General features: G+C 72.1%; 45 protein-coding genes and 4 pseudogenes (1 of these 49 cut by a window edge). 36 read left to right on the top strand and 13 right to left on the bottom strand.

Annotation, left to right across the window (positions count from 1 at the left end; all coding sequences use genetic code 11):
• The 9 genes from LDL48_RS17245 to LDL48_RS17205 all read left to right on the top strand — a co-directional run.
• Positions 1-1,621: the 3' portion of an NADH-quinone oxidoreductase subunit G gene (locus LDL48_RS17245; RefSeq protein ID WP_225256147.1), read on the top strand. It extends 878 nt beyond the left edge of the window; only the last 1,621 of its 2,499 coding nucleotides appear in the window; its start codon lies off the left edge, out of view; the stop codon is at positions 1,619-1,621.
• Entirely contained in the window at positions 1,618-3,009 is a 1,392-nt protein-coding gene (nuoH, locus tag LDL48_RS17240; protein ID WP_225256146.1) for an NADH-quinone oxidoreductase subunit NuoH, read from the top strand. The genes LDL48_RS17245 and nuoH overlap by 4 nt, the downstream gene beginning before the upstream one ends.
• Before the next feature lies 1 nt (position 3,010).
• On the top strand, positions 3,011-3,688 hold the full coding sequence (gene nuoI, locus LDL48_RS17235; RefSeq protein ID WP_225256145.1) for an NADH-quinone oxidoreductase subunit NuoI: 678 nt from the start codon (positions 3,011-3,013) through the stop codon (positions 3,686-3,688).
• Positions 3,689-3,693: 5 nt separating this feature from the next.
• Positions 3,694-4,458: an NADH-quinone oxidoreductase subunit J gene (locus tag LDL48_RS17230; RefSeq protein WP_225256205.1), complete on the top strand. Its 765-nt coding sequence runs from the start codon at positions 3,694-3,696 to the stop codon at positions 4,456-4,458.
• A complete protein-coding gene (nuoK, locus tag LDL48_RS17225; protein ID WP_225256144.1) occupies positions 4,455-4,754 on the top strand; it encodes an NADH-quinone oxidoreductase subunit NuoK in 300 nt (99 codons plus the stop codon). The genes LDL48_RS17230 and nuoK overlap by 4 nt, the downstream gene beginning before the upstream one ends.
• A gap of 11 nt (positions 4,755-4,765) precedes the next feature.
• On the top strand, positions 4,766-6,688 hold the full coding sequence (nuoL, locus tag LDL48_RS17220; RefSeq protein ID WP_225256143.1) for an NADH-quinone oxidoreductase subunit L: 1,923 nt from the start codon (positions 4,766-4,768) through the stop codon (positions 6,686-6,688).
• A complete protein-coding gene (locus LDL48_RS17215) occupies positions 6,685-8,217 on the top strand; it encodes an NADH-quinone oxidoreductase subunit M (RefSeq protein WP_225256142.1) in 1,533 nt (510 codons plus the stop codon). Before nuoL ends, LDL48_RS17215 begins: the two co-directional genes overlap by 4 nt.
• Before the next feature lie 2 nt (positions 8,218-8,219).
• Positions 8,220-9,752 carry an NADH-quinone oxidoreductase subunit NuoN gene (gene nuoN / locus LDL48_RS17210; RefSeq protein WP_225256141.1) on the top strand — a complete coding sequence of 511 codons (1,533 nt, stop codon included), beginning with the start codon at positions 8,220-8,222 and terminating at the stop codon, positions 9,750-9,752.
• A 1,069-nt stretch (positions 9,753-10,821) separates the two neighbouring features.
• Positions 10,822-11,814, top strand: coding sequence for a polyprenyl synthetase family protein (locus LDL48_RS17205; protein ID WP_225256204.1), 993 nt, complete (start codon positions 10,822-10,824; stop codon positions 11,812-11,814).
• Here LDL48_RS17205 and LDL48_RS17200 read toward each other — a convergent pair.
• Positions 11,811-13,004: an MFS transporter gene (locus LDL48_RS17200; protein ID WP_225256140.1), complete on the bottom strand. Its 1,194-nt coding sequence runs from the start codon at positions 13,002-13,004 to the stop codon at positions 11,811-11,813. The two genes, LDL48_RS17205 and LDL48_RS17200, sit on opposite strands and share 4 nt — an antisense overlap.
• A gap of 151 nt (positions 13,005-13,155) precedes the next feature.
• Between LDL48_RS17200 and LDL48_RS17195 the strand changes: the two genes are divergently transcribed.
• The 3 genes from LDL48_RS17195 to LDL48_RS17185 all read left to right on the top strand — a co-directional run bounded on the left by LDL48_RS17195 (position 13,156) and on the right by LDL48_RS17185 (position 15,260).
• Positions 13,156-13,953, top strand: a complete 798-nt coding sequence (locus LDL48_RS17195; RefSeq protein ID WP_225256139.1) for an IclR family transcriptional regulator — start codon at positions 13,156-13,158, stop codon at positions 13,951-13,953.
• 102 nt (positions 13,954-14,055) lie between these two features.
• Positions 14,056-14,550: a sigma-70 family RNA polymerase sigma factor gene (locus LDL48_RS17190; protein WP_443667676.1), complete on the top strand. Its 495-nt coding sequence runs from the start codon at positions 14,056-14,058 to the stop codon at positions 14,548-14,550.
• Positions 14,547-15,260: an anti-sigma factor family protein gene (locus LDL48_RS17185; protein WP_225256137.1), complete on the top strand. Its 714-nt coding sequence runs from the start codon at positions 14,547-14,549 to the stop codon at positions 15,258-15,260. Before LDL48_RS17190 ends, LDL48_RS17185 begins: the two co-directional genes overlap by 4 nt.
• Positions 15,261-15,280: 20 nt before the next feature.
• On the opposite strand, the gene rarD is transcribed toward LDL48_RS17185, so the two are convergent.
• From rarD to eccE, 3 genes are all read right to left on the bottom strand, one after another.
• Complete coding sequence (rarD, locus tag LDL48_RS17180) at positions 15,281-16,258, bottom strand: EamA family transporter RarD (protein ID WP_225256136.1); 978 nt, start codon at positions 16,256-16,258, stop codon at positions 15,281-15,283.
• Positions 16,259-16,336: 78 nt separating this feature from the next.
• Complete coding sequence (locus LDL48_RS17175) at positions 16,337-16,717, bottom strand: phage holin family protein (protein WP_225256135.1); 381 nt, start codon at positions 16,715-16,717, stop codon at positions 16,337-16,339.
• A gap of 101 nt (positions 16,718-16,818) precedes the next feature.
• Positions 16,819-18,693, bottom strand: a complete 1,875-nt coding sequence (gene eccE, locus LDL48_RS17170) for a type VII secretion protein EccE (protein ID WP_225256134.1) — start codon at positions 18,691-18,693, stop codon at positions 16,819-16,821.
• Between the two features lie 444 nt (positions 18,694-19,137).
• Between eccE and LDL48_RS17165 the strand changes: the two genes are divergently transcribed.
• The 5 genes and pseudogenes from LDL48_RS17165 to LDL48_RS17150 all read left to right on the top strand — a co-directional run bounded on the left by LDL48_RS17165 (position 19,138) and on the right by LDL48_RS17150 (position 23,297).
• Positions 19,138-19,470 carry a WXG100 family type VII secretion target gene (locus LDL48_RS17165; RefSeq protein ID WP_372472132.1) on the top strand — a complete coding sequence of 111 codons (333 nt, stop codon included), beginning with the start codon at positions 19,138-19,140 and terminating at the stop codon, positions 19,468-19,470.
• A 20-nt stretch (positions 19,471-19,490) separates the two neighbouring features.
• Positions 19,491-19,784 carry a WXG100 family type VII secretion target gene (locus tag LDL48_RS17160; protein WP_225256133.1) on the top strand — a complete coding sequence of 98 codons (294 nt, stop codon included), beginning with the start codon at positions 19,491-19,493 and terminating at the stop codon, positions 19,782-19,784.
• A gap of 247 nt (positions 19,785-20,031) precedes the next feature.
• Positions 20,032-20,617: pseudogene (locus tag LDL48_RS45390) on the top strand (SseB family protein); the annotation flags it as partial.
• Positions 20,515-22,935, top strand: a complete 2,421-nt coding sequence (locus LDL48_RS17155) for an SseB family protein (protein ID WP_443667675.1) — start codon at positions 20,515-20,517, stop codon at positions 22,933-22,935. The pseudogene LDL48_RS45390 and the gene LDL48_RS17155, both read left to right, overlap by 103 nt.
• The gene (locus LDL48_RS17150) at positions 22,932-23,297 is read left to right on the top strand and encodes a UCP033725 family protein (RefSeq protein WP_225256131.1); all 366 of its coding nucleotides are present in this window, start codon (positions 22,932-22,934) and stop codon (positions 23,295-23,297) included. The genes LDL48_RS17155 and LDL48_RS17150 overlap by 4 nt, the downstream gene beginning before the upstream one ends.
• 25 nt (positions 23,298-23,322) lie before the next feature.
• Here the strand turns inward: LDL48_RS17150 and LDL48_RS17145 are convergent, their stop codons facing one another.
• From LDL48_RS17145 to acs, 3 genes are all read right to left on the bottom strand, one after another.
• The gene (locus tag LDL48_RS17145; protein ID WP_225256130.1) at positions 23,323-24,243 is read right to left on the bottom strand and encodes an alpha/beta fold hydrolase; all 921 of its coding nucleotides are present in this window, start codon (positions 24,241-24,243) and stop codon (positions 23,323-23,325) included.
• Positions 24,244-24,344: 101 nt separating this feature from the next.
• Positions 24,345-26,690 (bottom strand): immune inhibitor A domain-containing protein, encoded by a 2,346-nt coding sequence (locus tag LDL48_RS17140; RefSeq protein WP_255628372.1) that lies wholly within the window; start codon positions 26,688-26,690, stop codon positions 24,345-24,347.
• A gap of 236 nt (positions 26,691-26,926) precedes the next feature.
• Positions 26,927-28,936 (bottom strand): acetate--CoA ligase, encoded by a 2,010-nt coding sequence (acs, locus tag LDL48_RS17135; RefSeq protein WP_225256128.1) that lies wholly within the window; start codon positions 28,934-28,936, stop codon positions 26,927-26,929.
• 191 nt (positions 28,937-29,127) lie between these two features.
• On the opposite strand from acs, the gene LDL48_RS17130 reads away from it, so the two are divergent.
• Both LDL48_RS17130 and LDL48_RS17125 read left to right on the top strand, forming a co-directional pair.
• Positions 29,128-29,859 carry a Fic family protein gene (locus LDL48_RS17130; protein WP_225256127.1) on the top strand — a complete coding sequence of 244 codons (732 nt, stop codon included), beginning with the start codon at positions 29,128-29,130 and terminating at the stop codon, positions 29,857-29,859.
• A 99-nt stretch (positions 29,860-29,958) separates the two neighbouring features.
• On the top strand, positions 29,959-30,384 hold the full coding sequence (locus LDL48_RS17125) for a PH domain-containing protein (RefSeq protein WP_225256126.1): 426 nt from the start codon (positions 29,959-29,961) through the stop codon (positions 30,382-30,384).
• Positions 30,385-30,683: 299 nt separating this feature from the next.
• On the opposite strand, the gene LDL48_RS17120 is transcribed toward LDL48_RS17125, so the two are convergent.
• A complete protein-coding gene (locus LDL48_RS17120) occupies positions 30,684-31,484 on the bottom strand; it encodes an HAD family hydrolase (protein WP_225256125.1) in 801 nt (266 codons plus the stop codon).
• A gap of 332 nt (positions 31,485-31,816) precedes the next feature.
• Positions 31,817-32,191 carry an STAS domain-containing protein gene (locus tag LDL48_RS17115; protein ID WP_225256124.1) on the bottom strand — a complete coding sequence of 125 codons (375 nt, stop codon included), beginning with the start codon at positions 32,189-32,191 and terminating at the stop codon, positions 31,817-31,819.
• A 406-nt stretch (positions 32,192-32,597) separates the two neighbouring features.
• On the opposite strand from LDL48_RS17115, the gene ssd reads away from it, so the two are divergent.
• The 8 genes and pseudogenes from ssd to LDL48_RS17075 all read left to right on the top strand — a co-directional run.
• Positions 32,598-33,695 (top strand): septum site-determining protein Ssd, encoded by a 1,098-nt coding sequence (gene ssd, locus LDL48_RS17110; protein ID WP_225256123.1) that lies wholly within the window; start codon positions 32,598-32,600, stop codon positions 33,693-33,695.
• Between the two features lie 139 nt (positions 33,696-33,834).
• Positions 33,835-35,058 (top strand): annotated as a pseudogene (locus LDL48_RS17105) (TadA family conjugal transfer-associated ATPase); the annotation flags it as partial.
• 824 nt (positions 35,059-35,882) lie between these two features.
• A pseudogene (locus LDL48_RS45385) lies at positions 35,883-36,314 on the top strand (hypothetical protein); the annotation flags it as partial.
• Positions 36,311-36,679 (top strand): hypothetical protein, encoded by a 369-nt coding sequence (locus LDL48_RS17095; RefSeq protein WP_225256121.1) that lies wholly within the window; start codon positions 36,311-36,313, stop codon positions 36,677-36,679. The pseudogene LDL48_RS45385 and the gene LDL48_RS17095, both read left to right, overlap by 4 nt.
• Before the next feature lie 17 nt (positions 36,680-36,696).
• Positions 36,697-37,446 carry a type II secretion system F family protein gene (locus LDL48_RS17090; RefSeq protein WP_225256120.1) on the top strand — a complete coding sequence of 250 codons (750 nt, stop codon included), beginning with the start codon at positions 36,697-36,699 and terminating at the stop codon, positions 37,444-37,446.
• Positions 37,447-37,464: 18 nt separating this feature from the next.
• Positions 37,465-37,656, top strand: coding sequence for a DUF4244 domain-containing protein (locus tag LDL48_RS17085; RefSeq protein ID WP_372472133.1), 192 nt, complete (start codon positions 37,465-37,467; stop codon positions 37,654-37,656).
• A 107-nt stretch (positions 37,657-37,763) separates the two neighbouring features.
• Entirely contained in the window at positions 37,764-38,057 is a 294-nt protein-coding gene (locus LDL48_RS17080) for a TadE family type IV pilus minor pilin (RefSeq protein WP_504785490.1), read from the top strand.
• Positions 38,054-38,434 (top strand): annotated as a pseudogene (locus tag LDL48_RS17075) (Rv3654c family TadE-like protein); the annotation flags it as partial. The gene LDL48_RS17080 and the pseudogene LDL48_RS17075, both read left to right, overlap by 4 nt.
• Here LDL48_RS17075 and sftH read toward each other — a convergent pair.
• Positions 38,434-40,833: a DEAD/DEAH box helicase gene (gene sftH / locus LDL48_RS17070; protein ID WP_225256117.1), complete on the bottom strand. Its 2,400-nt coding sequence runs from the start codon at positions 40,831-40,833 to the stop codon at positions 38,434-38,436. The pseudogene LDL48_RS17075 and the gene sftH overlap by 1 nt on opposite strands.
• 133 nt (positions 40,834-40,966) lie before the next feature.
• Between sftH and LDL48_RS17065 the strand changes: the two genes are divergently transcribed.
• The 6 genes from LDL48_RS17065 (at position 40,967) to topA (ending at position 49,220) form a co-directional block, all read left to right on the top strand.
• Positions 40,967-41,335 (top strand): STAS domain-containing protein, encoded by a 369-nt coding sequence (locus LDL48_RS17065; RefSeq protein ID WP_225256116.1) that lies wholly within the window; start codon positions 40,967-40,969, stop codon positions 41,333-41,335.
• Positions 41,332-41,772, top strand: coding sequence for an ATP-binding protein (locus tag LDL48_RS17060; protein ID WP_225256115.1), 441 nt, complete (start codon positions 41,332-41,334; stop codon positions 41,770-41,772). Before LDL48_RS17065 ends, LDL48_RS17060 begins: the two co-directional genes overlap by 4 nt.
• Before the next feature lie 304 nt (positions 41,773-42,076).
• Positions 42,077-44,440, top strand: a complete 2,364-nt coding sequence (locus LDL48_RS17055) for a sodium-translocating pyrophosphatase (RefSeq protein ID WP_225256114.1) — start codon at positions 42,077-42,079, stop codon at positions 44,438-44,440.
• A gap of 102 nt (positions 44,441-44,542) precedes the next feature.
• Complete coding sequence (locus LDL48_RS17050) at positions 44,543-45,073, top strand: hypothetical protein (protein ID WP_225256113.1); 531 nt, start codon at positions 44,543-44,545, stop codon at positions 45,071-45,073.
• Between the two features lie 25 nt (positions 45,074-45,098).
• Positions 45,099-46,202, top strand: coding sequence for a hypothetical protein (locus tag LDL48_RS45045; protein ID WP_372472131.1), 1,104 nt, complete (start codon positions 45,099-45,101; stop codon positions 46,200-46,202).
• Between the two features lie 192 nt (positions 46,203-46,394).
• Positions 46,395-49,220: a type I DNA topoisomerase gene (gene topA, locus LDL48_RS17040; RefSeq protein WP_225256112.1), complete on the top strand. Its 2,826-nt coding sequence runs from the start codon at positions 46,395-46,397 to the stop codon at positions 49,218-49,220.
• A gap of 298 nt (positions 49,221-49,518) precedes the next feature.
• On the opposite strand, the gene LDL48_RS17035 is transcribed toward topA, so the two are convergent.
• On the bottom strand, positions 49,519-50,421 hold the full coding sequence (locus tag LDL48_RS17035; protein WP_225256111.1) for an endonuclease domain-containing protein: 903 nt from the start codon (positions 50,419-50,421) through the stop codon (positions 49,519-49,521).
• A gap of 66 nt (positions 50,422-50,487) precedes the next feature.
• Positions 50,488-51,801, bottom strand: a complete 1,314-nt coding sequence (locus tag LDL48_RS17030; RefSeq protein ID WP_225256110.1) for a D-arabinono-1,4-lactone oxidase — start codon at positions 51,799-51,801, stop codon at positions 50,488-50,490.
• 136 nt (positions 51,802-51,937) lie between these two features.
• Between LDL48_RS17030 and LDL48_RS17025 the strand changes: the two genes are divergently transcribed.
• On the top strand, positions 51,938-52,567 hold the full coding sequence (locus tag LDL48_RS17025) for a TetR/AcrR family transcriptional regulator (protein WP_225256109.1): 630 nt from the start codon (positions 51,938-51,940) through the stop codon (positions 52,565-52,567).
• A 4-nt stretch (positions 52,568-52,571) separates the two neighbouring features.
• Here LDL48_RS17025 and LDL48_RS17020 read toward each other — a convergent pair whose 3' ends face one another.
• The gene (locus LDL48_RS17020) at positions 52,572-53,777 is read right to left on the bottom strand and encodes an amino acid deaminase/aldolase (RefSeq protein ID WP_225256108.1); all 1,206 of its coding nucleotides are present in this window, start codon (positions 53,775-53,777) and stop codon (positions 52,572-52,574) included.
• 235 nt (positions 53,778-54,012) lie between these two features.
• Here LDL48_RS17020 and tmk point away from each other — a divergent pair, with 235 nt between their 5' ends.
• Entirely contained in the window at positions 54,013-56,418 is a 2,406-nt protein-coding gene (gene tmk / locus LDL48_RS17015; RefSeq protein ID WP_225256202.1) for a dTMP kinase, read from the top strand.
• Between the two features lie 19 nt (positions 56,419-56,437).
• Positions 56,438-57,628, top strand: coding sequence for a DNA polymerase III subunit delta' (locus LDL48_RS17010; RefSeq protein WP_225256107.1), 1,191 nt, complete (start codon positions 56,438-56,440; stop codon positions 57,626-57,628).
• The last annotated feature ends 43 nt before the right edge of the window (positions 57,629-57,671 follow it).

Genomic DNA, 57,671 nt, shown 5'->3' with positions numbered 1-57,671 from the left:
GGGCTTCCGGTACGCGAACGCGTTCGACCGGCTCACCACGCCGCTGGTCCGCGAGGCCGACACCGGCGAACTGCGCGAGGCGTCGTGGAGCGAGGCGCTGCTCGCCGCGGCCGAGGGACTCAAGGCGGCCCGCGAGCGTGGCGTCGGCGTGCTGACCGGCGGCCGGCTCACCGTCGAGGACGCCTACGCGTACGCGAAGTTCGCCCGGGTCGTGCTCGGCACCAACGACGTCGACTTCCGGGCCCGGCCCCTGCGCGCCTCTGGCGCCTCGGACGGCACCGACGAGGAATCCGCATTCCTGGCCGCCTCGGTGGCCGGGGTGACCGACGTGACGTACGCCGACGTGGAGGACGCCCCGTCCGCGGTGATCGTCGGGCTGGAGCCCGAGGAGGAGTGCCCGATCCTGTTCCTGCGCATGCGCAAGGGACATCTGAAGAAGAAGCTGCAGGTGACGGCCGTTGCGCCGTACCTGAGCCGGGGGTTCGAGAAGCTCGGCGCCGCGCTCGTGGCGGCCGTCCCGGGCGACGAGGCCCGGCTGCTGGCCACCGACCCGGCGATCGCCGCCGCGCTCGGCGCCCCGGGCGCGATCCTGTTCGTCGGTGAGCGGCTGGCGACCGTGCCGGGTGGCCTCTCGGCCGCCGCGGCGCTGGCCGCCCGGACCGGTGCCCGGCTCGCCTGGGTGCCGCGGCGCGCCGGCGACCGCGGCGCCGTGGACGCGGGGTGCCTGCCCAACCTGCTGCCCGGTGGCCGCCCGGTCACCGACGCGGACGCACTCGCCGAGATCTCCGCCGCCTGGGACCTGCCGGACGGGGCACTGCCCGGCACCCCCGGACGTGACACCGACGGCATCCTGGCCGCGGCCGCCGACGGCACGCTGGGCGGCCTGCTGGTGGCCGGCGTCGACCCGGCCGACCTGGCCGACCCGCGGCTCGCCGAGCAGGCGCTCGACGCGGTGCCGTTCCTGGTCAGCCTGGAACTGCGGCAGAGCGCGGTGACCCGCCGGGCCGACGTGGTGCTGCCGGTCGCACCGGCGGTCGAGAAGGCCGGCACGTACCTGGACTGGGAGGGACGGCTGCGCAGCTTCGAGGCCGTGCTGCCCACCGGCACGATGACCGACGGCCGGGTGCTGGAGGCGATCGCCGCGCTGCTGGAGGTCTCGCTCGGCACCGGGGACGTGAACGCGATCCGCCGGGAGCTGGGTGCGATGCCGGCCAGCCGGTCCGCGCGCCCGGCGCTGCCCAGCGTCCCGCCGGCCGAGGTGCCGCAGCGGGGCGAGCACGAGGCCGTGCTGTCCACCTGGCACCACCTGATCGACCTCGGCTCGATGCTCGACGGCGACGAGCCGCTGGCCGGCACCGCGCGGTCGCCGCTGGTGCGGCTCGGCAAGGACCTGGCCGGCGCGCTCGGGGTCGTCGACGGTGACGCGGTCACCGTGAGCACCGACCGGGGCGGGATCACGCTCCCGGTCGAGATCACCGACCTGCCCCCGCAGGTGGTGTGGCTGCCCACCAACTCGCCCGGCTCGACGCTGCGCCGCAGCCTGGGTGTCACCTCGGGCGCGGTGGTCCGGCTGGCCGCCGGCACCCCCGGCCCGATCCTCGCTGAGGGGGCTCACCAGTGAAAGAGACATTCTTCGCCGCCGCGCAGGATCCGACCCTTCAGACGTTCGAGAACGAAGTCTGGTGGATCGTCCTCATCAAGCTGCTCGGCGTCTTCGTCATCCTGCTGCTCCTGACGCTCTTCACGATCAACTACGAGCGCAAGGTCGTGGCCCGGATGGCGGTCCGGCCCGGACCCAACCAGGTCGGGCCGAAGGGCTGGCTGCAGAGCCTCTCCGACGGCATGAAGCTGCCGTTCAAGGAAGAGATCATCCCGAAGACCGCCGACAAGGTGGTGTACTTCATCGCCCCGGTGATCTCGGCGACGGTGGCGTTCACCGCGTTCTCGGTGATCCCGTTCGGACCGGTCGTGTCGATCTTCGGCCACAAGACCGCGCTCCAGCTCACCGACGTGTCGATCTCGGTGCTGGTGCTGCTCGCCTGCTCGTCGATGGCGGTCTACGGCGTGGTGCTGGCCGGCTGGGCGTCGGGCTCGACGTACCCGCTGCTGGGCGGTCTGCGCTCGGCCGCGCAGATGATCTCGTACGAGGTTGCGATGGGCCTGTCCATCGTGGCGGTCTTCATGACCGCCGGCACGATGAGCACCTCGCAGATCGTCAAGGCGCAGGCCGGCAACGACCCGGTCACCTACGACATCCTCGGCTGGCATCCGACCACGCCGAGCTGGTACGCGGTCCTGCTGCTGCCCAGCTTCATCATCTACTGCATCTCGGCGGTGGGCGAGACCAACCGGGCCCCGTTCGACCTGCCCGAGGCGGAGTCCGAGCTGGTCGGCGGCTTCCACACCGAGTACTCGTCGTTCAAGTTCGCGCTGTTCTTCCTGGCCGAGTACATCAACATGATCACCGTCTCGGCGTTCGCCACCACGCTGTTCCTCGGCGGCTGGCGGGCACCGTGGCCGATCACCGAGTTCTGGGCCGGCGCGAACTCCGGCTGGTGGCCGCTGCTCTGGTGGCTCGGCAAGGTGCTGATCCTGCTGTTCGGCTTCATCTGGCTGCGCGCCACGCTGCCCCGGATGCGCTACGACCAGTTCATGCGGTTCGGCTGGAAGGTCCTCATCCCGATCAACCTGGTGTGGATCCTGTTCCTGGCCGGTGTCCGGGTGGCCCGCCAGGAGCTGTCCGGTGCCTCGCTGGCCGTGACGATCGCGGTCGCGGCCGCACTGATCCTGGTGATCGCGCTGCTCTGGCCGGCCAGCCGGAAGCCCCGCCAGCTGTCGCTGGAGGAGCAGATCGCGTCCCGGCCGCCCGGCAGTTTCCCGGTCCCGCCGATCGACCTGCAGGTGCCGCCGAGCCCGCGGGCGCGGCGTGCGGTGGCCGAGCGGGCCCCCGCGACGGTCGGCGGCGGCACCACCGAGACATCCGACGACGCACCAGACAAGGAGGTGTGACGTGGGAACGTTCACCGGCTCGTTCAAGGGCTTCGGGGTGACCTTCGCGCACATGTTCCGCAAGGTCATCACCACCGACTACCCGTTCACGCCGCCCGCTCCCGCGCCGCGTTACCACGGCCGGCACATCCTCAACCGGCACCCGGACGGGCTGGAGAAGTGCATCGGCTGCGAGCTGTGCGCCTGGGCCTGCCCGGCGGACGCGATCTACGTGGAGGGTGGCGACAACACCGACGAGATGCGTTTCTCGCCCGGTGAGCGGTACGCCAGCGTCTACCAGATCAACTACGCCCGCTGCATCTTCTGCGGCCTGTGCATCGAGGCCTGCCCGACCCGCTCGCTCACCATGAGCAACGAGTACGAGCTGGCCCGGGACAGCCGGCAGGACCTCATCTTCACCAAGAAGGAACTGCTGGCGCCGCTGCTGCCGGGCATGGAGCAGCCGCCGCACCCGATGCGGCTGGGCGACACCGACAAGGACTACTACCTCGGCGCGCTCACCAACCCGGGCACGTCCGCGGGCGCCGAGCGGGCCCCCTGGTCGGACAGCGGCACGCAGGACGCGAGCACCGCGGGCGACGGCGACCGGCCGGAGACCGCGGGGACCGCGCGGAAGGACAACCCCAAGGCCGAGGCGGCCGCCTCCGGCCTCGGCGGCGGGAAGGGTGACGGCAAGTGAACGAACTGAGCATCGTCGCCGCGGCCGCCGGTCAGGTGTCGACCGGTGAGGCGTGGGCCTTCTGGATCCTCGGCACCCTGGCCGTCATCGGCGGGCTGGGCATGGTGATCGCCCGCAACGCGGTGCACTCCGCGCTGTGGCTGGTCGTCACGATGCTCTGCCTGGGCTTCCTGTACGTGGTCAACGCCGCGCCGTTCCTCGGCGCCGTGCAGATCATCGTGTACACCGGCGCGATCATGATGCTGTTCCTGTTCGTGCTCATGCTCGTCGGCCGGGACGCCTCCGACTCGCTGATCGAGACGCTGCGCGGGCAGCGGGTGGCCGCGGTCGTGCTCGGCGTCGCGTTCGCCGGACTGATCGGCACCGGCCTGGCCCGGGCGCTGGGTGACAACCCGGTGGTCGGCCTCACCGAGGCCAACGCGGACGGCAACGTGCAGGGCCTGGCCGCCCTGCTCTTCACCCGGTACGTGTTCGCGTTCGAGGTCACCTCGGCGCTGCTGATCACGGCGGCGGTGGGCGCGATGATCCTGGCGCACGTCGAGCGCGCCAAGGAGGACGCCGTCGACCAGGTGACCCGGATGCGCGAGCGCTTCCGGCCGGGCAACTACCCGGCCCCCAAGGCCGGCCCGGGCGTGTACGCGAACACCATGTCGGTCGCCGCGCCGGCCAAGCTGCCGGACGGCAACGGCGCCGAGCGCAGCATCTCGGCGATCCTGCCGGTCCGTGAGTTGACCGCCGGCGAGGCCGCACCGAAGGGAACCGAGAAATGACCCCGGACTACTACCTGGTCCTGGCGGCCATCCTGTTCACCATCGGCGCCACCGGCGTGCTCATCCGCCGTAACGCCATCGTGCTGTTCATGTGCATCGAGCTGATGCTGAACGCCGCGAACCTGGCCCTGGTGGCCTTCAGCCGGATCAACGGCAACCTCGACGGGCAGATCATCTCCTTCTTCGTGATGGTGGTGGCCGCGGCGGAGGTCGTAGTCGGTCTTGCGATCATCATGTCGATCTTCCGGACGCGGCGGTCGGCGAGCGTCGACGACGCCAACCTCCTCAAGTACTAAAGGGACTTCACGTGGAAGAGAGTGTGGAGTACGCCCACGCGACGGGGCTGCTGAGCGGCATCTGGCTGCTCGTGGCCATTCCGCTGGCGAGCGCGGCGATCCTGCTGCTGCTCGGCCGGCGGGCCGACAGGTGGGGACACTGGCTCGGCGTCGCCTCGGTCGCCGCCTCGTTCGTGCTCGGCCTGTCGATGTTCATCAGCCTGCGCGGGCTGGAGGGCAACCGGACGGCCGAGCAGAGCCTGTTCGACTTCATCGTCGTCGGCAACCTGCACGTCGACTTCGGGTTGCTGTTCGACCCGCTGTCCGGCGTGTTCGTGCTGCTGATCACCGGCGTCGGCTCACTGATCCACCTGTACGCGGTGGGCTACATGGAGCACGACCCGGGACGGCGGAGGTTCTTCGGGTACTTCAACCTCTTCGTCGCCGCGATGTTGCTGCTGGTCCTCGGCAACAACTACGTGATGCTCTACTTCGGCTGGGAGGGCGTCGGCCTGGCGTCGTACCTGCTGATCTCGTTCTGGTACACCCGCCCGTCCGCGGCCACCGCGGGCAAGAAGGCGTTCCTGATGAACCGGGTCGGCGACGCCGGCCTGGCCATCGGCATCTTCCTGATGTTCGCCACGGTCGGCAGCACCAACTACGACGAGGTGTTCAACTCGGTCGGCGCGCTGACCTCGGGCACGGTGCTGGTGCTCGGCATCCTGCTGCTGCTCGGCGCGGCCGGTAAGTCCGGCCAGTTCCCGCTGCAGGCGTGGTTGCCGGACGCCATGGAGGGCCCGACCCCGGTCTCCGCACTGATCCACGCGGCGACCATGGTCACCGCCGGCGTCTACCTGATCGCCCGGTCCAACCCGATCTTCACGGCGAACCACACGCTGCAGCTGATCGTGGTCAGCGTCGGCGCGCTGACGCTGCTGATGGGCTGCATCATCGGCGCCGCCAAGGACGACATCAAGCGCGTCCTGGCCTGGTCCACGGTGAGCCAGATCGGCTACATGTTCGTCGGTGTCGGGCTGGGCGGCGGCGCGTACGCACTGGCCATCATCCACCTGCTCGCGCACGGCTTCTTCAAGGCCAACATGTTCCTCGGCGCCGGCTCGGTCATGCACGGCATGCACGACCAGGTGGACATCCGGCGCTTCGGCGGTCTGCGCAAGTACATGCCGATCACCTGGGCCACGTTCGGCGTCGGGTGGCTCGCCATCATCGGCATCCCGCCGCTGTCCGGCTACTTCTCCAAGGAACCGATCATCGCGTCCGCGTTCGAGCGGGAAGGCTGGACGGCCTGGTTGTTCGGCATGGCGGCGCTGCTCGGCGCCGGCCTGACCGCCTTCTACATGACCCGCCTGTTCGTGTTGACGTTCCACGGTCCGAAGCGCTGGACCGAGGACATCCACGAGCCGCACGAGTCCCCGGCGATCATGACGATCCCGCTGGTCCTGCTGGCGATCGGGTCGGCCGGTGCCGGCATCCTGATGGCGAGCGTCGTGCCGGAGTGGCTGGCACCGGTGCTCGGCGAGGAGGCGGGGGAGGCGCACGGCGTCCTCGGCCACACCACCATCACGGTGCTGTCGATCGCGGTCACGCTGCTCGGCGCCGGTCTGGCCTGGATGATGTTCCGCAACGGCACCGCCAAGCAGGAACAGCCGGCCGGCGTGCTGGTCACCGCGGCCCGGCGCAACCTCTACACCGACGCGTTCAACGAGGCGGTGTTCGAGAAGCCCGGCATCTACCTGACCCGGGCGCTGGTCTACCTGGACAACAAGGGCATCGACGGCGCGGTCAACGGACTCGCCGCGACGATCGGTGGCAGCTCCGGCCGCCTGCGCCGGATGCAGACCGGGTTCGTCCGCTCGTACGCCCTCTCGATGCTTACCGGCGCCCTGCTCGTGGTCGGCGCCTTCCTCGCGATCCAACTGGGGTGGCTGGCGTGAGTAACTTCCCGTTCCTGTCCATACTGACGCTCCTGCCCCTGGTGGGTGCGTTGGTGGTGGCGTTCATCCCGAGCCGCAAGAGTCAGCTGGCGAAGATCGTCGCGCTGGGCTGGTCGCTCGCGGTGCTCGTGCTGAGCATCGTCATGTGGATCGCGTTCGAGATCGGCGGCGACCGCTTCCAGTTCCGCGAGTCGTACCCGTGGATCCCGTCCTGGGACGTGCGGTTCACGTTCGCCGCGGACGGCATCGCGCTGGTGATGCTGGTGCTGATCGCGCTGCTCGTACCCCTGGTCATCCTGGCCTCGTGGCACGACGCCGAGCAGACCAAGCGGTCCGTGCCCACCTACTTCGCCCTGCTGCTGGCGCTGGAATGCACGATGATCGGCGTCTTCGCCGCCGCCGACGTCTTCCTGTTCTACGTGTTCTTCGAGGTCATGCTGGTGCCGATGTACTTCATCATCGGCTCCTACGGCGGCGCCCGCCGCCAGTACGCCGCGGTGAAGTTCTTCCTCTACTCGCTGGTCGGCGGCCTCTTCATGCTCGCCGCCGTGATCGGCCTGTGGGTGGTCGGCGGCCGCACGTTCGACTGGCAGACGCTGGTCAACGCGGACCTCGACACCACCACCGCGCGCTGGCTGTTCCTCGGCTTCTTCATCGCGTTCGCCATCAAGGCGCCGTTCTTCCCGTTCCACACCTGGCTGCCGGACGCCGGTGGCGCCGCGCCGGCCGGTGCGGCCGCGCTGCTCGTCGGCGTGATGGACAAGGTGGGTACGTTCGGCATCCTGCGGTACTGCCTGCCGATGTTCCCCGAGGCGTCCCGCTGGTTCGCGCCGACCGCGCTGGCCCTGGCGGTGATCGGCATCATCTACGCGGCGCTGCTCGCGGTCGGTCAGAACGACCTGAAGCGGCTGGTGTCGTACACGTCGATCGCGCACTTCGGCTTCATCGGCATCGGCATCTTCGCGTTCACCACGCAGGCCGGCACCGGCTCCGTGCTCTACATGGTCAACCACGGCCTCGCCACCGGCCTGCTGTTCCTGGTCGTCGGCATGTTCGTGGCCCGGCGCGGCTCCGCGCTGGTGAGCGACTTCGGTGGCGCCGGCAAGCTGGTCCCGGTGCTGGCCGGCGTGCTGTTCTTCGCCGGTCTGGCCTCGCTGGCGCTGCCCGGCACCGCGCCGTTCGTCAGTGAGTTCCTGGTGCTGATCGGCACGTTCACCGTGCACAAGACGTACGCCGTGGTGGCCACCCTGGGCATCATCCTGGCCGCCGCGTACGTGCTCTGGATGGTGCAGCGGACCACGCAGGGCACGCTCAACCCGGCACTCACCGAGGTACCGGCCATGCAGCGGGACATCTCCCTGCGCGAGAAGGTGGTCGTGGCCCCGCTCATCGCGCTGCTGATCCTCTTCGGCTTCTACCCGAAGCCGATCACCGACGTGATCAACCCGGCGGTCCAAGCCACCATGCAGGACGTCGGCACGACCGATCCGGCGCCGACGGCGGTCGCAAACGGAAGGACGGCTCCGTAGCCATGGGAGAGCTGAAACTGCCCGAGATCGACTACGGGGCCCTGCTGCCGATGTTGATCCTGTTCGGGGCGGCATGCGTCGGCATCCTGATCGAGGCCGCCCTGCCGAAGGAGCGGCGCCACGCGATCCAACTCAGCCTGGCGCTGCTGTCCACGGTCGCCGCCCTGGTCGCCGTGATCCTGGCCCGGGACATCCGGACCATCACCATCGGCGGTGCCGTCGCGGTGGACGGCCCCACGCTGTTCCTGCAGGGCGCGCTGCTGCTGCTCGGCCTGGTCTCGCTGCTGCTGATCGGCGAGCGGAGCCTGGAGGCCGGCGGGGCGTTCGTGTCCCAGGCCGCGATCACCGTGGGCTCACAGAAGGACCTCCGGCAGGCCGGCAGCCAGCCCGGCGGCCCCGAGGTGTACCCGCTGACGCTCTTCGCCCTGGGCGGCATGCTGCTGTTCGTCGCCGCGAACGACCTGCTCACGATGTTCGTGGCGCTCGAAGTGCTGTCGCTGCCGCTCTACCTGATGTGCGCGCTGGCCCGGCGCCGGCGCCTGCTCAGCCAGGAGGCGGCACTCAAGTACTTCCTCCTCGGCTCGTACGCCTCCGCGTTCTTCCTGTTCGGTGTCGCCCTCATCTACGGCTTCGCGGGCGGGGTCCAGCTCAGCCAGGTGCACGACGCGGTGGTCACCCCGGAGCGCAGTCAGGTGCTGCTGTACGCCGGCCTCGCGCTGGTCGCCATCGGCCTGCTCTTCAAGGCCGCGCTGGCGCCGTTCCACGTGTGGACGCCGGACGTCTACCAGGGCGCGCCGACGCCGATCACCGCGCTGATGGCGGCCTGCACCAAGGTGGCCGCGTTCGGTGCCCTGCTGCGGATCCTGTACGTGTCGTTCGAGGGCGTCCGCTGGGACTTCCAGCCGGTGCTGGGCGGCATCGCGGTGCTCACCATGCTGGTCGGCGCGGTGCTCGCGGTCACCCAGACGGACATGAAGCGGCTGCTCGCGTACTCGTCCATCGCCAACGCCGGCTACCTGCTGGTCGGCGTGCTGGCGCTCAACCGGGACGGCCTGGCCAGCACGATGTTCTACCTGGTCGCGTACGGCTTCTCGGTGCTCGCGGCGTTCGGCATCGTGACGCTGGTCCGGGACGCGGACGGCGAGGCCACCCACCTGTCCCGGTGGGCCGGGCTGGGGCGCAAGAGCCCGTTGTTCGCCGGCCTCTTCACGTTCATCCTGCTCGCCTTCGCCGGCATCCCGCTGACCAGCGGTTTCACCAGCAAGTTCGCGGTCTTCGGGGCGGCCATCGAGGGCGGGCAGACCTGGCTGGTCATCTTCGGCGTCATCACCAGCATGCTGCTGGCGTTCCCGTACCTGCGGGTCGTCGTCATGATGTGGCTGTCCGAGCCGGGCGAGTCGACCCCGTCCGTGTCGATCCCGGGGGCGCTCACCTCGGCGGCCCTGACCATCGGGGTGGTGGCCACGCTGGCGCTGGGCGTGGTGCCGGCTCCGCTGATCGACCTGACCAACGACGCGGCGCAGTTCGTCCGATAGCGCGGTTCTGTTTGCGGGAAGGCCCTGGCCGGGTGTCCGGTCGGGGCCTTCGTCATTTCGGTGCGAATTGCCGCGTCGTGCAGCACCGATCGGCGCGACCGTTACACCGTGCACTCAAAAGACATAGCGGAACGTGCTTGGCTATGCATCATCTGTTACGCCGAGTAATCAAAATTGGCGTGGAGCCGCTTCCCGGCGCGGCTCTGCGATGATGTTCGGTAGGCGGTTTTGGGGCGGAATAGCGTGGAGCCGTCGAATGGGGTGCCGTCGCCGTCGGGACCGCCGGTCACCTCGCCGCGGGCCCGCACGTTTGGGGACCGTCCGCCGCCAAGATCTGACGTCGCTTCCAGGACTCTTCCATGACGGCGGTGGCTGAGCGGGCTGTCGTGGGCGGTTGCCGATCGGGATGACGTCCTGAGCGCGCTTGGGTGCGCCACTGCAAGTGCCCGCAGCGGAACCGCCGGCGCGTGGGGAGCTGTGGCGTGCTCCTCACCTCAACTCCCCACCAGGCTCCGGACCGCGATGCGCGTGGGGAGCTGCGGCGTGCTCCTCACCTCAACTCCCCACCAGGCTCCGGACCGCGATGCGCGTGGGGAGCTGTGGCGTGCTCCTCACCTCAACTCCCCACAAGAATCCGGACCGCAACGCGTGTGCGGAGATGTGGCGTGCTGCGCGCCGGAAGTCGACACGCGGGTTCGAGATGGGGCGTGTTGGGGTGTGGCGTGTCGGATGTCATGCGCAATGGGCCGCCTGATTGCGAGTGTCATGCGCAATGGGTCGCCTGATTGCGAGTTCCGGGTGTCTGCGGAATTGATCGACGCCTTGGCCTGGGCTTGTGCGCTGTTCGTGCCGGATGGTTCGATGCCGGGACGGCGGTCGACGTTCTTGTGCGTGTGTCGGCAAGGGCCGGCGGCCGGGTGGCCGGCGTGCCCACGACGGTGCCGGGCTGAGCGGCGGGACGTCTCCGTCCCCCGTACCCGTGAATTGATCTTGGAGAAAGCACCCCTGGAGCGAAACCGTCACACCGGTATGGCATCGTGAATGTGTGGTGAGCACCGGTGACAGCGCGATGGCGTCGCTCGGCCTGGACATTGACCCGTCGGTCGATGCTTCGGTGTCGGCGACTCTGGCGGCTGTGGAGGAGGCGCTGCGCAGCCACGTGGCCAGTGCCGACCCGCTGGTCGCGGAGGCCGCCCGGCATCTCATGGACGCGGGCGGCAAGCGGTTCCGGCCGCTGATCCTGGCCCTGGGCGCGCAGTTCGGCGACCCCACCCGGACCGAGATCGTGCCGGCCGCGCTGGTGGTGGAGCTGACCCACCTGGCGACGCTCTACCACGACGACGTGATGGACGAGGCGGCCGTGCGGCGCGGCGCGCCGTCGGCGAACGCCCGCTGGGGCAACTCGGTGGCGATCCTGGTCGGTGACTACCTCTTCGCCCGGGCCGCCGACATCGCCGCCACGCTGGGGCAGGAGGCGGTTCGCCTGCAGGCGCAGACGTTCGCGCGTCTGGTGCACGGGCAGATCGCCGAGACGGTGGGTCCGCGCGGCCGCGACCCGATCGAGCACTACCTGCAGGTGATCACGGAGAAGACCGCGTCGCTGATCGCGACGTCCGCGCGGTTCGGCGGGCTGTTCTCGGGCGCGGCGCCGGAGCTGGTCGACGCCCTCGAGGGGTACGGCGAGACGATCGGCATCGCCTTCCAGCTCTCCGACGACCTGCTCGACATCGCCTCCGAGTCGGTGCAGTCCGGCAAGACGCCCGGCACCGACCTGCGCGAGGGCGTGCCCACGCTTCCGGTGCTGTATGCGCTGGCCGGCGACGACACCGACGCCTCCGCGGTGCGCCTGCGGGAGATCCTGGCCACCGGTCCGGTGACCGACGACCGGCTGCACGCCGAGGCGCTCGGGCTGCTGCGCGAGTCGGCCGCGATGAAGCGGGCCCGGGAGACCGTCCGGAGCTACGCCGAGGAGGCCCGGTCCCGGTTGGCGCCGCTGCCCGACGGCGCGGCCCGCCGGGCGATGGAAGCGCTCTGCGACTTCATCGCCGACCGGACCAACTAGGTATTCCCCGTGTGGCGGCGCAGCATCGCGCTGCCCAGCAGCATCAGCGCCGCCGCTGACACCATCGCGGTCGCGGCCACCGTCCACATTACCGGGTACCCGGCCGCCGCGGCGATGCCGCCCAGACCGAGCGGGCCGACGCAGCCGCCCGCGTAGATTCCGGTCTGGGTGATCGAGGTGGCCGCGGCCGGCGCCTGCGGGTGCAACCGGACCACCGCGAAGTTCATCAGACCCGGCCACGCCCAGCCCAGGCCGAAGCCCAGCACCACGCCGGCCACCAGCGCGGGCGTGCCGGGCACCGCCAGCAACGCCAGACCGGCCGCGCCGACGGCCAGCAGGCCGGCGATCACCCCGACCTGGCGACCGGGCCGAAGGTCCGCCTGCCAGCCGCCGATGATGCGGGCCAGCCCGCACACGACGCCGCCGAGCGTCAGCGCCAGGCCGGCCGGGCCGGGCGCGACGCCGCGGACCACGGCCGAGTCGACCAGGAACGTGCCGAGCGCGTTCGCCGCGCCCGCCGCGAGCATGCCGGCCACGCCGAGGACCACCAGCGCCATGGTGGCGCGGTCGGCGCCGTCGCCGCGGGACCGGCGATGCCCGTCGTTCTCCTTCGGCGTCAGCGGGATCACCGCCAGGGCCAGCACCCCGGCCAGCACGAACGCCCAGCGCCAGCCGACGGTCAGCGCCACCGTCGGCACCGCGACGCCGGCCAGCAGCGTGGAGACCGGGATGGCGGCCTGCTTGACGCCGAACGACAGGCCCTGCCGGCGCACCGGGACGTGCTGGGCCAGGCTGCTGTTGCTGGCGAGTTGGCCGAGCGCGTTCGCGGCCGCGCCCAGCACCAGGACGGCCACCAGGCTCCACAGCGACCGGGCGGCGACCGCCACGGCGAACAGCGACGCGGCGGCCAGGCCGATGGCGTACCGGGCGACCCGGGTGGAGCCGTACCGCTCGACGACGGCACCGGCCGGCACCGAGGCGAGCGCGCTGGCACCGAAGTACGCCGACACGGCCAGGCCCAGGCCGGCCGGGGAGAAGCCGAGTTCGTCGCCGATCTGGACGGCCAGACCGCCGACCAGGAACACCGGGATGGAGACCGCGATGGTGGTGGTCAGCGCCCCGGTCGCCGCCGACCACGGGCGACGGTCGTCCGCACCGGTCGCGGCGGTCGGGATGCGAGGTGCGGCCATCCGTCGCAGACTAGCCCGGGAAGGCCCGACCGGGACGGTGAGTGGTAATGACCACACGTCGCGTGCAGATAGACCGTGATCGACGTGCGTTTGGCATTCCGTCCGAGGAAGTTTCTTCATATGGTGTAAGTCCCCGGCGTCGGAGGTAGCAGTGCGCGACCCCCTGGCGGAGCCGTCAGACCTCATCCGGAGCGTGTCACGCGCCCTGCGCGTACTCGAATCGGTGGGTCGGGCCCCGCGCGGACTCACCGTGAAACAGATCGCGAGACGGTGCGAGCTGACCGTCGCGACGACCTATCACCTCGTCCGTACTCTCGCCTACGAGGGTTACGTGATCCGTCGTGAGGACGGCACGTACATCGTGGGCCTCGAGATCGCCGACCGGTACCGCGAACTGGTCTCGGCGTTCCGCGGGCCACCGGCGGTGGGTGAGGCGTTGCGCCGGGCCGCGATGGACACCGGCTACAGCCACTACCTGGGCCGGTTCGTCGGAGGCCGGATCGCGGTCACCGCGTCGGCGGAGGGCGGGCGCACCCCGTTCCTGGACGACATGGCGCCCGGTTTCGACGAGGGCGGGCACGCCACCGCACTGGGCAAGGCACTGCTGGCCACGCTGACCCCCGACCAGCGCGCCCGGTACCTGCGGGACTACGGCATGCGGGCGTTCACGCCGGCCACCCTGACCAGTCCGGAGGCGCTCGAGGCCGACCTGGTGGCGGGGGAGCGGCGGGGCATGCAGCTGGAAATGGGCCAGTTCCGCCAGGGACTGGCCTGCGCCGCGGTCACCGTGGTCGCCGACCGGGACATGGAACGCCGGCTCGTCCTCGCCTGTGCGCTGCCCGCCGCCGAGATGCTCACCTCCGCCCGGGTGGTCCGGGCCAAGCTCACCACGGCCGCCCGCAACGTCGCGGAGGCCTTATCCACGAGTGGCGATGCCGCTACGGCCTGACGTGCACGGCTAAGGAATCGTTGAACCGAGTCCTCTCCTCGCCCGTAAAACAGGGTGGAACGCGAGGGGAGGGCGGCGGGCTTGGAAAACCAGGATGCCGAGCTGCTCCGCGCTCTCCAGGACGAGCACGGGGACGCGCTGTACGCGCATGCCGTGCGGCTGACCGGCGGCGACCGGCAACGCGCGGAGGATCTGGTCCAGGAGACGCTGTTGCGGGCCTGGCGCAATCCGGAGGCGCTGGACCCGCGGCGGGGCGCGGTGCGGTCGTGGCTGTTCACCACCGCGCGCAACCTGTCGATCGACGCCTGGCGGCGACGGTCCGTGCGGGTGGGCGAGGTGGTGACCGACATGATTCCCGAACCGCCGCCGAGCGCAGACGAGGCGGACCGGGCGGTGGAGGCGTGGACCGTGGCGGAAGCCCTGGCCCGGTTGTCGTCGACCCACCGCGAGGTGCTGGTCGAGTGCTTCTACCAGGGCCGGTCGGTCGCCGAGACCGCCGCCCGGCTGGGCATTCCGCCGGGCACGGTCAAGTCGCGTACGCACTATGCACTGCGGTCACTGCGGGTGGTACTGGACGAGATGGGGGTGACGGGATGAGGTGCGAGCACGAGCACGACGACGGCGCGTACGTCCTCGGCGCCCTGTCGCCCGCCGAGCGCGCCGCGTACGAACGGCACCTCGCCACCTGCTCCTTCTGCCGCGAGGCGGTGGCCGACATCGCGGTCCTGCCCGGTCTGCTGGGCCGGCTCGACCCGGCCGACTTCGCGAAGCTGCTCGACCCGACGCTGGCGCCGGTGCCGCCGTCCGCGCCGCCGAACCGGACGCCCGACCTGGTCACGGCCGCGCAGACGACCCGACGGCGGGAACGCAAGCAGGCTCGCGTCCGGGTGCTGAGCACCGCACTCGCGGCGGCCGTGGTGGCGCTGGTGGTCGGGATCGGCGCGGTGTTCCTGATGGACAGCGGTACGCCGTCGACACCCCCGCCCCCGGGTGAGGTGGTGGCCATGACGCCGGTGAACGACAGCATCCCGGTGTCCGCCCGGCTCAGCCTGGACGGGGCGGCCGGTGGCACCAAGGTCAACGTGGTCTGTTTCTACAACCGCAGTTCGCCGGCCCTGAAGGCGTACACCGTGCGGTTGCTGGCGTTCGGCCCGGACGAGGAGACCGATCAGCTCGGCTCCTGGGTGGCCTCACCGGGCAAGGAGTTCAGCATGGCCGGCGTCACGCACTTCTCCAGCGGCAACCTGTCGCGGCTGGAACTGGTGCGCAACGACGGCACCACGCTGCTCGCCTACGACGTCCCGTGATCCGGGCCTTCGGGCCCGGGTCAACGTGGCGGTAGGGCGGTGGCCGGTTCGGCGGTGGCGGCCGCTGTACCGGTCGCCGCCCCTTCCGTGGCGGTCCGGCCGGTTCTGGCGCGGTCGATCCGGGCGCGGCGGGCGCCCCGGATGCCGTCCGCGGTGAAGACGATCAACGCGAGCCAGACCAGGGCGAAACCGGCGAGACGGGCCGGCGGCATCGGCTCGTGGAACAGCAGCACCCCGACGCCGAGCTGAATGACCGGCGCCACGTACTGCAGGATGCCGAGGCCGACCATCGGCACCCGGTTGGCCGCGCCCGCGAAGAGCAACAGCGGGATCGCCGTCGCGGCGCCGGACCCCAGGATGAGTACGGTGTGGGCCACCGAGACGCGCCCGACCTCCGCGCTGCCGGCGAGGTTCAACCAGCCGAGGTACGCGAGCGCCGGCAACGCCAGCACCGCCGACTCCACGAAGAGCCCTTCGGCCGGTGGCATCGACAGGCGCTTCTTGACCAGGCTGTACGAGCCGAACGTGGCGGCCAGGATCAGCGCGATGTACGGCAGGTGCCCGTAGTCGACGGTCAGCACGGCCACCGCGGCCCCGCCGATCGCGACCGCCAGCCACTGCCACACGTTCAGCCGTTCCCGCTGCACGGTCACGCCGAGCAGCACCACGACCAGCGGGGTGATGAAGTACCCGAGCGCCGTCTCGACCACCCGCGCCGAGTTCACCCCGACGATGTAGGTCGCCCAGTTCACCGCGATCAGGGCGGCGGCGAGCGTCACCCCGCCCAGCAGGCGCCGGTCGCGGACCAGCCGGCCGAGGAACCGCCAGTTCCGCATCACCGCCAGCAGCAGGCTGATGAAGACGACGGACCAGACGATGCGGTGGGCCAGGATCTCGAACGGCGTGGCGGGGCGGAGCAGCTTGAAGTAGATGGGGAAGAAGCCCCACAACACGTACGCGCTCAACCCGTACAGATAGCCGCGGCGTTCCTCGGTCACCACCCCACGGTAAGGGCAGCTCGGGAGACTGGTCCTTGCATATGTCCTAGCTCACCAGGCCAATCCGGCCCGGGTGGCTCAGTCGTCGCCGTCCGGGACGAGCAGGTTGAGGACCCAGCTGACGACGCCGACCAGGAGCGCGCCGAGGACCGCCGACGGCCAGAAGTCGTCGACGTGGAACGGCAGGTCGAACTCGCCCGCGATCCAGCTGGTCAGCATGAAGAGCAGCCCGTTGACGACGACCGCGATCAGGCCCAGCGTCAGCACGTAGAGCCCGCACCCGATGGTCTTGATGATCGGCCGCAGGACGGCGTTCACGACGCCGAAGATGACCGCGACCGCGAGCAGCGTGCCCACCTTGCCGGGAAGGGATTCCGTGGTCAGCTCGATGCCGTCGATGACCAGCGTCGCGATCCACAGCGACACCGCGGTGATCACCAGCCGGAGGATGATGCCCATGACTCGGATGGTGCCATGGTCACGCCAGTTCCCCGGGATGCAACACTCGATCTCTGTCGTTGCTTCTCCCGCCGCGACCTGCGGTTCCGGCCTCCCGGGGCTCAGCCGCGGGCCGGTGGACCGACCAGCTGGGCCTCGATCGGTGTCGGTGCCAGCGCCGCCCAGCGCACCGCACGCCGGTTCACCAGGCCGACCATGTCGGCGCGGATCCGGGTCAGCCACTGTGCGGTCTCGCCCAGCCCGACCGCGGCGCCCACCAGGTCCGCCTCGTCGGCGCGCAACGGCTGGAGCACGAGCAGATCGGCGCGCGACGCGACGTCGACGTCCGCCGGGCCGAAGTCGTCGCGTACCACCAGCGTCGCCTGCCAGCCGCCGCCCGGGCGGGTGTCCGCACCGACCGGCCCCACGTCGACCACCACCAGGAGCGGGTGCAGGGCCGATCCGGGCGGAACCGGAACCGCCCGGCCCGGCGGCACCACCGCGATCGACTCACCCGGTACGGCCGCGCCCCGCACGAACGGCTCCCACGCGTGCGGCCGGGACGTCTGCACCACCACCCGGGCACCCAGCGCCATCGCCCGCAGCGCGAGCAACTGGGCGCAGCGCACGCCGCCGACCAGCAGAATGCGGGTCTGCTCGGGCCGGAAGAGCCGCGCCACGACCGGCTCGCCGCCGCGGTTGAGGCCGAGCATGACCCCGGCCGCGCCGACCGAGAGCTCCAGCCCGCCGGCCGCGTCGGCGGGCAGGCCGCGGTCGGTGATCCGGCCCGGCACGTCGACCACGGCGCCGCCGCCCAGGGGAAGGCTCGCGGCCAGCCCGTCGAGATGCGCGCCGTCCAGCCGGTCGGCGCGAGCCCGCTCGGGGGCGAGCAACTTCCGCAGCGCCTGACCGGCCGCGGTCAGTGCGGCGGCGTCCGGGGCGGCCAACCGGACGGTGACGTCGACGGCGGTGACCGTCCGCCCGCCCTCGATCCGGTGACCGGCGGCTACCGCAACGGTCGTCGCGGAGGCGGGCGACGCGAGGATCCGCGAGACCAGCCGCCGGGTCGTCTCGGCCGGCTGCCCGGGCCGCTGCCGCAGCCGGAAGGTGGTCTGCGCCAGGCCGCCGATCCGCAGACCGGACCAGGTCTCCCGGGCCGGAGTGCCGTCGTCGTGGGCCAGCTCGGCGATCACCCGCAGCGCCGCGGCCTCGCCGAGCGGGCGGGCGGGCACCGTGCCGAGCCGCCGCCGCGCCTTGCGGACCAGGCCGGACAGCGTGCGGCGCAGATCGTCGGGGGACCAGCCCTCGGCATACCGCACGTGCACGGTCAGCAGCGCACGGCCGTGCCCGAGCAGGCGGCCCTCGGTGAGCTGCCGGTAGGAGTTGGCCGGAGTGCCGTTGCCGGCGCTGACCGCCGGGGCCGGCACGCCGGTCAGCAGCACCTGGATGCGGCACGGTGGGTGGTCCGGGCCGGCCGGCGGGAGCAGCGCCGCCGGTGACGGCAGGACGAACACGTCCTCGGCGAGCAGGCCGGCCGGATCGCCGAGCTCGAGGATCGCGGTGAGGCCGGACCCGTCGACCACGACCGCGGCCGGATCGCCCGCCAGGTCGGCGTGCTCCACCCGGGCACCGGGGGCGACCAGGCCGATCAGCGCGGTCGGCGAGGCGTCCACCGGCATGCTGTGCCGGCGGCCCGCATAACGCGCCGCGGTGCCCACCCACTCGAAGGCCCACCGGCCCCGTACCCGCAGCCAGGTGGCGGCGAGCAGCCCGACGGCCAGCGGCGTGGCGGCGATCAGCGCCATGGTCCCGTGCCGGGCGCCGGCCAGGAGCAGCACGGCGGCGAGCTGGGTGCCGAGGAGCTGGCCGGTGCGGATGCCGAGGATGCGGCCGCGGTGCACCGGGCGGGACCGGGCGGCGCCGTCCGTGCCGGTCGCCTTTCCGTCGAGGGGGGTGCCGAGGTCGGCGAGGTCGCGGCCGGTCAGGCTCGTCGTCACCGCAACCACTTCCTCTCCGCTCGATCCCTGCCTGCGCCCGCCGGATGCTCGCCTTGCCCCCGCCGGGTTGCTTGCCTTGCCCCCGCTGGGATGCCACCCCCGCTGGGATGCCACCCCCGCTGGGATGCCAGCCCTGCTGGCGCCCGGATGCCTGGCGTGCTCTCCGTCTGGTGCCTGCGGTGCGGGAGTCATGGTATTGCCCGGCGTGGATCCGCAGGAGCCCCTGTGGACAGCGGGGGCCGTTGTCCACAGCTTCCCCACAGGGGTACCGGCGCCGCGTCCGGACCGCTACCGTCGGCCACGGAAATCGATGGGTGCGCAGCTCAGACTCGCCCCCCATGGCACTGACGGAGCGACTAGCCTGAGGGCCCTCATCGATGTGCCGGCCGTCGGTCCATCGTGGATCGGCACGCGTGTCCGACGTAGTCCTTACAAGAAGGCGGGGTGACGTCCGGGGTGGCCCAGACGCAGGCAGAGTTCGCGGTGATGGCGAAGACCGCCGCGAAGTTCGAGACGGTGAACGGCTCGCTCACATCCATGCTGAACAACCTGATGTCCGAGTTGTCGGTGCTGAGTTCGGCCTGGAAGGGCATGGCCGGCGGCGAGTTCGAGAAGGTGAAGGCGCAGTACGCCAAGGACCTGCGGGACCTGAACCGGGCGCTCGCCGAGACCGCTTCCGCGGTACGCACGTCCGGCGTCCGGTACGACGCTTCCGACAGCGACGCCGCGTCCCGCGTCACCAAGTCCGGCGGCGGCGGATACACGCTTCCGCTCTAGCCCACCGGGGAGGAGATCCGATGAACGACGGGATGCTTCTGGTCAATTTCGGTGCACTCGCCCAGGCGAGCGCCGACATCCAGAAGGCGCTGAACCAGCTGCAGTCGCAGCTCCAGCAGCTCGAGCGGGACGCCGGTCCGCTGGTGGCCACGTGGGACGGCCCCGCGCGAGCCGCCTACCAGGCACGTCAGCGCAAGTGGCAGGCGGCTGCGGAGGACCTGTCCGGGATTCTGCGCAACATCAAGATCGCGGTGGACGAGTCGGCCGCCGACTACCAGACCACCGAGCGCGCCGCGACGCAGCGCTTCGAGTGAGCGGCACCGCGCGGCCGGGAAGTCCCGTTTCCCGCTGCTTGTCCCGGTCGCGCGCCGCCACCCACTGTCACTAGACGGCTCCCCAGGGCTACCGTTGTCGTTGTGGGCCGGTGTCGGCCAGGGTCGCGACAGGGGGACGTACACCCGACTTGGTTGTCTGCATACCGCCGCCCATTGTGATCGCAGCCTGACCTTGTAGGTTGTACGCGTTGAGATGGCCTCGTTCGCCGCGAAGGGAGAGGTGGACGTGACCGAGTGGGAACCGGCGACGGACGCCGAGCGCGCGATGCGCGACGCCTTGCGCACCGACGACCAGGAGTCGTACTTCCGGATTCTCGCCGGCGTCGACCTTCTTCTGCCCGTCTCGGCGGACGCCCTCGCGGGCCTCGCGCCGCTCGGCTGGGGGACCTGGAGCACGGGCGGGCGTACCCACGTCCTGGCCTTCACCTCCCCGTCGGCGTTGCAGGCCTGCCTCGCCGACTACACCGGCTCGGCCCGGCGGGTGGCCTACTCGGAACTCGCGGACACCTGGCCCAACCTCGAATGGTGGCTGGCGGTGAACCCCGGCCTGCCGATCGAGGGCTACCTGCCGGCCTGGTTCGTCGCGCAACTCTCCCGCGGTGACCTGCGACTGCCCACCCGTGGCCCGAGTCGCGACTCGTCTCCGCAGGACCCGAAGGCCGCGGCTCTGGCGGCCAACACGGCGGGGGCGCGTGGCCCCGGCGGCCCGATGTCACCCACGTCCGGTGCGCCCACCACCGACGCCGGCTCGAAATCCGGCGGAAGTGCGGCTCAGCAGCCCGGTTACGGGGTCTACCCGACCGGTGGCCGGCCCGCGGCGGCGGCCTACGGCGAGTCGCGTGAGGCTGGTTCGCCGGCCGGGACGCATCCGGGGTCGCGGGAGGCGGAGTCGGTCGCGTCGGCGGCCGGGTTCGGCTCGAGCGCATCTGCCGGGGGTGGGCCGGGGTCCGGCGGGCCTGGCTTCGGCGGCGGCTCTGGCTTCGGCGGACCAGGTCTCGGCGGCCCGGGTGCCGGTGGTTCAGGTGCCGGTGGTCCGGGATCTGGCGGTCCGGGCGAGGGCGACTCCGGGCCGGTCGGGCCTGGTGGCCTGCCGGTTCGCACTCCGGGCGCGGTCCTTCCCAGCGGGCTTCCGTCCCGGGTTCCGGCCGCACCACCGGGCGGGCGGTCGACACCCGGCGACACGTCGGTACCGGCGGGATACAGCCCGCCGACCATTCCCGAGTCCGGGGGCGCGCCGGGCTTCCCCGGCGGTTCCCGTCCCGGCTCAGCGGGCTCGCCGCCCGGTTCCGCCGGCACGCCCGGCGGTCCGCCCTCCGGCTTCGCCGGTGCTCCGTCCGGTCAGTCGTCTGGTTTCGGTGGTGCTCCGTCCGGTCAGTCGTCTGGTTTCGGTGGTGCTCCGTCCGGTCAGTCGTCTGGTTTCGGTGGTGCTCCGTCCGGTCAGTCGTCCGGTTTCGCTGGTTCTCCGGGCAACCCGTCATCCGGCTTTGCCGGTGCGCCCGCCAACCCGTCCGGGTTCGCGGGAGCGCCCGGCAGCCCGGCCGGAACGCCCGATGCCGGCTCGGCCGCGGCGCCGCAAGGCCCGCCCGGTGGCCTGCCGACCCGCACGCCGCTGGCCCAGACGCCGCCCGTGCCGGCGCACCTGACGCCCGGTCAGGCGTCGGACCAGCAGACCGCCGCGGACGCACCGGCCGCGCCCACCGGTGGATCCCTGCCGCGACGTCAGGTGACGCCGCCACCCGAGCGCCCGCCCTCGATGGCGGCGGCGGCCCAGGCGCTGGCCGGCGCACGGGGCGCGCAGCCGCCCGCGGCCGCACCGGCCTCCACACCCGGAGCGGCCTCGTCGGCTGCCGGGCCCGGGCTCAACCCGTCGGCCTCCGCCCCCGGACTCGCACCGCCGGTCGTTCCGGGCACCGGCACCACCAACCTCCCGGTGCGGACGCCGGGAACCCACGTCCCCGCCGGGCAGTCCGTCTCGGGTGGCAGCGGCTTCATACCTGCGGCCAGTGCGGCCCCGGCCGACACCTCGGCCCCGCGCGCCGGTTCCGGGCCGGGTGGCGGTTCCGGGCCGGGTGGCGGTTCCGGGCCGGGTGGCGGTTCCGGGCCAGGTGGCGGCTTCACGCCAGGCGCGCCCAACCAGGGCAACTCGGCGGCCGGGCAACCCGATGACGACGACGCGGACGAGTTCGTCCCCGCCAACGACGTCGAGCGCGACCTGCAGAACGCGGCCGACGAGGGCAGCACCGACGCGTTCCTGTCCACGCTGCTGCTCGCCACCGTGCTGGTGCCGGTCGGCCCGAACTCGCGTCCGGGCAGTTCGCCGGGGGAGACCGGGTTCGTGTTCCGGACCGAGGAGATCGACGGTGAACGGTTCCTGGTCGTGTTCACCAGCAGGGACCGGCTGGCCGAGCACTTCGCCGAGCCGGCACGTACGGTCGGTGTCCGGTTCCTCGAACTGATCCGGAACTGGCCCGACCCGGCCTGGTCGTTCGCGGTCAACCCGGGCACCCCGGTGGGCGCCACCTACCCGGGGCCGCAGGTCATCGCGCTCGCCAACTGGGCGGCCGAGGCCGGCCTGGTGACCGACCAGGACGAGCAGCCGGAGCAGAAGCCGGCGCAGCTGCCGCAGCGGGCCGCCGACGCCGCGCAGCACGCCACCGTGATGCAGAAGACGGTGCCGGCCGAGCAGGTGGACTACTACCTGGAACGCGGCTACGACCGGGTCGCCGGCTTCGTGCACCGGGCCAACGAGGTCGAGCACCTGCGCACGCCCGCCGAGTTGCTGGCCGCGCTGGGGCTGGTGCACGAGGGCACGCTGTTCACCGCGGACGCCAAGGAGGCGTTCGTGCTGCGCTGGCCGGCGTACCGGCCCAGTCTGTACCGGATCCCGTACGGCGGTCAGAGCGAGCAGGCGCTGCGCGCGATGGACGGCTGGGTGATCGAACGTCCGCCGTTCCGGGGCAACGGGTTCGCCCCGGGTGAGGGCCGGGACGTGGTCGCCGAGTTCAAGGTGGACAGCGTCCGCCTCCCGCACGGTGCGCAGCTGTGGCGCATGGACGCGGAGGGCAGGGAGCGGATGATCGCCATCTTCGACAACGACACGTCCGCCTGGCGCCGGGTCGGTGAGCAGTGATGCGTGACGGGTACGTGGTGACGTGGCGTGGCCGGGAGTACGACGCATCACCCGACGGTGACAGCGTGCGCATCTATGCGCCCGAACCGGGGGAGGGCTTCGACGAGGTCCGGCCCGGCCGGTACGTGCGGGCGCTGCGGACCGGCGAGTACGAGGACCTGGTGTACGTCCGCACCACCTGCACCTGGCGCGGCCAGCCGTTCATCGTGCTCGCCGAGGCGGACGCGTGGCTCCGGGTCGAGTACACCGGTGGGCGGGCACCGATCGCGCGCCAGCTCGGGCTGGAGGAGTTCGACTACGGGGTCTACCAGGGGTGGGCGCCGGCGCACGAGGTGAACGACCTCTACGAGCACCGCATCTGACGCTCCGCCGTCGGTTCCGGCCGGGTCAGTCCTTGATCCAGCGGAGGATCTCGCCGGTGACCACCTCGGGCGCCTCCTGGTGCAGGAAGTGGCCCACGTCGGTGAGCAGGCGCCACTCGTACGGCGCGATCACGTAACGGCCGGAGCCCTGAGCGGTGCGCGGCAGCATGGCCGTGTCCAGTTCGCCGTGCAGGTGCAGGGTCGGGGTGACCAACGGCCGCTGCATCAGTTTCACGAAGCGGTACCCCTGCAGGCGCAGCGCGGACCGGAACACCCACCGGTACGCCTCCAGCGCGCAGAACGCCGCCTGCGGGATCTGCATCGCCTCACGGCACCGCGCCACGTAGTCGGCGTACCCGGGGGTCAGCGTCCAGGCCGGGCCGCTCCACCGCTCGATCAGCTCGGCCACCACGGCGGCGTTGTCCTTGGCGAGCACGTGTTCGTACCGTGGCACCTGGAAGCGCAGCACCGGCAGGGTCGCCGCCATCTGCCCGCGCGGGTCGGCGAAGAGCGCCGCCCGCAGCCGCAGCGGGTGGGCCGCGCCCAGCACCACCAGGCGGCTCACCATCTTCGGGTGGAACGCGGCCGTGGTCCAGCCGATCAGTCCGCCCGAACCGGCGCCGACGATCATCGCCGAACGCTCACCCAGGGCCCGGATGAGACCGGTGACGTCGGCCGCCATCGTGTACCCGTCGTAACCACGCGGTGGCTTGTCGCTGGCGCCGTAACCGCGCAGATCCACCGCGACGGCCCGGAAACCGGCGTCGGCGATCTGCGGCAGCACGTCGTGCCACGCCCACCAGAACTCCGGGAACCCGTGCAGGAACAGCACAAGCGGCCCGGTACCCGCCTCGACGACGTGGAACCGGCTGCCGTTGGCGCCCACGAACCGGTGGGTCCACGGACCCTCCACCAGCACGCACGACTCGTCCACCTGCCCGCTCATGCCGGACAGGCTACGCGCACGACGCTCGCCGGAGGTTACGCGGCGTGTTCGAACGCGGTCGGGCGCCCGGGAAGTCCTGCCTCCCGGGCGCCCGGACGCGGTCAGGAGATGCGGATCTTCAGGGTGGTGCCGTTCTCCTCGACGACGCGGATCTTGACGCCGACCGCGGGCAGCTTCACGCCGTGCCACGGAATCGCCTCGGTGAAGTAGTCCTTGGTGTCGTCGAACAGCGGCTGCGCCGCCTGACCCCGGATGTACGACGGCTTGCCCTCGGCGTGCAGGGTGAACGAGTCGGGCTTGCGCAGACCGAACGGCGCGTCGTACAGCTGGATCCGGGCCCGCCAGGGCTGCCCCTGCAGGTTGTAGATGGCCTGCGGGTGCGCGTCGATGATCAGGTTGCGCCCCTCGCCCGGGTGGACGTTGACGTTGTTGTTCGTCCAGTACGAATTGCTGTACGAGATCAGCAGGCCCTGCTGGTACGCGAAGTGCTCGGCCCACTGCGGCTTGTCCGGCCAGCCGTAGTTGTACGGACCGGTCTTCAGGTACCGGTCGTACGAGACGTAGCTGCGGTGCCCGGCGATGTAGAAGTTGTCGTAGGACTTGGTGACCGACGCACCCACCACGCTGAAGCCGGCCGCGGTCCAGGTCGGGGTGGCCTCCGCGCCGTCGACGGACTGCGCGGTGCCGTCCGCCACGATGGTGAGGTCGTCGCCGAAGAAGCCGCCCGCGGCGAGGCCGCCGTCCGTCTTGTAGCGGAGTCGGACCTGCACCGTCTTGCCGGCGTACGCGGTCAGCGGGACGGCGATGTCGACCCACTGGTTGTTGCTGCTGCCGTCGAGGGCGGGCCGCGGTGGCGTGGCGCCGTCCACGTCGAACGGCTTGCCGTTCACGGTGCCGTTCAGCGCGGTCCAGGTCACACCGTCGGTGGACGCCTCGAAGTACAGGTAGTCGTAGTCCTCCTCGATGTTGTACCGGGCCTTGAGTTCCAGCGACGCCGTGGTGGCCGCCCGCAGGTTGACGGTCTTGGTGAGCTTGGTGTCGAGCCGGTTGTCGTTCCCGGAGAAGTACTGTTTCGTGCCGGCGAACGGCGCGCCCACCTGGGTCGTCTTCACCAGGTCGGGTAGCACCACGACGGCGGCCTGCGGCCGGGCCGTGTGGAATTCCTGCGGCCCGAGTTCGATGGTCTTCTTCTGGCCGGCCACCACGACCTCGTAGTCCAGCCAGCCGAGCCGCATCTTGTTCCAGGCGCCGAGGTCACCGGCGCGGGTGCCGATGGCCTCACCGGCGTCGCTGAGCCGGTGCTGGGCCATCAGCGTCCAGTACTCGTTGTTGTTGTTCAGGGCGCCGCTGGTGTCGTAGTCGTCCGGCAGTCCCAGGTCGTGCCCGTACTCGTGGGCGAACACCGGCATGCCGCCGTTCTCCGGCTGCACCGTGTAGTCGCCGATCCAGAACCCGGTGTCGCCGATCTGGGTGCCGCCGGCCAGGTTGTTCGCCGGCCCGGTCGAGCCGGCCGACGTCTCGTACGCGAACCAGCGGTGCGCCCAGATCGCGTCCTCGCCCTGGTACGGGTCGCCGTCGGCCTGGTCACCACCGGCGTGGACGATCTGGAAGTGGTCGAGGTAGCCGTCCGACTCGTTGAAGTCGCCGTCGCCGTCGAAGTCGTACCGGTCCCACTGGTCGAACTCGGCCAGGTCCGCCTTGATCTCGGCGGCGGTGCGCCCGGCGGCCTGCTGGTCGGCCACCCACTGGTTGGCGGCGTCCTTGACGAGTTCCCACATGAACTGGTCGGAGCAGAGGCCGTTGATGTCGCAGTCGCGGCCGTACCGGGCCTCGTTGTACCGGACCTTGACCCAGTCGGTGATCTCGCCCTCGACGCTGTAGCGCCCGGACGACTGCGTCTCGTAGTAGGTCTTCAGCGACTCCACCCCGGCGCCCTCGCCGAAGTACATCCGCTCGTAGTGCGCGCGGTTGTAGTCGGCCTGCCAGATGGTCTTGTTGTCCCGGGTGCGGTCCGGCTGCGGGATCGAGTTGTGCAGCGGCCCGTCGAACACGGTCGGGCCGGCCGTCTCCGGGTCGCTGTCGACGTCCGGGAAGTCGGGGTGCCGCTCGTTGCCGAACTCGGCCAGGATCACGAAGATCCGGTCGGTCTTCTCCCGGGCCAGCTCGACGTACTGGTCCTGGCCCGCCTTGGCGGTGCGGCGGTTCGTCTCGCCGGGGCCGGACGTGGTGCCGAGCTTGGCGACCGTGCTGGCGCCGCGCTTCTGCGGCTTGACGGTGCCCTTGAGGACGCCGTTGACGGCTTCCTCGCGTAGCTCGCGTCGCTTGTCCTCGAGACGGTTCGGGAGATCGTCCGCGGGGGCCTTCTTACCGGCTCTGGCCGGTGTCGGCTCCGCGGGAGGTGCCGCCATGGCGGGCGCCGGGAACATCATCCCGACGCTGGTGACCATCGCGGCGCCGAGCAGCCCTGCGACCACTTTGCGCACTACGTACCTCCGTTGACGTGACCGGTGCGTTCCGGCTCACGTGAACGTATGCAAATGCAACGATGCAAGAGAAGAGGTTGTACGCATCGTTCGGGGATGGTTACGCATTATGGTCGCGACATAATGCGAGGACCGGCATAACGTACGAACGGCGACAGACCCTGATCTTCCAGGTCTGCCGCCGTCGCCGGTCGGGGAGGTCAGTCCTCGGACTTGGCCGACTGCATGCCGGTCGAGATGAGATCCATGACCGCCGAGTCCTGCAGCGTCGTGACGTCACCGAGGGACCGGTGTTCCGCCACGTCCTTGAGCAGCCGCCGCATGATCTTGCCGGAGCGGGTCTTGGGCAGCTCCGGCACCAGCATGATCTGGCGCGGCTTGGCGATCGGGCCGAGCTTCTTGGCCACGTGGTTGCGCAGTTCCTTGATCAGGTCCTCGCCCGCGTCGCCGGCCGTGTCCACGTTCCCGCGCGGGATGGTGAACGCCACGATCGCCTGGCCGGTGGTGGGGTCGGTGGCGCCGACCACGGCCGCCTCGGCCACCGACGGATGCGACACCAGGGCCGACTCGACCTCCGTGGTGGAGATGTTGTGACCGGACACCAGCATCACGTCGTCCACGCGGCCGAGCAGCCACAGTGATCCGTCGTCGTCCTTCTTGGCGCCGTCCCCGGCGAAGTACACCCAGTCCTTACCGCTGCTCGCTGTGACGGCGTCACCCGCGCCCGCGCCGGCGCCGAAGCGGGACCAGTAGGTGCCCTTGAACCGCTGGTCGTCACCCCAGATGGTGCGCAGCATGGACGGCCACGGGTCGCGCAGCACCAGGAAGCCGCCGCCACCGTCCGGCACCGACTTGGCATCGTCGTCCACCACGTCGGCGGTGATCCCGGGCAGCGCGGTCATCGCCGAACCCGGCTTGGCCGCGGTCACGCCGGGCAGCGGCGAGATCATGATGCCGCCGGTCTCGGTCTGCCACCAGGTGTCCACGATGGGCGCCCGCTCGCGGCCGACGTTCTCCCGGTACCACATCCAGGCCTCGGGGTTGATCGGCTCACCGACGCTGCCGAGGACGCGCAGCGAGGACAGGTCGTACTTCGCGGGGATGTCGTCGCCCCACTTCATCATCGTGCGGATCAGCGTCGGCGCGGTGTACAGAATGGACACCTTGTACTTGTCGACGACCTCCCAGAACCGTCCCTTGTGGGGAGTGTCCGGCGTGCCTTCGTACATCACCTGGGTGGCGCCGTTGGAGAGCGGACCGTAGACGATGTACGAGTGGCCGGTGACCCAGCCGACGTCGGCGGTGCACCAGTAGACGTCGGTCTCCGGCTTGAGGTCGAACACCGCGTGATGGGTGTACGAGACCTGCGTCAGGTACCCACCGGTGGTGTGCAGGATGCCCTTGGGCTTTCCGGTCGTGCCCGACGTGTAGAGGATGAACAGCGGGTGCTCGGCGTCGAACGGCTGCGCCTGGTGCTCGGTGGCCGCCTGCTCCACCGTCTCGTGCCACCACAGGTCCTTCTCGCCCCAGGCCACGTCCTCGCCGGTGCGCCGGACCACCAGCACGTTCTCGATGCTCGGGCACTGCGCCACGGCCTCGTCGACGGTCGGCTTGAGCGCCGACGGCTTGCCCCGGCGGTAGCCGCCGTCCGCGGTGATCACCAGCTTGCAGTCCGCGTCCTGGATCCGGGTGGCGAGCGCGTCCACCGAGAAGCCACCGAAGACCACGCTGTGCAGCGCGCCGATCCGGGCGCAGGCCAGCATCGCGACCGCGGCCTCCGGGATCATCGGCAGGTAGATCGCGACCCGGTCGCCGGCGGTCACCCCGAGGTCGGTCAGCGCGTTCGCCGCCTGGCTCACGCTGGTCAGCAGGTCCGCGTACGTGATCGTGCGGGTGTCCCCGGGCTCACCCTCCCAGTGGATCGCGACCTTGTCCCCGTGTCCCGCCTCCACGTGCCGGTCCACGCAGTTGTAGGCGATGTTCAGCTTGCCGCCGACGAACCATTTGGCGAACGGCGGATTGGACCAGTCCAGTACCTCGTCCCACTCCTGGGCCCAGGTCAGGCGCCGGGCCTGCTGCTCCCAGAAGGCGAGCCGGTCGGCGGCGGCCTCGTCGTAGGCGGACGCCTTCACGTTGGCGTCGGCCGCGAGCGCCTCCGGCGGCGGGAACTGCCGCGTTTCCGAGTACAGGTTTGCCAAGGTCTCGCTCATGAGGGCGGCTCCTCTAACCGTTGCAAGATTTACCTGTTCAGCACCCTAGTTCCGGCGACTGGGCCGGGCGAGGGCTGCTAGCCGTAGCGCACTCTGCACGCGCCGAGCGGCGTTGACGTGAGCACTTCTGCGCGAATCCTGCCACTTTTGGACCCCGTCGCGCATCCCTGCGGTGCCGTTACGGTTGGCCGGTGGACCCGCTAGCGCCCCTTCTCGACCTCGCCGACGTCGCCCCCGCCCTCTCCGCCGCGCGGGAACAGGTCGACGCCGCGCTGCGGCACCGTGCGCTGCGCCGGCACGGCGGGCCGGTTGCCGCCGAGGCCAGCCTGCGCGCGGCGGTGGCGAGCGCGGCCCTGGAGGGCCACGGGCACGACCTGGAGATGGTACGCGCCGGCACGGTCACCGACCCGGTGCTCCAGGGTGCGTTGCGGGTGGCCGAGGGCGTGGGTGGCCTCGTCGACCTCTGGCCCCGGGCGCCGCGGCAGGCCCTCGCCCGGCTGCACATGCTGGCCGCGCGGGGTGTCGTGCCGGACCCGGACCTGGGGCGGCTGGCCTCCGGCGCGGACCGGATCGACGCGCTGGCGCACCTGGTCGCCGGCAACGACCGCACGCCGCCGCTGCTGCTCGCCGCGATCGTCCATGCGGAACTGCTCACGCTGCGCCCGTTCGCCGGCCCCGCCGGGATCGTGGCCCGGGCCGCGGCGCGGCTCACGCTGATCGGCCGGGGCCTCGACCCCCGCGGTCTGCTCGCGCTGGAGGTGGGCCATCTGTCCCGGGAGCCGGAGTACGTGGGCGCGTCCGGTGCGTACGCCACCGGCACGCCCGACGGGGTCCGGTCGTGGCTGCGGCACTACGCGACGGCGGTGGAGGCGGCCGCGTCCGAACTCACCGTCATTTCCGACGAAGTACTCAGCAGCGCCTAGTCCGGAATGCCCCGTTAGTCCGCCCGGCGCATTGGCATACTCGTTTCCGTGAGCGACACGTGGGTCCGTCCTTACACACCCGGAACCGGCCGGTGGCTGGTGATCGGCTGGGAGGCCGCCGCGCTCGGACTCCTCGGCTGGACGTCGGTGCAGCAGTTCGACGTCACCGGGTCCGGCGTCCGGGTGCTGGCGTGCGTGCTGGCCGCGGTGTGGGTACTGGGCGCGTGGCGGATCCTGCAGATGGGCGCGTACGTCGGCGAGCGCGGCCTGCACATCCGCGGCCTGCTCCGGTCGCGCACCCTGCAGTGGCGGGACGTCGCCCATGTCCGGCTGCACAAGGCGGCGCACCGGCTCGGCCCGTGGGAGGTCGAGAGCGGGCTGACCGTGCTGATCGAGCGCCGCGACGGCAGCATGGTGAACACCGAACTCTGGGCCCAGGGCGTGGACTTCCACTCCCGGCCGAAGGTGTTCCGCGCCGTCTACCACGAACTGCGCAACCGGCATTTGGCCGCGCTGAGCCACTGAGAGAGCCCGGGACGTAAGAACGGCGCCCCGCAACGAGGCGCCGATCTTTGCGCGTCCGACCGGGTTATCAAGCGTGCACCTGGGTCGTTGTCGACAGTCCGCCAACTGGTGGCGGTCCCGCCGCAACGTGCCTGCCGTGGCTGATCGCGCGTGGGTTCCCGGTGGCCGTGCACGGGATCCGGTCTCCCGGCCCCGCGATTTCTTTCTACGCCGTTCCCATCTTGATCGCCATGGTTTCGCGCGCAAATTTGGACTTACCGGAATCAGTCAGACGCTTCCCATTGATGGGCATCGGTATGTCAGGTGACCGCGGCGCGGGTGCGGCGGTGCCGGCCGTAGATCGCGATCCCGATCGCGACTCCCACGCCGACGCCGAGCGCGGCGGCCGCGACCGGCACCGCCGGACGGTCACGCAGCCGGCGTCCCAGTGGCACCGGGTGCCGGAACGCCAGGATTGGCCAGGACCGCTCGGTCGCCACCCGGCGCAGGCTCCGGTCCGGATTCACCGCACTCGGATGCCCGACCGCCTCCAGCAGGGGAAGATCACTGCTGGAATCCGAGTACGCGAAGCATTCGGCCAGATCGTAGCCCCGTTCGGCGGCCAGCTCCTTGACCCCGTCGACCTTGCTGGTCCCGGCGGCGTAGAACTCCACCTCGCCGCTGTACCGGCCGTCCACGATGGTCATCCGGGTGGCGATCACGTCGGTCACCCCGAGCAGGGCGCCGATCGGGCGGACCATCTCGTCACCGGACGCCGAGACCAGCACCACGTCCCGCCCGGCGGCCTGGTGCTCGCCGATCAGGACCGCGGCCTCCGCGTACACGTACGGATTGATCAGCTCGTCCAGCGCCTCCGCGACGATCTGCTGGACCTGCTCCACCGACCAGCCCTTGCAGAGGGCCGCGAGGTAGTCCCGGGTGCGCGCCATGGTCTGCTCGTCCGTGCCGCCCAGGCGGAACATCAGCTGGGCGTAGGCGGACTTCACCACGTCGCGCCGGCTGATCAGGCCATCGCGATAGAAAGGCCGTCCGAAGGCCAGCGCGCTGGACTTGGCGATGACGGTCTTGTCGAGGTCGAAAAACGCGGCGCTGAGGCCCACGGGCCGAAAGTGTAGCCGCACCGCGCCCGGCCGCGTGGGGGCTGGCACTGCGTGCAGCACACCCGGCAGAAGGGCAGAGGTGCCCAGGAACGTCGCACTGAGTCACAATCGGCACTCGACGGTAGCGCGTGACTGAGGCATGCTTATCGTGCGACAAGGATTCACGTTGCCAGATCCGCGGACAAAGAGCAGCCTGGTCGCTTCCGACACACACAGTTCTCTCGGTGGTTGCGCCCCCCGTGATCACCGAGGCCGATTCGGCTCGACCCCCCCGGAGCCGAATCTGTTGACGACCCCCGTCTCCCCCGACGGGGGTCGTCTCCTATCCGGGATCAGGTCCCGGTCGCCTGGGTGGACTGAAACGAGGTGCCGGAGTCGGCGTCCTGCTCCGGGTCCGCCAGGCCGAACAGCTCGCACAGACCGGTCAGCGTCAGGACCCGCCGGAAGCCCTCGGTCGGATTGACCACCACGAACCGGGCCTCCGACTCGGTGACCGCCCGATAGCCCTCGATCAGGGCACCGAGCCCGGTCGAATCGATGAACGAGGCGTCCCGCAGGTCCACCCACACGGTCGGCGGCGACCACTCGGCGACCACGTCACGAATGCCCTGCGCGACCTCGTCGGCGTTGGAGAAGTCGATCTCACCGAGCACGGCGACGGTGGCTGTGCCGTCATCGGCCAGCTCGCTCCGGATCGGGTTATCCATGCCAACTCCATCGGGTCCGGGTAGGCCCAACAACATACCCAACGGCGGCCGGGTTCACTCCTGGCCGGATTCACACCTGGCTGGGTGTGCTTCTGGCTGGGTGTGCTTCTGGCTGGGTGTGCTTCTGGCTGGGTGTGCTTCTGGCTGGGTGTGCTTCTGGCTGGGTGTGCTTCTGGCTGGGTGTGCTTCTGGCTGGGTGTGCTCCTGGCTGGGTGCGCCGCTGGCCGGGTGCGCTCCTGGCGGGAGCGACGGTCGCCCGTCCGGATAGCACGTCGGCGGGCGGCGCGGGCGTTGTCCACAGGTGGAGAAGTTGTCCACAGGGAGCCGCGATCCGGGTTGAGGGCCGTGCCGTCCGGCCGCGACGGTGTGTGCCCGAGCCACCCGATCCGCCGCTGGAGGCGCCGCGATGCCTGCCCGTACCGCTGTCCGATCCGGCCCGCGCCGGCCCCTCGTGGTCACCGCCGACGGCGACCTGCTGGACGATCTGCTTCGCCTGGCCGCTGCCGGCGGCACCGACGTCGACGTGGCGCCCGACCCGGCCACCGCCCGGCCCCGGTTCGCCGCCGCGCCCCTGGTGCTGATCGGCACGGACCAGGCCGAGCCCTGCCTGCGCGCCCGGCTGCCGCGCCGCCCGCACGTGGTGATCGTCGGCCGGGGCGACGGGCCCGACGCCACCTGGAACGTCGCCCAGTTGCTCGGGGCCGAACACGTGGCCATGCTGCCCGCGGCCGAACCCTGGCTGGTGGACCGCTTCACCGAGCGGCCCGGCCTGCCGTCCGACGGGCGGGTGCTCGCGGTCATCGGCGGACGCGGCGGGGCCGGCGCCAGCATCCTCGCCGGCGGCCTGGCGGTCACCGCCGTCCGGGCGGGCCTGCGCACCCTGCTGGTCGACGCCGATCCCCTGGGCGGCGGCCTGGACCTGGTGCTCGGCTGGGAGCAGGTGGACGGCCTGCGCTGGCCCGCCCTGGCCGACGCCGGCGGGCGGGTGGACCCGCCCGCGCTGCTGCAGGCCCTGCCGCACCGCGGTGACCTGGTGCTGCTGTCGTTCGCCCGGGACGAGCCGCAGCCGGTGCCCGGCGAGGCGATGGCGGCCACCCTCGACGCCGCGCGACGGGGCCGCGACGTCATCGTCACCGACCTGCCCCGGCAGCTCGACGACGCTGCCACGCTGGCGCTGCAGGCCGCCGACCGGGCGGTGCTGGTGGTGCCGGCCGAGCTGCGCGCGACGGCGGCCGCCGCGCGGATCGCGAGCACCGTGCTCGTGCACTGCCGGGACCTGTCGGTGGTGGTGCGCGGGCCGTCACCCGGCCGGCTCAAGAGCCGGGAGGTGGCGCGGGCGCTCGGGTTGCCGCTGGCCGGGACGCTGCGCCCGGAAGCGGCGCTGTGCCAGGCCCTGGAACGGGGCGAGGCACCGGCGGCCGGTGGACGCGGGCCCCTGGCCGAGTTGTGTAAGCGGCTGATCGACCAGCTCACCGGCGCCCACCGAACCGAGACCGCGGCATGAGCCGGCCCACCGCCGAGCGGCACGGCAGCGGTGCCCGGGCGAACGGCGCACCGGCATGATCGCCCGTTCGACCCGGTCCGCCCCGTCCGGCATGATCGCCGGTCCGGCCCGGTCCGCCGAGGGGGTCGGCCCGTCCGGCATGATCGCCCGTCCGGCCCGGTCCGCCGCCGACGGGTTCGCCCCGTCCGGCGTGACCGCGCGGGTGCGGCAGCAGTTCGCCGCCGACGGCGTACCGGCCAGCCCCGCGGCGGTCGTCGCGGCGGTGCGGCGGGAACCCGGTGCCGCGGTGCTGGGCGACACGACGGTGCTGCGGATCGCCGACCGGGTACACCAGGATCTCGTCGGAGCCGGGCCGCTGGCGCCGCTGCTGGCCGACCCCGCGGTCACCGACGTCCTGGTCAACGGCGTGCAGGTGTGGGTGGACCGGGGCTGCGGCCTGCAGCGCGCGGAGGTCGGGATCGCCCACCCCGACGAGGTACGCCGCCTCGCCCAGCGACTGGCCGCCGCCTGCGGGCGACGGCTCGACGACGGCCAGCCGTACGCCGACGCCCGCCTCCCCGACGGGACCAGGCTGCACGCCGTCCTGCCGCCGGTGGCCACCACCGGCCCGTACCTGTCCCTGCGCACGTTCCGGCAGCGCCCGTTCCGGCTGGACGACCTGGTCCGCCACGGCACCGTGCCGCCGGACGTGGCGCCGGTGCTGTCCGCGGTGGTCGCCGCGCGCCTGGCGTACCTGGTGACCGGCGGCACTGGCAGCGGCAAGACCACCCTGCTCGGCACGCTGCTCGGCCTGGTCCCGGCGACCGAGCGGATCGTCCTGGTCGAGGACGCCGCCGAACTCCGGCCCACCCATCCGCACGTGGTGGCGTTGCAGGCCCGCACCGCCAACGTCGAGGGCGCGGGCGCGGTCGGGCTCACCGATCTGGTCCGGCAGGCGCTACGGATGCGGCCCGACCGCCTGGTCGTCGGCGAGTGCCGGGGTGCGGAGGTGGTCGACCTGCTCGGCGCGTTGAACACCGGCCACGACGGCGGCGCCGGCACCCTGCACGCGAACGCGCCGGCCGACGTACCGGCCCGGCTCGAAGCGCTCGGCCTGCTGGGCGGGCTGCCGCGGGCGGCGCTGCACGCACAGGTCCTGGCGGCGTTGCAGGTGGTGCTGCACGTACGCCGCACCGGCCAGGGCCGGCGGCTGGACTCGGTGGGCCTGCTGCTGCCCGCGGGCCACGACCGCCTGGTCACCGTGGTGCCGGCCTGGCGGCGGGACCGCGGGCCCGGGCCGGCCGCGGAGGCGCTGGCCCGTCTGCTGACCGCCCGGGGCGTCCCGGTGCCGCCGATTCTGCGCTCGGCACCCGCCTCCTCCGGGCCGGCCTCGTCCGGTGCGGGCCTGGCAGGGCCGCCAGGCGGCGGCGCGCCGGTCCGCATTCCGCGGGTGGCTCGCGAACCTGAGACCGATGCCCGACAGAGACCGGCCCGGTCTTCGCTTGCGCCGTCTGCGGTCGTGTCGTCTTCGCTTGCGCCGTCTGCGGTCGTGCCGTCTTCGTTTGCGTCGTCTCCGGCTGCGCCGTCTTCGCTTGAGCCGTCTTCGGCTGCGCCGGCTCCGCAAGCCCGGTCCTCCCTGACCTGGCCGGCGCGGCCCCGTCGCCGTGGCGGGTTCGTCTGGGCCGACCGCCCGTCCGTGACGCAGACCGGGACACAGTCGTGACCACGACGTGGTGGACGATCGCGTTCGGCCTGCTGCTGGCCGCCGGGGCGGCCGCCGTATGGCCGATGAACCTGGCCCGCCACCGGCTGCGCGGAGGGCGGCCACGCCGAATGCCCGTCGATCTGACCGCACTCCGGGCGTGGACCGCCGATCTCGGCCGCCGGCAGCCCCGCCGTCTCGTCGGCGGCGTGGCCAGTGCGGCCGCGTCACTCGCCCTTCTCGTAGGCGGGCCGGTGGCAGCGGTCCTCGGCGGCGTCTACGCGGCCCTCGCGGCACGGGCGGTGCTGCGCCGGGCCGCCCGGCGCCGGGCCGCGTCCGCTCGCTCCCGCAGCCTCGACGACCTGTGCGCGCTGGCCGCCGACCTCCGGGCCGGCCTGCCACCAGCCGACCTCGGAGCTGCCCTTCCAGCGGCCAGTCTCGGGGCCGCCCTGTCACCGGCTGATCCCGGGGCCGCCCTGTCGCCGGCTGATCTCGGGGCTGCCCTGTTGCCGGCCGGTCTCCGCGTCGGGTGGCCGTCCGCCGGTTCTCGGGCCGGCAGACTGCCCGAAGGTGCCGCTGCGGGAGCCGGTCCATGTCCACCCGACCGGCGCATTGCCGGACTGACCGCCGCCATCTGGCGCCTGGCCGAGCGCACCGGCGCACCCGCCGCCGACCTGGTGGAGCGGCTAGAAGCCGACGCGCGGGCCGCGGACCGGGCGATGGCGTCGGCCGCGGCACAGTCGGCGGGCGCGCAGGCGACGGCGTTGCTGCTGGCCGCCCTGCCGTTGGGCGGCATCGCGCTCGGCTATGGGATCGGGGTGGACCCGCTGGCCGTGCTGCTGCACACCGGTCCGGGCGCTGCCTGCGCGATCGGTGCGGTACTCCTACAGTGCGCCGGCCTACTCTGGGCCGATCGGCTCGTGGGGCCCACCCGATGACGGACGACATCTGCGGCGCCGCACAGGTGTTGTGCAGCGGCGGTCCGGTCGCGGTTCCGTTCCGCGCCTGCTGCGCCGCCGTCCTCATCCGCCTCAACGCTCCCGCCGCACCGGCGCTGCCCTGCACGATCCCCGCCCCGGCCGACCCTGGGTCGCTACTGGCCGGCTCAGACCTGGCCGGCTCAGACGCGGAGGCCGGTTCGAGGCCGCTGGCCGGTTCGGGCGCCGCGTTGGCGGGTTCGGGGGCGTTGGCCGGTTCCGGCGGCGCGTTGGCCGTTCCGGGAGCGCTGGCCGTTCCGGGAGCGCTGGCCGTTCCGGGCGCGCCGGTCGGTTCGGGCGCGACGGTCGTAGCAGGTGAGCCATGACCGCGCTGCTGCTATGCATGACGATCGGAGGGCTGGCCACGCTGCTGCTGCTCCGCCGCCGGCGGCCGGGGCGCCGGCTCGCCGGTCTCACCCCACGGCCCCGCCCCGCCGAACCGGGTCGGCCGCCGACGAACGGCGGAGACGAAGACGGAGACGGTGATCCGGCTCGTCTGGAGCAAGTATCCCGGCCGCTGATCGCGGTGGCCGCCGGACTAGGGGCCGTCGCGTTCATCGGGCAGTGGTGGGCCGTACCCGTCGGTGTGGCCGTCGGCGTCGGCGTGCACCGTTTCCTCCGTGGCCGGGAGCCGGCCGCCGTCCGCCGGGCCCGGCAGCGGGCCGTCGACGATCTGCCGCTCTGCGCCGACCTGCTCGCCGCGGCGCTCACCGCCGGCGCCCCGGTCGACCGTGCCGCCGCCGCGGTGGCCGACGCCCTGGGCGGGCCGCTGGGGGAGCGGCTGGCGCGGACCTCCCGCTCCCTGCGGCTCGGCGCCGGTCCGCCGGAGGCCTGGGCCCATCTGTCCGACGTGGCCGGTGCCGAGCGGGTGGCCGCCGCGGCGGCGCGGTCCAGCGCCAGCGGAGGTGCGCTGGCCGGCGCGCTCACCCGGCTCGCCGACGACCTGCGTGCGGACCGGGGCGTTGCCGCCGAGGCCGCCGCGCGCCGGGCCGGTGTCCTCATCGTGCTGCCGCTCGGGCTGTGTTTCCTGCCCGCCTTCGTGCTCGCCGGCCTCGTGCCGGTGGTCGTCGCCGTGCTCGGTGACGTGCTCTGAACACCCACCAGTAAGGAGATCCACGTGCGCAGACTCAAGACCAGGTTCGATCGGCTCCGCGGTGAGGCCGCCGAGGCCGGGATGAACACCGCCGAGTACGCGGTCGGCACGCTCGCGGCCGTCGCGTTCGCCGGGCTGTTGCTGAAGGTCCTCACCAGCGGCACGGTGCAGACGGCGTTGACCGCGATCATCGGGCGGGCGCTGAAGTGACCGGCGGCCGGTGGCCCGGGCGCGAGCACCGCACCGGCCGGGCCGGGAACGTGGGCGGGGAGCGGGGATCGTTCACCGCCGAGCTTGCGGCCGGGCTGCCGGCGCTCATGCTCCTTCTGCTCGCCGGGCTCACCGCGGTCGGCGCGGTGGCCACGAAGGCGCAGTGCGTGGACGCCGCCCGGGACGGTGCGCTGGCCGCGGCGCGCGACGATTCCGGTGCCGCGGCGGCCGGCCGGATCGCGCCGCCCGGCGCCGACGTCGCGGTCCGGCTGGATCCGGAATCGGTGACGGTGGTGGTGCGTTGCCGGATCCGGGTGCTCAGCGGCGACCTTCCGGTGTTCACGGTGGAGGGCCGTGCGGTGGCGGCCCGCGAGCCGTCCGCCACCGGAGTAGCGCCGTGACCGGGCCCGGAAAGAACTGCCGGGCGGCGCCGGACAGGGGGCGCGGCGACCGTGGAGCGGCGTCCGTGCTGGTGCTGGCGGTCGGTCTCGTGCTGGTCTGCGCGGGCCTGGCCGGCGCGGCCGTCGGCGCCGCGCGGGTCGGGCGGCACCAGGCCCGGACCGCGGCCGACCTCGGTGCGCTCGCCGGGGCGGCGCGCGCGGTCGAGGGCCCGGCGGCGGCCTGCGCGGCGGCGTCCCGGTACGTCGCCGCGAACGCCGGCCGTCTGGCCCGATGCACTGTGGACGGGCTGGAGATCGTCGTGCAGGTCCGGGTGGCGACCACGCCGCTGCCGAGGGTGACCCGGTTCGCTGTCGCGGTGGCCCGGGCCGGGCCGGTCTATCCGGTACCGGAGCTCGACTCCAGGCTGGACAGGACCGCGTCCAGGACGACGACCGCGGCGTCCTTGCCGAGCGGGTTGTTCCCGTTCCCGCACTTCGGTGACTGCACGCACGACGGGCAGCCGTTCTCGCAGCCACAGGATGCGATCGCCTCGCGGGTGGCGCGCAGCCACGCGGCCGCGGTGCCGTACGCGCGCTCGGCGAAGCCGGCACCGCCGGGGTGTCCGTCGTAGACGAAGACCGTGGGGGCCTCGGTGTCCGGATGGTTCGCGGTGGACAGGCCGCCGATGTCCCAGCGGTCGCACGTGGCCATCAGCGGGAGCAACCCGATCGCGGCGTGTTCCGCGGCGTGCAGCGCGCCGGGTATGTCGGACGGCTCCACGCCGGCGGCCGCCAGCGCTCGGGGCGAGACGGTGAACCAGACCGCGACCGTACGCAGCTCGCGTACCGGCAGGTCGAGCGGCTTGGTGTCGATGACCTCGCCGGACCCGATGCGGCGGCGCTGGTACGACACCACCTGGTTGGTCACGTCCACCTCGCCGAGGAACAGCCCGACCGGGCCGGCGTCGACGTACTCGCGGACCTCGACCACGGACAGGTTCGTGACGTCCCGGGCGTGCGTGGACCAGTCCGGTTCCTCCGCGTGCACCAGCGCGATCGCGTCCTCCAGATCGAGGTCGTCGACCAGGTACGTCACGCCCTGGTGCAGGTACACGGCGCCGGTGTGCAGCATGGCGTGCGACGACGCCGGATCGACCGTGCCGAGCAGCCGCCCGGTGGACGACTCCACCACGGAGATCGGTGCGCCTCCGGTGCCGCGCAGATCCACGTCCGGCCGGCCGCGGTGGGTCCAGTACCAGCCGGACGGCCGGCGCCGCAGCGCACCCGCCTCGGTCAGCGCCTGCACCGCCTCGGCCGCCGGGGTGCCGCCGAACAGGGCCAGGTCCGCCGGGGTCAGCGCCGCCTCGGACGCGGCGCAGCACAGTTGCGGGCCCAGCACGTACGGGTTGGTGGGGTCCAGCACGGTCGCCTCCACCGGGCGGCCGAACAGTGCCTCGGGATGATGCACCAGGTACGTGTCCAGCGGATCGTCCCGGGCCACCAGCACGGCCAGCGCCTCGCCGCCGGACCGGCCGGCGCGCCCGGCCTGTTGCCAGAGCGACGCCCGGGTACCCGGATAGCCGCAGATGAGGACCGCGTCCAGGCCGACCAGGTCGACGCCGAGTTCGAGGGCGTTGGTCGACGCCAGGGCCAGCAGTTCGCCGGAGAGCAGGGCCCGCTCGATCGCCCGGCGGTCCTCCCGGAGATAGCCGGCCCGGTACGCCGCCACCCGGTCACCGAGGCCGGGCACCGCCTCGTCGAGCGCCCGGCGGGTCATGGTGGCGACCACCTCGGCGCCGCGCCGGGACCGCACGAACGCCAGCGTCCGGGTGCCGGCCGACACCGCGTCGGCGAGCAGATCGGCGGTCTCCCGCAACGCGGACCGCCGTACCGGCGGCGGCTCCACCTCGGTCCGGGGCATCGGCACCGCAGCCGCGCCCGGCCCCAGCTCCCATCCGTGCTCGGGCGGTAGCAGCGGCGGTTCCCACAGCGCGAACGTCACCGCCCCGCGCGGCGAGGCGTCCTCGGTGACCGCCCGCACCGGCACGCCGGTCAGCCGGGTGGCGGCGTCGGCCGGGTCGCCGCTGGTCGCGGACGCCAGCACGAAGACGGGGCTGCCGCCGTACTGGGCCGCGAGCCGGCGCAGCCGCCGCAGCACGTGGGCCACGTGCGAGCCGAACACGCCCCGATAGGTGTGGCACTCGTCGATCACCACGTACGCCAGGCGGCGCAGGAACACGCCCCACCTGGCGTGCCCGGGCAGCAGCGAGTGGTGCAGCATGTCGGGGTTGGTCAGCACGAACCGCGAGTGCTGCCGGATCCACTCGCGTTCCTCGCGCGGGGTGTCGCCGTCGTAGGTGGCCGGGCGTACCCCCTCCAGATCCAGGCGCGCGACGGCGCGCAACTGATCGGCGGCCAGCGCCTTGGTCGGGGAGAGGTAGAGCACGGTCGCCCGCGGGTCGTCCAGCAGCCGGGTCAGGGCCGGCAACTGGTACGCCAGGGACTTGCCCGACGCGGTGCCGGTGGCGAGCACGACGTGCGTGCCGGCGTGCGCCAGCTCGGCCGCGGCGGCCTGATGTTCCCAGGGCGCGGTGATCCCGCAGTTGTCCGTCAGCGCCGACCGCAGGGCCGGCGGCGTCCAGTCCGGCCACGGTGCCGGGCGGCCGGTCCGGGCCGGTACCCGTTCGACGTGCGTGATCGGTGACTCCGCCGTCGCGGTGCCGCGGGCGCGCAGCCGGTGCAGCAGCTCAGCGGGCCCCAGCGAGGACAAGGGCACGGTGGACGTCACGCATTGCACTCTGACACCGGAATGCCCCGAACCTCAAACGGGTAGGACGGGAGGGTGCCACGCGTCGCGGGATGACAGACGGTGGTTAGATTCGCTGGGGAGATCGGCTACGCCGTGCCCGCCCCCGAGGTGAGGAGGAACGATGGAGCTGTCGCTGGCGACCCGCACCGTCGATGAGCACACCGTGCTCGAGGTCGGTGGCGAGGTCGACGTGTACACCGCTCCGAGGTTGCGCGAACGCCTCGTCGAGCTGGTGGACGCCGGCGCACGCAACGTCGTGGTGGATCTCGGTCGGGTCGAGTTTCTCGACTCCACCGGCCTCGGCGTGCTGGTCGGTGCCCTCAAGCGGCTGCGTGCCGCGAGTGGCACGTTCGGTCTGGTCTGCTCGAAGGAACCGCTGCTGAAGATCTTCCGGATCACCGCGCTGGACCAGGTCTTCCCCATCTACCCCTCGGTCGAGGCGGCCACCTCGACGCCTGACGATCGCGACGGCTCCGGTCCGACTTCGTGATGGCGACGGTCCGACTGTCCTTCTCCCCGGCGCCGGTGCACGTACGCACCGCCCGGCTGGTCGGCGTGGCGGTGGCTCGGCGGGCGGGGGTCGCCGAGGAACTGCTCGACGAGGTCCGGCTGGCCATCGGCGAGGCGTGCACCCGGGCGGTGGCCCTGCATCGCCAGTACGGCCTGCCCGACCTGGTCACGGTCGAAATGTCTGATTCGGACTCATATGCCGTCCGGGTCATCGACCACGCGCCGATCGACGCCAGTATCGGCCTGGCCAAGTTGCCGCCGGACGAGCTGGCCGACGAGTCGCTGACCGACGAGGCGCTCACCACCGGTGTCGGCTTCGCACTGCTCGCCGGGTTCGTCGATGACCTCCAGGTGCGCCCGGTGGCGGACGGCGCCGGCACCGAGGTCCGCATGGTCTGGCCGGTCACCCGCCGCTGAGACGGCAGCCCGCGAAGCCGCCCGGGCGCGGCCGATGCCGCGTGTGCGAAAGAGTCTCAACCTCCGCAGAGATCGAACAAAGCCGCTTACCCCATCAACCGGGATCTAACACAGCGGCGAACATCACCGCGACACGGCCGGATCCGGGTGTGACCATCACCACCACCGGCCTATACAGTACGCGAGTTGTCAGCTACTGCTCCTGGTCCCGCGCCCGCGGGACCGTTGTCGTCTCCCCTAGTAGGGATGCGCCCGGCCGGGATCGTCCGCCGCCCGGGTGCGGTCGGTGTACAGGAGGACATTGATGTCCGGGACCTCCATAAACTTCGCCGCGGAAAGCGGCGGGGTGTCCCTTACGAGTTCCAACGTCACATACGTCATCGTCGCGGTGGTCTTCGCGCTGGTGGCGCTCGGCTTCGCCGCCGCGTTCGTCAAGTCGGTGCTGTCCGCGGGTCGCGGCACCACCAACATGCAGGAGATCGCCGGCGCCGTCCAGGAAGGTGCGTCGGCCTATCTGTTCCGGCAGTTCAAGACGCTGGCCATCTTCGTGGTCGTCGCGGTCGTACTGCTGTTCCTGCTTCCGGTGCACAGCACCGACAACGAGACCGCGGTCAAGATCGGCCGGTCGCTGTTCTTCATCGTCGGCGCGGTCTTCAGCTCGTTCATCGGCGGCGCCGGCATGGCGCTCGCCACCCGCGCGAACCTGCGCGTGGCGGCGGCCGCGGGTGAGTCCGGCGGCCGGGAACGGGCGATGGGCATCGCGTTCCGCACCGGTGGTGTGGTCGGCTTCCTCACTGTCGGCCTGGGCCTGCTCGGTGCCGCGGTGGTCGTGCTGATCTACCGGGGCGACGCACCGACCGTGCTCGAGGGCTTCGGCTTCGGCGCCGCGCTGCTCGCCATGTTCATGCGGGTCGGCGGCGGCATCTTCACCAAGGCCGCCGACGTCGGCGCGGACCTGGTCGGCAAGGTGGAGCAGGGCATCCCCGAGGATGACGCGCGCAACCCCGCGACGATCGCCGACAACGTGGGCGACAACGTCGGTGACTGCGCAGGCATGGCGGCCGACCTGTTCGAGTCGTACGCCGTCACGCTGGTCGCGGCGCTCATCCTGGGCCAGGCCGCGTTCGGCCAGGACGGCCTGATCTTCCCGCTGATCGTCTCCACGGTCGGCGTACTGATCGCGATCGTCGGTGTCTTCATCACCCGGCTGCGGCCGAGCGACAAGAACGGCCTGACCGCCATCAACCGGGCGTTCTACATCTCCGCGGTGCTGTCCGCGGTCGTGGTGGCCGTGGTCAGCTTCATCTACCTGCCGAACACGTTCGCGGGCTTCGGTGCCGACGCCGGCATCGACCAGGCCGTGCTCGACAGCGGGCGCAACCCGCAGTGGGTGGCCATCGGCGCGGTCGTCATCGGCATCGTGCTGGCCGCCGCCATCCAGGCGCTGACCGGTTACTTCACCGAGACCGAGCGGCGTCCGGTGCAGGACATCGGCAAGTCGTCGCAGACCGGCGCGGCCACCGTCGTGCTGGCCGGCATCAGCGTCGGCCTGGAGTCGGCGGTCTACTCCGCGCTGCTGATCGGCGCCGGCGTGTTCGGTGCGTACCTGCTGGGCGGCACCTCGCTCACGCTGTCGCTGTTCGCGGTGGCGCTGGCCGGCACCGGCCTGCTCACCACGGTCGGCGTCATCGTCGCCATGGACACGTTCGGCCCGATCTCGGACAACGCGCAGGGCATCGCCGAGATGTCCGGTGACGTCGACGAGCGGGGCGCGCAGATCCTGACCGAGCTGGACGCGGTCGGCAACACCACCAAGGCGATCACCAAGGGCATCGCGATCGCCACGGCGGTGCTGGCCGCCACCGCGCTGTTCGGCTCGTACATCAACACGCTGCGCACGTCGCTGGCGGAGGCGGGCATCACGGCCGAGGCCATCGGTACGGAGATCCTCAACCTGCTGAACGTGGCCGACCCGCGCAACCTGGTCGGCATGCTGATCGGCGCCGCGGTGGTGTTCCTCTTCTCCGGCCTGGCGATCAACGCGGTCTCGCGTTCCGCGGGCGCCGTGGTGATGGAGGTCCGGCGCCAGTTCCGCGAGTTCCCCGGCATCATGGACCGCACCCAGCGGCCCGAGTACGGCCGGGTGGTCGACATCTGCACCCGGGACGCGCAGCGCGAGCTGCTCACTCCGGGCCTGCTGGCGATCATGGCGCCGATCGCGGTGGGCTTCGGCCTGGGCGCCGGCGCGCTGGCGTCGTACCTGGCCGGTGCGATCGCCACGGGCACCCTGATGGCCGTGTTCCTGGCCAACTCCGGTGGCGCCTGGGACAACGCCAAGAAGCTGGTCGAGGACGGCAACTACGGCGGCAAGGGCTCCGAGGCCCACGCCGCCACGGTCATCGGTGACACCGTCGGTGACCCGTTCAAGGACACCGCCGGCCCGGCCATCAACCCGCTCCTCAAGGTGATGAACCTGGTCTCGCTGCTGATCGCCCCGGCGGTCGTGGCGTGGAGCATCGGGAACGACGAGAACACCCCGCTGCGGATCGCGATCGCGGTGGTGGCGGCCCTGATCATCGTTGCTGCCGTGGTGTGGAGCAAGCGCAAGCCGATCTCGATGGGCGAGGACGCGCCGACGTCCTCCACTTCGGAGCGAGTCAGCGCCTGACCTGCTGAAACGCCAGCGAAGGGGCATCCGGTCTCCGGCCGGGTGCCCCTTCGTCGGCGATACCGTGAAGTCCTGTCGCACCCTGGCCGTACTCTCCATGCCATGCGTCCGGCTCGACCGACTGTCCTCCTCACCGTTGTAGTTCTGTGCGCATCCCTGGTCGGCTGCTCCAGCGGAGCGGGCCCACGGGCCTGGGCCGCCTCGGTGTGCGCCGCGCTCGCACCGTGGCGGGCCGAGATCGGCACCCTGACCAGTCGCACCCAGCAGCAGATGACCGCGGCCACCACCCCCGCGCAGGCCAAGGAGAATCTGACCCGGTTGTTCCGCGGTGCGGAGTCGGCGAGCGAGCAGGCCCGGGCCGGCGTCGAGCGGGCCGGCGTGCCCGACGTGGACAACGGCGAGCGGGTGGCGACGAGCTTCGTCGCGTCGCTGGGCGCCATGCGGGACGCCTACGGCCGGGCCCGCACCGGCATCGAGGCGCTGGCGACGAGCCCGTCGGCGGAGTTCTACACGAAGGTGTCGGCCGTGGTCGACAAGCTCAACACGGAATACCAGCAGAGTTCACTGGACACCAGCCGGCTGGACTCCGAGGACCTCAAGAGAGCCTTCGACGAAGTGCCCGAGTGCCGGTGACACCGGTGGAGGAGCGCCGCTGACCATGGCCGAGCCCGGCTGGCCGCTGATACCGCGCGAGGTGCTGCCCGCGCCGGTGCGGTCCCGGTCGGCCCGATCCGGCCGGCGCGCGGTGGCCGGGGTGCCCGGTCCGCCGTCAGCCGCCGACGCCGGCCGCCAGCTGACGATCTTCGGTGCGGAGACCACCGAGCCGTCCCCGGCCGACCTGGCCGGCCTGCTCGCCGGCCCCGGCCGGCTCGGCCGGATGGGCGGCACGGCCCGGGTGTCGGTGCCGGTCGATGCGGCCTGGCGGGTGCACGTGCTGGTGGCCGAGCTGGTCAGCCGCGGGCTGGTGGTGCAGTGGCTACCCCTGCTCGAAGGTGTACGCAGCGACGGCGCCCCGCCGGAGCCGGTCGCACCGCCGCATGCCGGCGGCGACGATCCGGCCGCCGCGCCGACCGACGTGCCCGACGCGGACGACCTGCCCGCCGGCCCGAGCATCGGCGGCCGTGGCGCCGACCTCCAGGACACCGAGGGCGAGACCGCGAGCGGCGGGCCTGCCGCCGGAAAGCGTGGCGCGGGTGGCGACGGCCAGGGCGGGGCAGGCGCTGGCGAACCTGGCGCGGGTGGCCGTGCGGGCCCGCCGGAGGCCGGCGAGCCGGGCCCGGACGGCGAAGGCGACGGCGGGCCGGAAACTGAGGGCGGCGGCAGTGCGCGGGGCGGCGGCAGTGCGCGGGGCGGCGACAGTGCGCGGGGCGGCGGCGGGCCCGGAGCCGCCCGCGGCAGACCGGGACCCGGTGTTGCGGTTTTCGAAGTCCGGACGGCGTACTCCAGTCGGTTGAACGGTCTGGCCCGCGCCTGGCCGGCGGCGGCCGATCAGCTCTTCCTCAGCGGCCCGCGGTTGCGGTTGTGGGTCGCGGCCGCGGGCACGCCGGGCGGTGACGGCTACGCACTGGGCCTCGATCCCGGCAAAAGTGTGGAACCGGTCGATTCCGCCCTGCGGCGCGTGGGGCTGCCGGGATCCGTGTCGGAAGACGGACTGCACTACCTGATCGAGGGTAGGAAAAGCCTCGCGCGGCTCGCTGAGCTGGTCGGGGACCGGCCCGAGGCGGCCCCGGAGGAGTTCTGGCCGAACGGCGCGGGCGCGTGATCTTCTCCGATTGTGTGCGACACGACGGCATGTCGGCGGTGTACCGTGTCGCCGTCGGACGCGTGCGGTGGCCGGACCGTTACCATCCGGCTCCCCGGTAGCCCGGGGAATGCCAACCCGTCCGGCGCGTTACGTTGGAAGTCTGTGCGCCGAGGGCGTGCGCAGCCGCCGGGTAAGAAGTGTGGGAGTGCCGTGCCGAGTGAAACCAGGACGACCCGTCTGGTCATCGTCGAGTCCCCGTCGAAGGCCAAGACGATCGCCGGTTACCTGGGGCCCGACTATTTCGTCGAGGCCTCCTTCGGGCATGTCCGGGATCTGCCACGCAACGCAGCCGATGTGCCCGCCAAGTACAAGGGCGAGTCGTGGGCGCGGCTCGGCGTCGATGTCGACAACGGCTTCCACGCGCTCTACGTGGTGTCGGCGGACCGTAAGGCGCAGATCGCCAAGCTGACCAAGCTGGCGAAAGAGGTCGACGAGATCCTCCTCGCCACCGATGAGGACCGCGAGGGCGAGGCCATCGCCTGGCACCTGGTCGAGACGATCAAGCCCAAGGTTCCGGTCAAGCGGATGGTCTTCCACGAGATCACCCGGCCGGCGATCCAGGCCGCGGTGTCCAACCCGCGGGAGATCGACCGCGACCTGGTGGACGCGCAGGAGGCCCGGCGCATCCTGGACCGGCTGTACGGGTACGAGGTCAGCCCGGTCCTGTGGAAGAAGGTGATGCCCCGCCTGTCCGCCGGGCGCGTCCAGTCCGTGGCCACCCGCATCGTCGTCGAGCGGGAGCGTCAGCGGATGGCGTTCCGGTCCGCGGAGTACTGGGACATCAACGCCCAGCTCGCGGTCCTGGACAAGGCCGAGGGCCCTAGGTCGTTCAGTGCCACCCTGATCGCGCTCGACGGTGACCGCATCGCCACCGGCAAGGACTTCGAGCCGACCACCGGCAAGGTCCGGCCCGGCGCGCAGGTCGTGCACCTCGACGGCGACGGGGCCCGCGGGCTCGCGGCGCGCCTGGAGGGCCGGCCGTTCACCGTCACCCGGGTCGAGGAGAAGCCGTACCGGCGCCGGCCGTACGCGCCGTTCATCACCTCGACGCTCCAGCAGGAGGCCGCCCGCAAGCTGCGGTTCTCCGCCTCGTCCACGATGCGCACCGCGCAGCGGCTGTACGAGAACGGCTACATCACCTACATGCGTACGGACTCGGTGAACCTCTCCGAGACCGCGCTGACCGCCGCCCGCCGGCAGATCGCCGAACTGTACGGACCGGACAACGTGCCGCCGCAGCCGCGCCGCTACACCGGCAAGGTGAAGAACGCGCAGGAGGCACACGAGGCGATCCGCCCGGCCGGCGACAACTTCCGCACCCCCGGCGAGGTCGCCAACGAACTGTCCACCGACGAGTTCAAGCTGTACGAGCTGATCTGGCGCCGCACGGTCGCCTCGCAGATGACCGACGCGGTCGGCAACTCGATCTCGGTGCGCATCCGGGCGATCTCCACCGCGGGCGAGGAGGTCGACTTCGCCGCCACCGGTAAGACGATCACCGACCCGGGCTTCCTGCGCGCCTACGTCGAGTCGTCCGACGACGAGAACGCCGAGGCCGAGGACGCCGAGCGCCGCCTGCCGAACCTCACCAAGGACCAGCCGCTGACCGCCGAGGAGTTGGCCGCCGTCGGCCACCACACCTCGCCGCCGTCCCGCTACACCGAGGCGTCGCTGGTCAAGGCCCTGGAGGAGCTGGGCATCGGACGCCCGTCGACGTACGAGTCGATCATGCGGACGATCCAGGACCGGGGGTACGTCGAGAAGCGCGGCCAGGCGCTGATCCCGTCGTTCATCGCGTTCGCCGTGATCGGGCTGATGGAACAGCACTATCCCCGGCTGGTCGACTACAACTTCACCGCGGCGATGGAGAACCAGCTCGACGAGATCGCCGGCGGCGACCACGCGGCACTGGACTTCCTCACCTCCTTCTACTTCGGCAGCCAGCTCGGCGCGGACGACTCCATCGCCAAGGCCGGCGGCCTGAAGAAGATGGTGACCGAGAACCTGAGCGAGATCGACGCGCGCTCGGTCAACTCCATCCCGCTGTTCACCGACGACGACGGCCGCCACGTGGTGGTACGCGTCGGCCGGTTCGGCCCGTACCTGCAGCGCTCCACGTCGACCGACCCGGTCGAGGCCGCGGAGGGCGACCGGGTCTCCATCCCGGACGGCGTGGCACCCGACGAGCTGACCCCCGAGAAGGTCGACGAGCTGTACCTCGGCGGCGGCGGTGAGCGCAGCCTCGGCGACGACCCGGCCACCGGCGAACCGGTCCAGCTGCGATCCGGTCGCTACGGCCCGTACGTGCAGAGCGGTGACCGCACGTCGTCGCTGTTCAAGACGCAGACGCCGGACTCGCTGACCCTCGACGAAGCGCTCAAGCTGCTGACGCTGCCCCGGACCGTGGGCAAGGACCCGGACGGCAAGGAGATCGTCGCCGCGAACGGCCGTTACGGGCCGTACGTCAAGCGCGACAACGACTTCCGCTCCCTGGACAGCGAGGACAAGCTGTTCACGGTCACCCTGGACGAGGCGCTGGCCCTGCTCGCCCAGCCGAAGACCCGCCAGCGCCGCGCCGCCGCGCCGCCGCTGCGCGAGATGGGCCCCGACCCGGTCACCGAGAAGCCGCTGGTGATCAAGGAGGGCCGCTTCGGGGCGTACGTCACCGACGGCGAGTACAACGCGTCGCTGCGCCGCGGGCAGACGCCGGAGGAACTGACCGTCGAGCAGGCGTCCGAGATGCTGGCGGAGAAGCGGGCCAAGGGACCGGCGCCGCGGAAGAAGGCGACCGCGAAGAAGGCCGCCGGGGAGAAGGAGCCGGCCAAGAAGGCTGCCGCGAAGAAGGCGCCGGCCAAGAAGACGGCGGCGAAGAAGGCGACCCCGGCGAAGAAGACGTCGAATGCGTCGCCCACCGCGGCGAAGAAGGCGGCGGCCAAGAAGGCGGCGCCCGCGAAGGCCACCGCCTCGGCGGAGTAGGGCCGGAGGCACCCGCAGATCTTGGAGGCGCCCGCAGATCTTGGAGGCGCTGCGCCCCTATAGGGGCAGTTTGGCGCCAAGATTCCGTCGTGCCTCCAAGATCTGCGCCGCCTGACCGGTCGGCGCTCGGGCGGAGGGCTGGTCGCTCGGGTGCCGGGCTGGTCGCTCGGGTGCCAGGCTGGTCGCTCGGGTGCCGGGCTGGTCGCTCGGGTGCCAGGCTGGTCGCTCGGGCGCCGGACTGGTCGCTCGGGTGCCGGGCTGGTCGCTCGGGCGCCGGACTGGCTCGGAATGGCCGATGTCAGAGGGTGCCGCGCCATCCGGCTGCTCGCAGCGCCGCCCGCACCTGCGCCGCCACCGCATCCGGCTCCCGGCGCACCGCCCACGCCGGGAAGCGCAACACTCGCTCACCCGCCGTCCACAGGTCGTTCTGCCGCTGCATGTCTGCCCAGGCGTGTCGCACCTCCAGGTGTTGACCTCCGTCGATCTCGACGTGCACGTGCCACTCCTCGAAGAGCACGTCCAGGTACCGGCGGCGACCGACCGCATCGTTGCGGACCACCTGACGCGACGGGGCCGGCAGACGATGACGGCGGCACAGGCTGCCGAAGTCGACCTCGCTGAGCGAATGGGCGCCACCCGCGGCGTCCGCCACGGTTAGCGCGATCAGTCGTCGCCGCCGGGCCCGGGTCAGCCGTTCCAGGATGTCGCGCATGTCCCGCTCGGTCGTCAGCCGCTGCTGGAATGCGGCGGCGACCAGCGCCTGGGCGTCATCGTCGGTGCGGGCCCACTGCGCGGCGTCCACGATCGACCGGGCCATCCTGGTGTGCGGCGGGCGGCCGGTCCAGAGCACGTCGGAGTCTCGCCACGCCGCGGTCCGGTGCACGGTCACTCCCGACGGCACCCTCTCCGGTCGATGGCCGTGCGGGATCAGAACGTGCACGGTCGGGTCGGTGAAGCCGCGAAGTCCCGCCGCCTCGGCTGCGGTGCTGCCGGCCAGCACCGCATGGTGCCCGATGCCGAGCACCGCGATCCACCGGCGTTGCTCCACATCGATCGGCCCGTTGTGGGTCACCAGGATCGCGCGGTGTGGTTGCTGCCATCGTCCCGCCGCGACCCGATGCCGGACGGTCTTGGCGGAGAGATGCCGCAGCGCCTGCGCCGTCGTGAGCACGCCGGCCTGCCTGGTCAGGAAGTGATGCACGGACTCAGCCTGACCGAGTCCACAGCCTCGCGCCGTGCCTGTGGACAAGTCTGTGGATAACCCGGTTCAGCGGCCGAGGACGCGGTCCAGGTAGGCGTTGGTGAAGACCCGGCCCGGGTCCAGCCGGTCGCGGACGGCCAGGAAGTCGTCGAACCTCGGGTACGCCGCCCGTAGCGAATCCGCATCCCGATAGTGCAGTTTGCCCCAGTGTGGCCGGCCGCCCAGCGGTGCGCACACCGCCTCGAACGCGCGGAAGTACGGCTCGTACGGGCTGCCGACGAACTGCTGCACCGCGAAGTACGCCGACTCCCGGCCGTACCCGTGCGACAGCCACACGTCGTCCGGGCCGGTGAACCGCACCTCGACCGGGAACTGCACCTTGAACGGCAGCCGGTCGACGATCCGCCGGAGGGCCGTCATCACCTCGGGCATGGCGGCGCGCGGGACCTCGTACTCCATCTCGTTGAACCGCACCCGCCGCGGCGTACAGAAGACCTGGTCGGAGCGGCCCGTGTAGGTGCGGGCGGCCAGCGCCCGCACGGCGACCGCGTTGATCGTGGGTACCGTCGCCGGGATCGCCCGGCCCAGCCGGCACACCCCCTGGTACACCGTGTTCGACAGGAAGTCGTCGTCCAGCCAGCGCCGGAAGGCGGAGAGCGGGCGGTCGTCGGCCGGGACGGTGTTGTTGCGCTTGAGCTGCACCCAGTCGGTGGACGTGTGCCAGTAGAACTCGACGTGCTCGTTGCTCGCGAGGTCGTCGTCGAGCCGGGCCAGCGCCTCGGCCAGCGGCATCGGTCGCTCGTCGGCGCACAACGTGAACGCGTCCACACACCGCAGCGTCACGTCGACCACGACGCCGAGCGCGCCGAGGCCGAGCCGCGCGGCCGGGAAGATCGGGTCCGACGAGTCCACACGCACCACCGAGCCGTCGCCGGCGACCAGGGTGAGCGCGGCCACGCAGGAGGCCAGGGTGGAGTGGGCCAGGCCGGTGCCGTGGGTGCCGGTGGCGATGGCGCCGGCCACGGTTTGGGAGTCGATGTCGCCCAGGTTGGGTACGGCCAGACCATGTTCCGCCAGCCAGGCGTTGAGCGTGGCCAAGGTCGTCCCGGCCGGCACGGTGACCAGCGGGCCGTCGGCCGACACCGGAGCGGCCAGCCGGTTCAGGTGCATCCGCTGGTCCTCGGCGACCGCGATGGAGTTGAACGAGTGCCCGCTGCCGACGACCTTGATCCGGCGTCCGGTTTCCGACGCCGACTTGACGAGCGCGGCCACCTCCTCGACCCTGCCAGGGGCGAGGACGTCCGACGCGACGGCCTGCTCATGGCCGCTCCAATTGCGCCAGCGGGGGGACGCAATCGGGGCTCTGAGGTCACTGGTCATCCGGGCGTGTCCCTCCCACGAGCGGACAGTCGCACAAAACGGGACGTGCCGTGGGTCCTCGGCGTCCCGTCGATGCGGCTCGCTCGTTGATCCGAGTAACGTTCCGATTATCACTGCTGAGAGGGAGTGGCGACGCGTGTCGACACCAACCGTCACCACCGGGCCGCTGCGGCGGGTCCCGGTGCAGGGCAGAAGCGTTGCCCGGGTCCAACGCATGCTCGACGCCTGCGCCGAGCTGGTCGATGAGGTCGGCTATGAGGGCCTGACCACCACGCTGCTCGCCGAGCGGGCCGAAGTGGCCATCGGCTCCGTGTACCAGTTCTTCCCGGACAAACGGGCAATCGTGCAGGCGCTCGCCATGCGCAACATGGACGCGTACCTGCAGAGCCTGTCCGCCCGGTTCGCCAACGAGACGTTCGCGCACTGGTGGGACGGCGTGGATGCGGCGATCGACGCGTACATCACCATGCACCGGAGCGTGCCGGGCTTCCGCACGCTGCACTTCGGTGACGTGGTGGACCTGCACCTGCTGGACGCCGAGCGGGACAACAACGCGGTGATCGCGGAGCGTCTCGCCGAGCTGCTGGTCGACCAGTTCCAGCTGATGGACCGGGTGCGCCTGCGGTTCGCGCTGCAGATGGCGGTGGAGGCCGCGGACGCGCTGATCAAGCTGGCGTTCCGCCGTGACCCGGGCGGCGACGAGGCGGTCATCAACGAGGCCAAGGGCATGATCCGGGAGTACCTGCACCGCCACGTGAACGCCTGACCCGTCAGCCCAGGAAGGCATGTCCCTCGCCCCGGTACGTCGGGGCCGGCGTGGCCGTGTCGCCGTCAACGAGGTGCACCTCGTTGACGTGCTCACACAGCTCGCCGGCCTTGGCGTGGCGGAACCACACCCGGTCGCCGGGCCGGAGCCGGGCCGCGGCCGGACCGACCAGTGGCGTCTGCACCTCGCCGGCGCCCTCGTCGCCCCGGAACCGCAGGCCCTCCGGCAGGTACGGTGCCGGCTGCCGGGACGCGGCGGGCGGGCCGGAGGCGATCCAGCCGCCGCCCAGCACGGTGGCGATGCGGGGAGCCGGGCGGCGCACCACGGACAGCGCGAACAGGGCGGCCGGGGTGGGCCGCCAGTTCGTGTACTGATCGAACAGGGTGGGCCCGTACAGCCCGGAGCCGGCGGTCACCTCGGTCACCGACGGGTCGGCCGCGGTCTCGGCCAGGCTGCCGGTGCCACCGCCGTTGACGAACTCCAGCTCGGCGTGCTCGCGGACGGCGGCGACCGCGGCGGCGCGGCGGTCGGTGAGTTCGGTCCACGAGCGGCGTTGCATCAGCCGGATCGCCCGGCCCCGCATGGCCTGTCCGGGCGGTGCGTCGCCCAGGCCGGCGATCTGTGCCTCGTACGACATCATGCCGACCAGCCGGAAGCCGGGCCGCGACACCACCCGCCGGGCCAGCGCCGCGGCCTGCGCGGCCGTGTGCACCGGGGAGCGGCGCACGCCGACGTGCAGCGCCCCGCCGGGCCGCCAGGAGGCGTCCAGTTCCAGGCAGATCCGTACCGCCGGGCGGCCGCCGGGCGGGGTGACCTGGTCCACCACGTCGAGGTGCGCGGGGTGGTCCGCCATCAGGGTGACGGCCGCGGCCAGCCGCGGGTCCGCGGTCAGCTCGGCGAGTGCCGAGCGATGCACCGTCGGGTACGCCACCAGCACGTCGTCGCTGACGCCGGTGCGCACCAGCCAGATCGCCTCCGGCAGGGTGTACGCCATCACGCCGTGCCATCCGGGCCGCGCCAGCACCCGGCGCAGCAGGTCACGGCAGCGCACCGACTTGCTCGCCACCCGGATCGGCTTGCCGCCGGACCGGGTCTCCAGCGCGTCGGCGTTGCCGTCGAACGCGGCCAGGTCCACCACCGCCAGCGGGGTCTCGAGATGGGCGGTGGCGAGATCGAGGCGCTCGCGCAGTCCTGGGCGTGGGGCGATCACGCGAGCACGCTATCTCGACAACGGCCAATGCGAAATAGGTTCATCTCTGCGCCACTCGAACGTGCGGGGCCATCCCCCCTGCGTAGGACAGATACAGTGCTCGGTGACCACGGGAGGTAAGGCGATCGACACCGAAGCTGCGGCCAAGCGCAACGATGCCGGGCCGGTCGACCTGTCCGGCGCCGCGGCGCTGCGCTCGGTGCTGCGTATCCGGCCGTTCCGCCGCCTGTGGCTGGTGCTCAGCGTGGCCTCGTTCGGCGACTGGATCGGCACCCTGGCCACCGCGCTGTTCGCCGCCCAGCAGGTGACCGGCAGCGTGGCCCAGGGCAGCGCGTTCAGCAGCACCATCGCGATCCGGTTGCTGCCGGCGCTGCTGCTGGGCCCGATCGCGGGCGTGATGGCCGACCGGTTCGACCGGCGCTACACGATGGTCATCTGCGACATCCTGCGCTTCCTGGTGTACGGCTCGATCCCGGCAGTCGCGCTGGTCAGCGACTCCGGCGGCCTCACCGTGACCTGGGCGGTCATCGCCACCTTCATCGGCGAGACGATCACCCTGATGTGGATCCCGGCGAAGGAGGCCGCGGTCCCCAACCTGATCCCCAAGGGCCGGCTCGAGGTCTCCAACCAGCTCACGCTGATCACCACGTACGGCATCACCCCGATCCTCGCGGCGCTCGCGCTCGCCGCCCTCGACGGTGTGGTCCGCGGCCCGATCGGCGGCCTGCCCGACTGGGCCGAGCCGGTGCAGATCGCGCTCTGGATCAACGCGTTCTCCCGGGCCGCCACCGCGGCGGTGGTCTTCTTCGGCATCAAGGAGATCAGCGAGGGCCACCGGGAACGCCGGGAGAAGAACGCCGAGACGTCCATGTTCCGGCAGTTCGTCGAGGGCTGGAAGTACATCGGCGGCACCCCGTTCGTCCGCGGCCTGGTGCTCGGCATCTTCGGCGCGTTCGCCGGCGCCGGCATCGTGATCGGCACCGCCCGCTTCTTCACCGCCTCGCTCGGTGCCGGTGACGCCGCGTTCTTCCTGCTGTTCGCCACCCTGTTCATCGGTCTCGCGACCGGCATCGGCCTGGGCCCGATGATCGTCAAGGAGCTGTCCCGGCGCCGCTGGTTCGGCATGAGCATCGTGCTCGCCAGCGGCGCGGTCGGCTTCCTGTCCGTGGCGTTCCACCTCTCCATGGCGCTGTTCGGCGCGCTCTTCGTGGGCGCGGGCGCCGGTATGGCGTTCCTGGCCGGCGTCACCCTGCTCGGCGGTCAGGTCAACGACGAGGTACGCGGCCGGGTCTTCGCCGTGGTGCAGATCGGCGCCCGGCTCGTGCTGCTGCTGGCCATCTCGCTGGCCGGTGTCCTGGTCGGCCTGGGCAGCTCGCGCACCATCGCGGTCGGCGACCTGTCGGTCGACATCTCGTCCACCCGCATCCTGCTGCTCGTCGCCGGCGTCATCGGCGTCTGGACCGGGATCAGTGCGTTCCGCCAGATGGACGACAAGCGCGGCGTACCGGTGCTGGCCGACCTGTTCAGCTCGATCCGCGGCCGCCCGCTGTCACCCGGCGAGGACTTCACCCGGCACGGCGTCTTCGTGGTCTTCGAGGGTGGCGAGGGCGCGGGCAAGTCCACCCAGGTCACCCGGCTCTCCGAAGCGCTGCGGACAGGTGGTCACGACGTCGTGGTGACCCGCGAGCCGGGCGCGACGGACATGGGCGCCCGGATCCGTACCCTCGTGCTCTCCAACGGCGAGGGCGCCGACGCGCCGTCGCCCCGCGCCGAGGCGCTGCTCTACGCCGCCGACCGGGCGCACCACGTGGCCACCGTCGTCCGGCCGGCGCTGGCGCGCGGCGCGGTGGTGATCAGCGACCGGTACGTGGACTCGTCGCTCGCGTACCAGGGCGCCGGGCGCACCCTGCCGGTCCAGGAGATCTCCTGGCTGTCGTCCTGGGCCACCGGCGGGCTCAAGCCCGACCTGGTGGTGCTGCTGGACGTCGATCCCGGCGTGGGCCTGGCCCGAGTCGACTCCCGCGGCCTCGGCACCGACCGGCTGGAGAACGAGTCCCGATCGTTCCACGAGCGGGTCCGGTACGCGTTCCTCGACCTGGCCGCCGCCGACCCGAAGCGTTACCTGGTGCTCGACGCGGCCCGCCCGGCCGACGAGATCGCCGAGGTGGTGCACGAACGGCTGCGCGGCCTGCTCGCGGCCGGCGACGACGCGCATCCGGCCGACGCACCGACCGCGATGCCCCCCGGCCCCGACCTGGCCGCCCCCGACCTGGCCGCGCCGCCGGCCGTCGCGCCGCACGTGGCCCCGCACGGCCCCGCCAGCCGCGACACCGTTCGCCGGGAGACCGTCAGCGGCGACACCGTCAGCGGCGACACCGTTCGCCGGGAGACCGTCAGCGGCGAGACCGTCAGCGGCGAGACCGTCAGCGGCGAGACCGTCAGCGGCGAGACCGTCAGCGGCGAGACCGTCAGCGGCGAGACCGTCAGCGGCGAGACCGCCGGCCGCGAGACCGCCGGCCGCGAGACCGCCGGCCGCGAGGCCGCCGGCCGCGACGGCGGACCGGCCGTTGCCGACGAGCGGGCCGGCCGCCAGCCGAAGGACGACCCGTCCGGGGACCGCGAGGTTGGCCCGCGACGATGAGCACGGCAAACTGGTCGCCGTGAGCGTTTTCGCGGACCTGGTCGGGCAGGACGAGGCGGTCGAGACCCTGCGGCAGGCCGCGGCGTCGGCCGCCCGGATCGTTGCGGGTACGGCCACCGGCAACGGCGCGATGACCCACGCCTGGATCTTCACCGGGCCACCCGGGTCGGGCCGGTCGGTGGCCGCCCGCGCGCTAGCCGCGGCGTTGCAGTGCGAGCGCGAGGGCACCGGCTGCGGCGAGTGCCACGGCTGTCACACCGTGCTCGGCGGCACCCATGCGGACGTGCGGTTCGTCGTACCCGAAGGTCTGTCGATCGGGGTCGGCGAGATGCGCGCGCTGGTGCTTCGGGCGGGCACCGCACCGTCCGGCGGCCGGTGGCAGGCGGTGGTGGTGGAGGACGCCGACCGGCTCACCGAGGCGGCCGGCAACGCGCTGCTGAAGGCGATCGAGGAGCCGCCGCCGCGGACCGTGTTCCTGCTCTGCACGCCCTCCACCCACCCGGACGACATCTCGGTGACGATCCGGTCGCGGTGCCGGGTGGTGCCGCTGCGGCAACCTCCCGCCGAGGCGGTGGCCGAGGTGCTGGTGCGCCGCGACGGCATCGCCCCCGACGTCGCGGCGTGGGCCGCGGCGGCCGCGCAGGGACACGTGGGCCGGGCGAAGCGGCTGGCCGGCGACGCCGAGGCCCGCGGGCGGCGGGACGCCGTGCTGGCCGTGCCGCGCCGCCTGACCGGGGTGGGCGCCTGTTTCGACGCCGCGTCGGCGCTCATCGAGGCGGCCGAGGCGGAGTCCGCGGCGGCCGTGACGGAGAACGACACCACGGAACGCGCCGCGTTGGAGCAGGCACTCGGCGCCGGTGGCACCGGCCGGGGTGCCGCGGGTGCCATGCGCGGCGCCGCCGGGCAACTGAAGGACCTGGAACGCCGCCAGAAGTCCCGGGCCACCCGGTCGCAGCGGGACGCGCTGGACCGGGCGCTGGTCGACCTGGCCGGGTTCTATCGCGACGTACTGGTCACCAAGCTGCGTGCACCGGTCCCTGTGGTGCACCGGGACACCGCCGCGCTGTCCGCGGCGGCCGCGGAGAAGTGGACGCCGGAGAGCACGCTGCGCCGGCTCGAGGCGGTACTCGCCTGCCGGGACGCGATCGAGCAGAACGTGAAGCCCAAAATCGCGGTGGAAGCGATGATGCTCAATCTCTGGAAGGGCTGAGCTGGGGTTTATCCACAGGGGACAGATTGATGGGTGCGCCGGG

Source organism: Jidongwangia harbinensis, assembly GCF_020216025.1.
GTDB lineage: Bacteria > Actinomycetota > Actinomycetes > Mycobacteriales > Micromonosporaceae > Actinoplanes > Actinoplanes harbinensis.
The sequence above is the reverse complement of the archived record's forward strand: the minus strand, read 5'-3'. Positions and strand labels throughout refer to the sequence as shown.

What these genes read in the sequence shown, in the direction of transcription:
- LDL48_RS17160 (WP_225256133.1), top strand. Translation starts at nt 19,491, where the DNA reads ATGAACGACGGGATGCTTCTGGTCAATTTCGGTGCACTCGCCCAGGCG.
- nuoN (WP_225256141.1), top strand. Translation starts at nt 8,220, where the DNA reads ATGGGAGAGCTGAAACTGCCCGAGATCGACTACGGGGCCCTGCTGCCG.
- acs (WP_225256128.1), bottom strand. Translation starts at nt 28,936, where the DNA reads ATGAGCGAGACCTTGGCAAACCTGTACTCGGAAACGCGGCAGTTCCCG.
- LDL48_RS17115 (WP_225256124.1), bottom strand. Translation starts at nt 32,191, where the DNA reads ATGGATAACCCGATCCGGAGCGAGCTGGCCGATGACGGCACAGCCACC.
- nuoK (WP_225256144.1), top strand. Translation starts at nt 4,455, where the DNA reads ATGACCCCGGACTACTACCTGGTCCTGGCGGCCATCCTGTTCACCATC.
- LDL48_RS17140 (WP_255628372.1), bottom strand. Translation starts at nt 26,690, where the DNA reads ATGGTCACCAGCGTCGGGATGATGTTCCCGGCGCCCGCCATGGCGGCA.
- LDL48_RS17090 (WP_225256120.1), top strand. Translation starts at nt 36,697, where the DNA reads ATGACGATCGGAGGGCTGGCCACGCTGCTGCTGCTCCGCCGCCGGCGG.
- LDL48_RS17055 (WP_225256114.1), top strand. Translation starts at nt 42,077, where the DNA reads ATGTCCGGGACCTCCATAAACTTCGCCGCGGAAAGCGGCGGGGTGTCC.
- LDL48_RS17205 (WP_225256204.1), top strand. Translation starts at nt 10,822, where the DNA reads ATGGCGTCGCTCGGCCTGGACATTGACCCGTCGGTCGATGCTTCGGTG.
- LDL48_RS17095 (WP_225256121.1), top strand. Translation starts at nt 36,311, where the DNA reads ATGACGGACGACATCTGCGGCGCCGCACAGGTGTTGTGCAGCGGCGGT.
- LDL48_RS17185 (WP_225256137.1), top strand. Translation starts at nt 14,547, where the DNA reads ATGAGGTGCGAGCACGAGCACGACGACGGCGCGTACGTCCTCGGCGCC.
- LDL48_RS17175 (WP_225256135.1), bottom strand. Translation starts at nt 16,717, where the DNA reads ATGGGCATCATCCTCCGGCTGGTGATCACCGCGGTGTCGCTGTGGATC.
- LDL48_RS17080 (WP_504785490.1), top strand. Translation starts at nt 37,764, where the DNA reads ATGCTCCTTCTGCTCGCCGGGCTCACCGCGGTCGGCGCGGTGGCCACG.
- LDL48_RS17145 (WP_225256130.1), bottom strand. Translation starts at nt 24,243, where the DNA reads ATGAGCGGGCAGGTGGACGAGTCGTGCGTGCTGGTGGAGGGTCCGTGG.
- LDL48_RS17030 (WP_225256110.1), bottom strand. Translation starts at nt 51,801, where the DNA reads ATGACCAGTGACCTCAGAGCCCCGATTGCGTCCCCCCGCTGGCGCAAT.
- LDL48_RS17200 (WP_225256140.1), bottom strand. Translation starts at nt 13,004, where the DNA reads ATGGCCGCACCTCGCATCCCGACCGCCGCGACCGGTGCGGACGACCGT.
- LDL48_RS17050 (WP_225256113.1), top strand. Translation starts at nt 44,543, where the DNA reads ATGCGTCCGGCTCGACCGACTGTCCTCCTCACCGTTGTAGTTCTGTGC.
- LDL48_RS17065 (WP_225256116.1), top strand. Translation starts at nt 40,967, where the DNA reads ATGGAGCTGTCGCTGGCGACCCGCACCGTCGATGAGCACACCGTGCTC.
- ssd (WP_225256123.1), top strand. Translation starts at nt 32,598, where the DNA reads ATGCCTGCCCGTACCGCTGTCCGATCCGGCCCGCGCCGGCCCCTCGTG.
- LDL48_RS45045 (WP_372472131.1), top strand. Translation starts at nt 45,099, where the DNA reads ATGGCCGAGCCCGGCTGGCCGCTGATACCGCGCGAGGTGCTGCCCGCG.
- LDL48_RS17155 (WP_443667675.1), top strand. Translation starts at nt 20,515, where the DNA reads ATGTCACCCACGTCCGGTGCGCCCACCACCGACGCCGGCTCGAAATCC.